General features: G+C 63.5%; 48 protein-coding genes and 2 pseudogenes. 31 read left to right on the forward strand and 19 right to left on the reverse strand.

Translation table 11 applies throughout. The features are described 5' to 3' along the window. The first annotated feature begins 91 nt into the window (after nucleotides 1–91). The 6 genes from FOY51_RS17320 (at nucleotide 92) to FOY51_RS17345 (ending at nucleotide 6819) form a co-directional block, all read left to right on the forward strand. Nucleotides 92–2467 (forward strand): lysylphosphatidylglycerol synthase transmembrane domain-containing protein, encoded by a 2376-nt coding sequence (locus tag FOY51_RS17320; protein WP_149431515.1) that lies wholly within the window; start codon nucleotides 92–94, stop codon nucleotides 2465–2467. 418 nt (nucleotides 2468–2885) lie between these two features. Next, nucleotides 2886–4238 carry an MFS transporter gene (locus tag FOY51_RS17325; RefSeq protein ID WP_149431516.1) on the forward strand — a complete coding sequence of 451 codons (1353 nt, stop codon included), beginning with the start codon at nucleotides 2886–2888 and terminating at the stop codon, nucleotides 4236–4238. Beyond that, the gene (locus tag FOY51_RS17330) at nucleotides 4235–4996 is read left to right on the forward strand and encodes an SDR family NAD(P)-dependent oxidoreductase (RefSeq protein ID WP_149431517.1); all 762 of its coding nucleotides are present in this window, start codon (nucleotides 4235–4237) and stop codon (nucleotides 4994–4996) included. Before FOY51_RS17325 ends, FOY51_RS17330 begins: the two co-directional genes overlap by 4 nt. A gap of 20 nt (nucleotides 4997–5016) precedes the next feature. Continuing rightward, on the forward strand, nucleotides 5017–5442 hold the full coding sequence (locus FOY51_RS17335) for an RbsD/FucU domain-containing protein (protein WP_149431518.1): 426 nt from the start codon (nucleotides 5017–5019) through the stop codon (nucleotides 5440–5442). Further along, complete coding sequence (locus tag FOY51_RS17340) at nucleotides 5439–5960, forward strand: gluconokinase (RefSeq protein ID WP_149431519.1); 522 nt, start codon at nucleotides 5439–5441, stop codon at nucleotides 5958–5960. The genes FOY51_RS17335 and FOY51_RS17340 overlap by 4 nt, the downstream gene beginning before the upstream one ends. 58 nt (nucleotides 5961–6018) lie before the next feature. Continuing rightward, complete coding sequence (locus FOY51_RS17345) at nucleotides 6019–6819, forward strand: IclR family transcriptional regulator (protein ID WP_149431520.1); 801 nt, start codon at nucleotides 6019–6021, stop codon at nucleotides 6817–6819. Nucleotides 6820–6950: 131 nt separating this feature from the next. Here FOY51_RS17345 and FOY51_RS17350 read toward each other — a convergent pair. Next, nucleotides 6951–7124 (reverse strand): annotated as a pseudogene (locus tag FOY51_RS17350) (class I SAM-dependent methyltransferase); the annotation flags it as partial. Between the two features lie 122 nt (nucleotides 7125–7246). Between FOY51_RS17350 and FOY51_RS17355 the strand changes: the two are divergent. From FOY51_RS17355 to FOY51_RS17380, 6 genes and pseudogenes are all read left to right on the forward strand, one after another. Next, entirely contained in the window at nucleotides 7247–8482 is a 1236-nt protein-coding gene (locus FOY51_RS17355; RefSeq protein WP_149431521.1) for a lipase family protein, read from the forward strand. Between the two features lie 34 nt (nucleotides 8483–8516). Continuing rightward, nucleotides 8517–10075 (forward strand): annotated as a pseudogene (fadD5, locus tag FOY51_RS17360) (fatty-acid--CoA ligase FadD5). A gap of 37 nt (nucleotides 10076–10112) precedes the next feature. Continuing rightward, nucleotides 10113–10355: a hypothetical protein gene (locus tag FOY51_RS17365; protein WP_149431522.1), complete on the forward strand. Its 243-nt coding sequence runs from the start codon at nucleotides 10113–10115 to the stop codon at nucleotides 10353–10355. A gap of 5 nt (nucleotides 10356–10360) precedes the next feature. Further along, nucleotides 10361–11254 (forward strand): SGNH/GDSL hydrolase family protein, encoded by an 894-nt coding sequence (locus FOY51_RS17370; RefSeq protein ID WP_187776368.1) that lies wholly within the window; start codon nucleotides 10361–10363, stop codon nucleotides 11252–11254. A gap of 72 nt (nucleotides 11255–11326) precedes the next feature. After that, entirely contained in the window at nucleotides 11327–11902 is a 576-nt protein-coding gene (locus FOY51_RS17375) for a TetR/AcrR family transcriptional regulator (protein WP_149431524.1), read from the forward strand. Next, entirely contained in the window at nucleotides 11895–12728 is an 834-nt protein-coding gene (locus FOY51_RS17380; protein WP_149431525.1) for an oxidoreductase, read from the forward strand. The genes FOY51_RS17375 and FOY51_RS17380 overlap by 8 nt, the downstream gene beginning before the upstream one ends. On the opposite strand, the gene FOY51_RS17385 is transcribed toward FOY51_RS17380, so the two are convergent. Next, nucleotides 12710–13768, reverse strand: coding sequence for an AraC family transcriptional regulator (locus FOY51_RS17385; RefSeq protein ID WP_149431526.1), 1059 nt, complete (start codon nucleotides 13766–13768; stop codon nucleotides 12710–12712). The genes FOY51_RS17380 and FOY51_RS17385 overlap by 19 nt on opposite strands. A 90-nt stretch (nucleotides 13769–13858) precedes the next feature. Here FOY51_RS17385 and FOY51_RS17390 point away from each other — a divergent pair, with 90 nt between their 5' ends. Genes FOY51_RS17390 through FOY51_RS17400 form a run of 3 tightly spaced genes read left to right on the forward strand, consistent with a single transcriptional unit; the run spans nucleotide 13859 to nucleotide 17761 of the window. Beyond that, on the forward strand, nucleotides 13859–15343 hold the full coding sequence (locus FOY51_RS17390) for a flavin-containing monooxygenase (protein WP_149431527.1): 1485 nt from the start codon (nucleotides 13859–13861) through the stop codon (nucleotides 15341–15343). Then, nucleotides 15340–17073, forward strand: a complete 1734-nt coding sequence (locus tag FOY51_RS17395) for a GMC family oxidoreductase (protein WP_149431528.1) — start codon at nucleotides 15340–15342, stop codon at nucleotides 17071–17073. Before FOY51_RS17390 ends, FOY51_RS17395 begins: the two co-directional genes overlap by 4 nt. After that, the gene (locus FOY51_RS17400; RefSeq protein ID WP_149431529.1) at nucleotides 17057–17761 is read left to right on the forward strand and encodes an acetoacetate decarboxylase family protein; all 705 of its coding nucleotides are present in this window, start codon (nucleotides 17057–17059) and stop codon (nucleotides 17759–17761) included. The genes FOY51_RS17395 and FOY51_RS17400 overlap by 17 nt, the downstream gene beginning before the upstream one ends. Before the next feature lie 3 nt (nucleotides 17762–17764). Here FOY51_RS17400 and FOY51_RS17405 read toward each other — a convergent pair whose 3' ends face one another. The 3 genes from FOY51_RS17405 to FOY51_RS17415 form a co-directional block, all read right to left on the reverse strand. Further along, nucleotides 17765–19033: an MFS transporter gene (locus tag FOY51_RS17405; RefSeq protein ID WP_149431530.1), complete on the reverse strand. Its 1269-nt coding sequence runs from the start codon at nucleotides 19031–19033 to the stop codon at nucleotides 17765–17767. Between the two features lie 104 nt (nucleotides 19034–19137). After that, the gene (locus FOY51_RS17410; RefSeq protein ID WP_149431531.1) at nucleotides 19138–23682 is read right to left on the reverse strand and encodes an SDR family NAD(P)-dependent oxidoreductase; all 4545 of its coding nucleotides are present in this window, start codon (nucleotides 23680–23682) and stop codon (nucleotides 19138–19140) included. Next, nucleotides 23682–27836, reverse strand: coding sequence for a type I polyketide synthase (locus tag FOY51_RS17415; RefSeq protein WP_187776369.1), 4155 nt, complete (start codon nucleotides 27834–27836; stop codon nucleotides 23682–23684). Before FOY51_RS17415 ends, FOY51_RS17410 begins: the two co-directional genes overlap by 1 nt. Before the next feature lie 165 nt (nucleotides 27837–28001). Here FOY51_RS17415 and FOY51_RS17420 point away from each other — a divergent pair, with 165 nt between their 5' ends. After that, on the forward strand, nucleotides 28002–29009 hold the full coding sequence (locus tag FOY51_RS17420; RefSeq protein ID WP_187776370.1) for a ketoacyl-ACP synthase III family protein: 1008 nt from the start codon (nucleotides 28002–28004) through the stop codon (nucleotides 29007–29009). Here the strand turns inward: FOY51_RS17420 and FOY51_RS17425 are convergent. The 7 genes from FOY51_RS17425 to FOY51_RS17455 form a co-directional block, all read right to left on the reverse strand. Then, nucleotides 29006–29431, reverse strand: coding sequence for a helix-turn-helix transcriptional regulator (locus tag FOY51_RS17425; RefSeq protein ID WP_149431534.1), 426 nt, complete (start codon nucleotides 29429–29431; stop codon nucleotides 29006–29008). The two genes, FOY51_RS17420 and FOY51_RS17425, sit on opposite strands and share 4 nt — an antisense overlap. Before the next feature lie 76 nt (nucleotides 29432–29507). Then, nucleotides 29508–30332, reverse strand: a complete 825-nt coding sequence (locus FOY51_RS17430; protein ID WP_187776371.1) for an AfsR/SARP family transcriptional regulator — start codon at nucleotides 30330–30332, stop codon at nucleotides 29508–29510. A 194-nt stretch (nucleotides 30333–30526) separates the two neighbouring features. Continuing rightward, the gene (locus FOY51_RS17435) at nucleotides 30527–31501 is read right to left on the reverse strand and encodes an aromatase/cyclase (RefSeq protein ID WP_149431536.1); all 975 of its coding nucleotides are present in this window, start codon (nucleotides 31499–31501) and stop codon (nucleotides 30527–30529) included. 69 nt (nucleotides 31502–31570) lie between these two features. Further along, nucleotides 31571–32560 carry an acyltransferase domain-containing protein gene (locus FOY51_RS17440; RefSeq protein ID WP_187776372.1) on the reverse strand — a complete coding sequence of 330 codons (990 nt, stop codon included), beginning with the start codon at nucleotides 32558–32560 and terminating at the stop codon, nucleotides 31571–31573. A gap of 13 nt (nucleotides 32561–32573) precedes the next feature. Further along, on the reverse strand, nucleotides 32574–32840 hold the full coding sequence (locus FOY51_RS17445) for an acyl carrier protein (protein ID WP_149431538.1): 267 nt from the start codon (nucleotides 32838–32840) through the stop codon (nucleotides 32574–32576). A gap of 14 nt (nucleotides 32841–32854) precedes the next feature. After that, entirely contained in the window at nucleotides 32855–33925 is a 1071-nt protein-coding gene (locus FOY51_RS17450; RefSeq protein ID WP_214633113.1) for a beta-ketoacyl synthase N-terminal-like domain-containing protein, read from the reverse strand. Next, nucleotides 33922–35169, reverse strand: coding sequence for a beta-ketoacyl-[acyl-carrier-protein] synthase family protein (locus FOY51_RS17455; RefSeq protein ID WP_149431539.1), 1248 nt, complete (start codon nucleotides 35167–35169; stop codon nucleotides 33922–33924). The genes FOY51_RS17450 and FOY51_RS17455 overlap by 4 nt, the downstream gene beginning before the upstream one ends. Nucleotides 35170–35351: 182 nt before the next feature. On the opposite strand from FOY51_RS17455, the gene FOY51_RS17460 reads away from it, so the two are divergent. Then, nucleotides 35352–36137 (forward strand): SDR family NAD(P)-dependent oxidoreductase, encoded by a 786-nt coding sequence (locus tag FOY51_RS17460; protein WP_149431540.1) that lies wholly within the window; start codon nucleotides 35352–35354, stop codon nucleotides 36135–36137. Between the two features lie 343 nt (nucleotides 36138–36480). Further along, nucleotides 36481–37209 (forward strand): hypothetical protein, encoded by a 729-nt coding sequence (locus tag FOY51_RS17465; protein ID WP_149431541.1) that lies wholly within the window; start codon nucleotides 36481–36483, stop codon nucleotides 37207–37209. 340 nt (nucleotides 37210–37549) lie between these two features. On the opposite strand, the gene FOY51_RS17470 is transcribed toward FOY51_RS17465, so the two are convergent. From FOY51_RS17470 to FOY51_RS17480, 3 genes are all read right to left on the reverse strand, one after another. Next, entirely contained in the window at nucleotides 37550–38230 is a 681-nt protein-coding gene (locus FOY51_RS17470) for a hypothetical protein (protein WP_149431542.1), read from the reverse strand. 47 nt (nucleotides 38231–38277) lie between these two features. Continuing rightward, the gene (locus FOY51_RS17475; RefSeq protein ID WP_187776373.1) at nucleotides 38278–38745 is read right to left on the reverse strand and encodes a MarR family winged helix-turn-helix transcriptional regulator; all 468 of its coding nucleotides are present in this window, start codon (nucleotides 38743–38745) and stop codon (nucleotides 38278–38280) included. 73 nt (nucleotides 38746–38818) lie between these two features. After that, nucleotides 38819–40309: an FAD-dependent monooxygenase gene (locus tag FOY51_RS17480; RefSeq protein WP_149431544.1), complete on the reverse strand. Its 1491-nt coding sequence runs from the start codon at nucleotides 40307–40309 to the stop codon at nucleotides 38819–38821. A 165-nt stretch (nucleotides 40310–40474) separates the two neighbouring features. Between FOY51_RS17480 and FOY51_RS17485 the strand changes: the two genes are divergently transcribed. The 7 genes from FOY51_RS17485 (at nucleotide 40475) to FOY51_RS17510 (ending at nucleotide 48001) form a co-directional block, all read left to right on the forward strand. Next, nucleotides 40475–41962 (forward strand): FAD-dependent monooxygenase, encoded by a 1488-nt coding sequence (locus FOY51_RS17485; RefSeq protein WP_149431545.1) that lies wholly within the window; start codon nucleotides 40475–40477, stop codon nucleotides 41960–41962. Nucleotides 41963–41991: 29 nt separating this feature from the next. Next, nucleotides 41992–42312: a TcmI family type II polyketide cyclase gene (locus tag FOY51_RS27275; protein WP_187776374.1), complete on the forward strand. Its 321-nt coding sequence runs from the start codon at nucleotides 41992–41994 to the stop codon at nucleotides 42310–42312. Next, nucleotides 42300–43703 carry an FAD-dependent monooxygenase gene (locus FOY51_RS17490; RefSeq protein WP_187776375.1) on the forward strand — a complete coding sequence of 468 codons (1404 nt, stop codon included), beginning with the start codon at nucleotides 42300–42302 and terminating at the stop codon, nucleotides 43701–43703. Before FOY51_RS27275 ends, FOY51_RS17490 begins: the two co-directional genes overlap by 13 nt. A gap of 13 nt (nucleotides 43704–43716) precedes the next feature. Beyond that, on the forward strand, nucleotides 43717–45261 hold the full coding sequence (locus FOY51_RS17495) for an acyl-CoA carboxylase subunit beta (RefSeq protein ID WP_149431547.1): 1545 nt from the start codon (nucleotides 43717–43719) through the stop codon (nucleotides 45259–45261). Nucleotides 45262–45272: 11 nt separating this feature from the next. Continuing rightward, nucleotides 45273–45461: an acyl-CoA carboxylase epsilon subunit gene (locus FOY51_RS17500; RefSeq protein ID WP_149431548.1), complete on the forward strand. Its 189-nt coding sequence runs from the start codon at nucleotides 45273–45275 to the stop codon at nucleotides 45459–45461. Between the two features lie 121 nt (nucleotides 45462–45582). Continuing rightward, complete coding sequence (locus FOY51_RS17505; protein ID WP_371830457.1) at nucleotides 45583–47130, forward strand: serine/threonine-protein kinase; 1548 nt, start codon at nucleotides 45583–45585, stop codon at nucleotides 47128–47130. After that, a complete protein-coding gene (locus tag FOY51_RS17510; RefSeq protein ID WP_235916437.1) occupies nucleotides 47120–48001 on the forward strand; it encodes a serine hydrolase in 882 nt (293 codons plus the stop codon). The genes FOY51_RS17505 and FOY51_RS17510 overlap by 11 nt, the downstream gene beginning before the upstream one ends. A 4-nt stretch (nucleotides 48002–48005) precedes the next feature. Here FOY51_RS17510 and proP read toward each other — a convergent pair whose 3' ends face one another. After that, nucleotides 48006–49502, reverse strand: coding sequence for a glycine betaine/L-proline transporter ProP (proP, locus tag FOY51_RS17515; RefSeq protein ID WP_149431550.1), 1497 nt, complete (start codon nucleotides 49500–49502; stop codon nucleotides 48006–48008). A gap of 132 nt (nucleotides 49503–49634) precedes the next feature. On the opposite strand from proP, the gene FOY51_RS17520 reads away from it, so the two are divergent. The 3 genes from FOY51_RS17520 to FOY51_RS17530 all read left to right on the forward strand — a co-directional run bounded on the left by FOY51_RS17520 (nucleotide 49635) and on the right by FOY51_RS17530 (nucleotide 52725). Further along, the gene (locus FOY51_RS17520) at nucleotides 49635–50240 is read left to right on the forward strand and encodes a TetR/AcrR family transcriptional regulator (RefSeq protein ID WP_149431551.1); all 606 of its coding nucleotides are present in this window, start codon (nucleotides 49635–49637) and stop codon (nucleotides 50238–50240) included. Next, nucleotides 50237–51832: a carboxylesterase/lipase family protein gene (locus FOY51_RS17525; RefSeq protein ID WP_149431552.1), complete on the forward strand. Its 1596-nt coding sequence runs from the start codon at nucleotides 50237–50239 to the stop codon at nucleotides 51830–51832. The genes FOY51_RS17520 and FOY51_RS17525 overlap by 4 nt, the downstream gene beginning before the upstream one ends. Before the next feature lie 140 nt (nucleotides 51833–51972). Beyond that, complete coding sequence (locus tag FOY51_RS17530; protein ID WP_235916439.1) at nucleotides 51973–52725, forward strand: MgtC/SapB family protein; 753 nt, start codon at nucleotides 51973–51975, stop codon at nucleotides 52723–52725. A gap of 3 nt (nucleotides 52726–52728) precedes the next feature. On the opposite strand, the gene FOY51_RS17535 is transcribed toward FOY51_RS17530, so the two are convergent. Then, on the reverse strand, nucleotides 52729–52983 hold the full coding sequence (locus FOY51_RS17535; protein ID WP_149431553.1) for a hypothetical protein: 255 nt from the start codon (nucleotides 52981–52983) through the stop codon (nucleotides 52729–52731). Nucleotides 52984–53190: 207 nt separating this feature from the next. Between FOY51_RS17535 and FOY51_RS17540 the strand changes: the two genes are divergently transcribed. Continuing rightward, complete coding sequence (locus tag FOY51_RS17540; RefSeq protein WP_214633114.1) at nucleotides 53191–54018, forward strand: rhomboid-like protein; 828 nt, start codon at nucleotides 53191–53193, stop codon at nucleotides 54016–54018. On the opposite strand, the gene FOY51_RS17545 is transcribed toward FOY51_RS17540, so the two are convergent. Continuing rightward, on the reverse strand, nucleotides 54008–54568 hold the full coding sequence (locus FOY51_RS17545) for a TetR/AcrR family transcriptional regulator (RefSeq protein WP_149431555.1): 561 nt from the start codon (nucleotides 54566–54568) through the stop codon (nucleotides 54008–54010). The genes FOY51_RS17540 and FOY51_RS17545 overlap by 11 nt on opposite strands. A 94-nt stretch (nucleotides 54569–54662) precedes the next feature. Here FOY51_RS17545 and FOY51_RS28140 point away from each other — a divergent pair, with 94 nt between their 5' ends. After that, nucleotides 54663–55085, forward strand: coding sequence for a tautomerase family protein (locus tag FOY51_RS28140; RefSeq protein ID WP_371830462.1), 423 nt, complete (start codon nucleotides 54663–54665; stop codon nucleotides 55083–55085). A 525-nt stretch (nucleotides 55086–55610) separates the two neighbouring features. Here FOY51_RS28140 and FOY51_RS17555 read toward each other — a convergent pair. Continuing rightward, on the reverse strand, nucleotides 55611–55940 hold the full coding sequence (locus tag FOY51_RS17555) for a hypothetical protein (RefSeq protein ID WP_149431557.1): 330 nt from the start codon (nucleotides 55938–55940) through the stop codon (nucleotides 55611–55613). Nucleotides 55941–56118: 178 nt separating this feature from the next. Here FOY51_RS17555 and FOY51_RS17560 point away from each other — a divergent pair, with 178 nt between their 5' ends. Further along, on the forward strand, nucleotides 56119–57666 hold the full coding sequence (locus FOY51_RS17560) for a serine/threonine-protein kinase (RefSeq protein ID WP_235916443.1): 1548 nt from the start codon (nucleotides 56119–56121) through the stop codon (nucleotides 57664–57666). Nucleotides 57667–57671: the final 5 nt, after the last annotated feature.

The raw sequence follows: 57671 nt of genomic DNA on the forward strand, positions 1-57671 counted from the left end.
ACAATCCGGCATATTCGGTCGCTCGCACGATAGGTTGACTCAGAGCCGACGGTGGACGCAGCTCTACATCGACCGAAAGAGCCATTGCGACATGCGAGTTGACGGGCGGGAGATTCCGGTTACCGGCCGGCTGCTGCAGCCGTTGATTCGACGGACCACCGACATCGTCCGCGTCGTAATTGCGGCAATTGTCGTAGCGACCGTGATCGCGGGTTCGCTGATCACGCGTAATCAGTGGCAGGCGCTGGAGAATTCGGTTTCCGACATCGTCGGTGTGCTCAGCCCGGATCAATCGAATGCGGTGTACCTGATCTACGGCATCGCAATTCTGGCGCTCCCCTTCGCGATTCTGATCGAGCTGATCGTGAGCAGGCAGTGGAAGCTGCTGGCGGGTTACGCCGCCGCGGGTCTCATTGCGGGCCTTGCCCTCTCCATCACCGGTACTGGAATCTCCACCCCGGATTGGCATCTCGACACCTCCCAGCGCCTCGACACCTTCCTCTCGCAATTCCTCGACGATTCGCGCTGGATCGCGATGCTCGCCGCTGTGCTCACCGTGTCGGGTCCGTGGCTGCCGGTGAAGTGGCGGCGCTGGTGGTGGACATTGCTGTTGGCTTTCGTGCCGATCCACCTGTTCGTCAGCACCGTGGTGCCCGCCCGTTCGCTGCTGGGACTGGCGGTGGGCTGGCTGGTCGGGGCGATCCTCGTGCTCCTCGTCGGCACTCCGGCGCTGGAGGTGCCGCTGGAGGCGGCGGTGCGCTTGCTCGCGAAACGCGGTCACGTCGTGACTGGTTTACGCGTGCTGCATCCCGCAGGCGCTCGACCGCTGATCCTGTCGGCGACGACGGAGCGCCCCGAGTCCGACCTGATCGTCGAGTTGTACGGCCAGAATCAACGCAGCGGTGGTGCCCTGCGGCAATTCTGGCGCTGGCTTACCTTCCGTAACAGTGAAAGTGCGCCGCTGCATGTATCGATGCGTAGGGCGGTCGAGCATCGCGCCTTGATGGGCATCGCGATCAACGATCTGGGCGTCGGGTGCAGCAAGCCGGTGGCGGTGTCGGCGTTGTCGCGAGGCTGGGAGATCTACGCGCACAGCGCACTGTGCGGGACCACGTTCGACGCGTCCACCGACGACGGTGTGTTGGCGGGTGTCTGGGATTCGCTGGAGACGTTGCACGCCAACCAGATTTCCTACGGAGATCTGCGCGGCACCGAAATCCGAATCGAAAACGGCAGAGCGCTGTTCGGCGGTTTCACCAATGCAGAGCTCGGCGCATCCGACGCTCAGTTGCAATCGGACATCGCGCAACTGCTGATGACCACCACCGCCAAGTTCGGCGAAGAGCGCGCTGTCCGAGCCGCTATCGCGGCGATGGGCAAAGATGCCGTTGTCGACGCATCGGGTCGACTCACCAAATCCGCTATGCCGTCGCGTATTCGGAGGTCCGTGCACGATGCCGCCGCGGTCATGAAGTCGGCGCGCGAAGAGGTGCTGCGGCAGACCGGTGCCGAGGAAATCAAGTCGGAACAGGTCACCAGATTCAGCCGCAACCAGATCATCCAGCTGGTGCTGCTGATCGCACTGGTCTATGTGGCGTACCCGTTCATCAGTTCGGTTCCCACCTTCTTCACCGAGCTGCGGACCGCGAACTGGTGGTGGGCACTGGCCGGACTCGGCGTCTCGGCGCTCACGTACGTCGGTGCGGCTGCGGCGCTCTGGGCGTGCGCACAGGGTCTCGTGAAATTTCACAATCTGGTGATCATGCAGGTGGCCAACACTTTTGCGGCGACAACGACGCCGGCGGGTGTCGGTGGACTGGCATTGAGTGTGCGGTTCCTGCAGAAGGGCGGGCTCGGGACCGTCCGCGCGACGGCCGCCGTCGCCCTGCAGCAAGCCGTGCAGGTGATCACCCACGTGGGGTTGCTACTCATCTTCAGCGTCGCGGCGGGCACCTCGGCGGACCTCTCGCACTTCGTGCCCGATCCCACCGTCATCTATCTGATCGCGGGCGCGGTCCTCGGCGTGCTGGGCACCTTCATGTTCGTGCCGAAGCTACGACGGTGGCTGCGCGATTCGGTGCGCCCGCAGGTGGCCGAGGTTCTGAGCGAACTCGGCGATCTCATGCGTGATCCCAAGCGGTTCGCGATCATCGTTCTCGGTTGCGGTGCAACCACTCTCGGCGCCGCGCTGGCGTTGTGGGTCAGCGTGGAAGCATTCGGTGGCGGCACCACGTTCATCACCGTCACGGTGGTCACGATGATCGGTGGGACGCTGGCGTCCGCGGCGCCGACGCCCGGCGGCGTGGGCGCTGTCGAGGCCGCTTTGATCGGTGGACTCGCCGCATTCGGTTTGCCTGCCAGTATCGCGGTGCCGTCGGTTCTGCTCTATCGCGTCCTGACCTGCTGGTTGCCAGTGTTCTGCGGCTGGCCGACGCTGCGATGGCTCGATTCGAAGGACATGATCTAGGCCCGACGGTTTGCGTCCATGTAGTTCGGTGGCGACAGTTTCCGAGGGGTGGGCGGCCCGGGCGTGCGCTGGACTGGTGATACAGCCGGTGGTGTGAGCGATTAACGAGGCACCGCAGTGTGATCGACCAGCCATTGCTGCTCGAAGTCGTGAAACACGTCGCCCCGTTGCTGTCGCACCCGGAAAGCCAATGCGCACCAACACTTCCCACGCCGAAGCAGATACGGCGGATTCTGCATCTCAGGTGATCGAGATTTCGAGGGGCTTGCGAAACGCACCCGACGGTCGGACATTGGGCCGAATAGTTTCGACCAATGTGTGCAACTATTGCACACCTAGTGTGATTAACGCTACAGTTTGGCATGCAGCGCATCGAGTCCATTCGACGCGCGGTCGTGCCCAACGAGGAGAGTCCCGAATGAAGCAGGCAATCAAAACGCTAGGAGTGTCGCCCCGCGACGAATTGGAAACCGCGACGATGCGGCAGGTGCGATGGCGAATCCTGCCGTTGATCGTGCTCCTGTACCTGATCGCCTACATCGACCGCAACAACGTCGGATTCGCCCGGTCGGCGATGGAGTCCGATCTGGGGCTGTCCGACGCCGCGTACGGGCTCGGCGCAGGCATCTTTTTCATCGGCTACGTGCTGATGGAAATTCCCAGCAACGCCGGGATGTACCGGTTCGGAGCGCGTAAATGGATCGCGCGGATCCTGATCAGCTGGGGCATCATGGCGACCGCGATGACGTTGGTGCACAACGAGATGTCGTTCTATATCATTCGATTCCTGCTCGGTGCCGCGGAGGCCGGCTTCTTTCCTGCTGTGCTGTTCTACTTCACGTTGTGGTTCCCTGCCGCGCAACGTGTCTCGGTACTCGGCATCTTCGTGATGGCACAACCGGTGGCGAACGCACTCGGTTCGCCGATGTCGGGTGTGTTGCTCGATCTCGACGGCACCTGGGGCCTGCAGGGTTGGCAGTGGATGTTCCTCGTCGAAGGCGTGCCCGCGATCGTGCTCGGCGCACTCGTGCCGTTCCTGCTGACCGACCGGCCGGCACACGCACGCTGGCTCGCCGACGACCAGCGGATCTGGTTGACCGCCACGATGGACGCCGAGAACGCTGCCAAAGCGTCGACCGCACACCATCCGTTCCTTGCCGGACTCAAGGATCGCCGCGCCTGGGTCTACGGTGCGTTGAACTTCGGAATGGTGTGCGGTATTTACGGATTGGGGTTGTGGCTGCCGACGATCGTGAAGGGTTTGGGCGATTACAGCAACACGACGCTGGGCTGGCTGGTGATGATTCCCTACGCCGCCGCTGTGCCCTGTGTCTACTACTGGAGCCGTCGGGCGGACCGAACCGGCAAACGAGCGCTGCACGCTGCGATCAGCCTGACCACCGCCGCGGTCGGCCTGCTCGGCGCCGCCTATCTGTTCTCGCTCAGCCCGGTGCTGGCGCTGATCATGTTGTGCGTCGCCGCGATCGGCATCTACTCCGCCATAGCACCGTTCCTGTCGATCCCGTCGGCGGTATTCGCCGGCGCCGCGGCAGCCGCAGGCCTCGGACTGGTCAACTCGTTGGGCAACATCGGAGGCTTCGTCGCCCCGTACATCGTGGGGCTGATCAAAGACACCACGGGCAGCAACCCGATCGCCCTCACGTTTCTCGCTGCCTGCCTGATCACGACCGCGATCATCGGCTACCTGTATGCCTCGCGCCGCCCCGAAGGCGACGCCACCCTCACAACACAAGGAGCAACCCAGCCATGACCACCACACTGACCGGCCGTACTGCCCTCATCACCGGCGGCGGCGTCGGCATCGGACGCTCGATCGCGCAACACTTCGCCGAAGCCGGCGCGCGCGTAGCCGTCACCTACCGTACGCACGAACCCGACTCGACTTTCCATGACGCCATCGTCGCCGCCGGTGGGCATCCCCCACTCGCATTCGCCGTCGATGCGACCGACCCGACGCAAGTCCGGGCAACAGCGGACAACGTGGCCGGCGAATTCGGTGGCCTGGATATTCTGGTCAACAACGTCGGCGGCCTCGTTCAGCGTGCCGGCCTCGCCGACCTCGATCTCGACCTGTGGCACACCATCCTGCAAGTCAACCTCGACAGCACCTTCCTCTTCAGCCACTACGTGCTGCCGCACCTGCGCCCGGGTACCGGTCGCATCATCAACGTCGCGTCCCTGGCCGGGCACACCGGCGGCCATCCCGGTGCGCTCGCCTACGCCACGGCGAAGGCCGCGATCTTCGGCTTCACTCGATCACTGGCGAAAGAACTTGCCCCGCAACACATCACGGTGAACGCACTGGCACCGGGATTCATCGAAGCGACGCCGTTCCACGACACGTTCACCACCGCCTCGTCCAAAGCCGCCACCATCGACACCATTCCGGCAGGTCGCGCCGGCAACCCCGACGACGTCGCGGGACCCGCACTGTGGCTCGCCTCGGACCTGTCCGCGTACGTCACCGGCACTATCACCGACATCAACGGCGGCCAGTACTTCCACTGACCCCGATCCAGGAGTTCCCCATGATCACCGGCACCATAATCCACCCCGACATCGTCGACCACCTCGCCCGCACCGGGCACGGTGGCAGGGTCCTCGTCAGCGACGCGCACTGGGCATCCTCCACTCGGATCGGCAGCCACGCCCACGTGGTCCACCTCGGCCTGCGCCCCGGCCTGCCCACCGTCCCCGATGTCGTCGCCGCCGTTCGCGACACCGTGGCGATCGAGCAACTCGTCCGGATGCGACCGTCGCCCGACGCCGAGCCTTGCCTCGTGCAACGAGCCACCGCCGAACTCCTCACCGGCGTGCCTATCGAGATGGTCGAGCGCGAACAGTTCTATCAACTCGCCACCGGTGACGACGTCGCACTCGTCGTCGTTACCGGCGACATCCGCCGCTTCGGCAACGCCCTGTTACGGGTCGGCGTCACCACGGAACGTTCATGATCGGCCACGAAGATTATACTCCTGCAACGGTTCTCGTCATCATGGGTGTGTCCGGCACCGGTAAGTCCACCATCGCGGCGCTCCTCGCAGGCAGCATCGGCTGGCAGCTCGTCGAGGGCGACGATCTGCACCCCCCGACCAACATCGCGAAGATGTCGGCCGGGATCGCGTTGACCGACGCCGACCGAGACCCCTGGCTCGACCTGATCGCGCAACGCATCGGCAGTGCCACGAGCCCGCTCGTGCTGACCTGCTCGGCGCTCACCCGCCGCGCCCGCGACCGGATATACCGGCCAGGGGTCGTGTTCGTGCACCTGCAGGGTGACAGAGTGCTCATCGAACGGCGACTGCGGTCCCGACTGGATCACTTCATGCCCGCGTCACTGCTTTTATCACAGCTCGCCACCCTCGAACCGCCGAATCCCGACGAGCCACACATCACGGTCGACGTCGGCGGCGATCCCGCTGACATCACCGCCGCGATCAGACGCACACTCGACCTTTCACCGACACGCTAACCTGTGCATATACCGCACACGACGCGGTGATTGCGCACACGAAGGGACGCCCAGCCCTATGGCCCAAACAGTCCAGCGCGCCATCGACATCCTCGAGTTCTGCAGCGTCAAGCCCCGCACCCTTCGCGAGATCAGCGACATGTGCGGGGTCCACCGCACGACCGCCCTTCGCCTGCTGCAAACCCTCGAACCCTGCGGATTCGTCCGCAAGAACCAGCACGGCCGCTACGGCGTCGGATTTCGCCTCGCCGCACTCGCCGAATCCGCCCTGCGCCAATTCGACCTACGCACAGTGGTGCACGACCACATCGAGGAACTCAGCGAAAAGGTCGGACACACAATCCAATTCGCAGTAGTCCAGGACGACCACATCGTTTACGTCGACAAGATCGAGCCCGCCGACTCGATCCACCTCGACACCCGCATCGGTGGGCACGTCGTCGTCCACACCGCTGGCGTGGCCAAAGCCATTCTGGCGAACTCCAGCGACGAGATACGCGCCCGCATCCTCGACCGCAGCGGCTTCCAGCATTACACCGACAACACGCTCACCAGCCGCACAGCATACGACGCCCGCCTCGCCGAGACCCGCCGTACCGGCTGGGCGTACGACGACGGCGAGTACGAAGACATCTCCAACTGCATCGCAGCACCGGTCTACGACTACGCCGGCGACGTCGCCGGCGCGATCAGCATCACCGCACTCAAACCGCAACACGACATCGCCGCACTCGAGGCCTTGCTGCCCGACCTGCTCGCCACCACCGACAGCGTCTCGCACGCGCTCGGCTATATGCCGTCCACCGGGCGCACGGCTACCCGCGGAACCGACCACAACGTGGTGTCACCGGTGACGTGACCACTGTCGGTCCTCGACGAGGTCGCTGCCCGGCGGAGTTGCAGGCTGAGCTATCGAGATCGAACTGACAGTCCGGTGGGCAAACCAACAGTATTCGCCAGTTCCGCTTCTGACGTGTGTCACCTGTTCGGTTATCGGGCGAGGCTGAACTGCATGATGTCGATGTAGCCGTTGCGGAAGAACTCGGCACACCCGGTCATGTATTTCATGTAGGTGTCGTAGGTGGCTTCGTAGGCAATGTCGATCGCCTCGGCTCGTCGACGCTGCAGCGCGGCCGCCCAATGGTCGAGCGTGCGCGCGTAATGCTATGCGCGCCCTGCCGCGCTGCAAGCTCGGGAATCGTAGTCTTCGCAACCCGGGCTCGGCACTCCGTTGCGCCGTGTTTAACTGGGGTGCACGCTCGGGGCGTTCTGGCGGGAAGTTGGATATGAAAAGTCGTTCGGCATGTGCGGTCATCGCGTTCGCCGCGGCCCTGGTGGTCGGTTCGGGATTGACGGCGCAGGCGGATCCGATCTCCGATCTGATCAACCCCAGCCACGATCCCGCTGCGTATCTGCCGACGCCGCTGGGTGATCCATGGTTCGACCCGCCCGCGGGCTTCGAGAACCTGGCTCCTGGGACAGTTCTGAACACCCGCTCGGTCACGGTGCCACGCATCGCCACACCGGCGACCACGACGCAGCTGCTATTCCGCTCCACCGATTCCAAGAACCGTCCGATCGCGGCCGCCACCAGCGTCATCGTCCCGACCGCGCCATGGACCGGTGCCGGTCCGCGACCGATCGCGTCGTACAACATCGCCATCGACTCGCTCGGCAACACCTGTGCGCCGTCGTACACGCTGCCGCGCGGCACCGCAGGCGAGATGGACTCGATCAGCGACTTGGTGGCCCGCAACTTCGCCGTCGTCGTCACCGACTACGAAGGTCCGCGGCAGGCATACTCGGCCGGGCTGGTTTCCGGGCACACCGTCCTCGATTCGGTGCGCGCCGCCGAGAACCACGCCGAGTTGGGGCTGTCGAAGTCGTCGCCAGTCGGGATCACCGGGTATTCGGGTGGCGCGATCGCCTCCGGTTGGGCTGCCCAGTTGGCCCCGACGTACGCGCCGGAACTGAACATCGTCGGCGTCGCGTTCGGTGGGGCACCCACCGACTACAACCTGCTGCACAGCTCGCTCAACGGACATATCGGATCTGGCTTGTACCTGGCCGCGACCGCCGGGCTCACCCGCGAGTACCCGGAGTTGGGTCAGTTCAACAACGACAACGGACGCCGCTACGGCCTGCTGCAGAAGGACCAATGCGCCGACGTGCTGTCCTACGCAGGCATCTTCATGTTGTCGCAGGAGCAACTGTCGGAGAGTCCGAACTCGTTCACCAACCCCATCGTGCAGAAGGTCATCGCCGAAAACCGCATGGGCGGTGCAGCTCCGAAGGCGCCGATCTTCATCTACCAAGGCATCCAAGACGTGTGGATCCCGAAGGAAGGTGCGGAAGCCGTGTACGACGAGTGGTGCGCCAAGGGTGCGTCCGTCCGGCTCGAAGAGACGCCAGGCGACCACACGACCATCGGAAACACCGCGCGGCCGGGCGCCATCGCCTGGCTGGCGCAGCGCCTGAACGGTCAACCTGCGCAACCGGGCTGCAGCAGCATCGGTCGCTAGATCGCCGGACTGTGACGCCGGTTACGGTATCGGTATGAGTGAACTGCTCGGCCAGCCGATGCGATCCCGACGCAATACCTGGAACAACCAGGTTGCGATTCATGCGCAGACCAAGCCGACCGATCCAGCGTTGCGATTCGTCGGTCAGGACACCTCGTGGCAACAGCTCCACGATCGGTCCGAGGCACTCGGTGATGCGCTTGCCCGGCGCGGTGTGAGTGCCGGCGACCGAGTGCTGATCGTGCTGCTGAACCACGCCGAATACATCGAAGCGGTGTTGGGTATCAACACAATCGGTGCGATTGCGGTTCCCGTCAACTTTCGGCTCACACCGCCGGAGCTGGCGTACATCGTCGCCGACAGTGGTGCAACCACGGTCCTGACCGAGCCCGCGTTGGCCCCGCTGATCGCGGCTGTGCGGCAGCAGGCAACAGCACTGGACACGGTCATCGTGCTCGGCGACACGGCCGACGACGGCAACCTGAGCTACGGCGACCTGATCGCCGAACAGGGCGATCCGCACCCTGAAATCGACGTGCGCGAAGATTCCCCTGCGCTCATCATGTACACCTCGGGCACGACGGGGCGGCCGAAGGGTGCGGTGCTGTCCTACGGCAACATGAACGGCCAAGCGCTGACGATCATTCACGCGCAACAGATTCCAGCCGGCGACGTTGTTTTCGTGACGGCGCCGCTGTTCCACATCGCCGGACTCGGTGGCATCGCGGCCAACCTGGTGGTCGGGACGCTCACGGTGATTCACCCGCTCGGCGCCTTCAATGCCGCTGAGCTGCTGGACGCATGGGAACGTGAACGGGCCACCTCCGCGTTCTGGTGCCGGTGCAGTGGCAGGCTGTCTGCGCCGAACCCGGTGTGCGAGAGCGCGATCTGGCGCTGCGCGTGATCAGTTGGGGCGCGGCACCCGCGTCCGATACCGTGCTGCGCGCGATGTCCGACACGTTCCCGGACGCGACCAACATCGCGGTGTTTGGGCAAACCGAGATGTCGCCCATCACCTGCGTGCTGGAGGGCAAGGACGCATTGCGCAAGATCGGATCGGTCGGCAAGCCGATTCCGACCATCGCAACCCGCATCGTCGACGACGAGATGAACGACGTTGCCCAAGGTGAGGTCGGCGAGATCGTCTACCGGGGTCCGACGATGATGCAGGAGTACTGGAACAAGCCTGCCGAGACGGCGGATGCGTTCCACGGCGGGTGGTTCCATTCCGGTGATCTCGTGCGCCAGGACGAGGAAGGCTTCATCTACGTCGTCGATCGCAAGAAGGACATGATCATCTCCGGCGGCGAGAACATCTACTGCGCCGAGGTGGAGAACGTTCTCTACGCGCATCCGAAGATTCGCGAGGCCGCGGTGATCGGGCGACCCGACGACAAGTGGGGCGAGGTGCCCGTCGCGGTCATCGCATTGGCGGGTGACGACGACGTCACGCTCGACGAACTGACGCCGTTTCTGAACGACAACCTGGCTCGCTACAAGCACCCGAAGGACCTCGTCGTCGTTGCCGAGCTGCCCCGCAACGCCAGCGGCAAGGTCCTGAAACATACGCTCAGAAAGCCGCTTGCGGAGTAGCGTCGATGGTGAGGCTTTCTATAAGAGGGTGAGCTGCATGGCTACTGATTCAACCAAGGAATTCCCGTCGAGGACGCCCATCATCGGCATGTTCATGGTTTTTGCGGCCATGGCGATCGTGGCGGTCACGGCGTACCAACATGCGGGCTGGTTCTCGATCATCGGCTACGCGATCGCCCTGGTGGTCGCGGTGTTCGGTTTCTGGTTCACCTTCCGCGATCTGTCCGATCCGGACGCGCTGCCCCGCCAGCCGGGTCCGCAGGACCGTCGGGTTCCTTGATCGGCGTGCGCGCACGATCGATCGGCGCCCTTGTCCTGGCTGCCGCCGCCGCGGGTGGATTCGGCACGCAAGCGTCGGCAGCACCCGCGTACAGCGAGTACGTCGCGCTGGGCGACTCGTGGTCGGCCGATGTGTCGGTGTTGAACGCGACCACGCGATTCACGCCTATTGCCTGCGCGCAGAGCAACGCGAACTACCCGAAGCAGGTTGCGGCGGCTCTCGGGGTCGCAGTGTTTCGTGATGCGACGTGCGGAGGTGCGACCACCGCTGACATGACGTCGCCGCAGCAGATTTCGCAGGTAGGTGGATTGCTCGCCGGTGTGAATCCGGCGCAGTTCGATCGACTCACTCCGACAACCGATTTGGTGACTGTCGGCATCGGCGGCAACGATGTGGGCTTGGCCGACGCGATCATGGGGTGCACCAGCAACGTCGACGTCGGGACGCCGTGCAAGGACCGTTTCTTCAAGGGCGGAGTCGACACGATTTCGGTGAAGACCCGCGAGACCGAAGCCAAGATCGTCGACGTGATCGCCGGGATACGGGCTCGATCGCCGAAAGCGAAGATCGAGCTGGTCGGATATCTCGACGGCGTGCCGACCCAGCGCGGCTGCTTTGCGACGATCCCCATCACCGACGGCGACATCACCTGGATCGGCCAGAAGCTGGTCGAACTCGATGGCGTGATGCGGAGTGCCGCGGCAACCGCGGGCGCGAATTACGTCGATACGTACAGCACCAGCATCGGACACGACGCCTGTCAGGCACCCGGCGTGCGCTGGGTCGAAGGACTCGTTCCGTTCTCCAGCGATCCGCCTGGGCCTGCGGTTCCGTTCCACCCCAACCAACTCGGAGCCGACCATCAAGCGCGCGCAGTCCTCACGGCTCTCGGACGCTGATCGGAAACTCGGTTGCCAGCTTAACCTAATTACCCTAGGGTAAAAACTAGGGATATTAGGAAGGGCATTCCCGTGGCACGGGCTGGACTGACTCAGATCAAATTGGTGACCGCTGCCGGTGACCTTGCGGATCGCATCGGATTCGACAACGTCACCATCGCGGCGCTGGCGCGCGGATTCGGTATCAAGGACGCCAGCATCTACTCGCACATCAAGAATCTGCATGATCTGCGCGTGCAGGTGGCGTTGTCCGCCGCCCAGGATTTCGCCGACCGGATCGGTGCGGCGGTGGCGGGACGATCCGGCAAGGATGCGTTGGTCGCATTCGCCGACGCGTACCGGGAATTCGCCGTTCACCATCCCGGTCGCTACGCCGCGACGCAGATGCAACTCGACGCCACGACGGCGGAATCGTCACCGGCGTATCGGCGAATTCTCGACACCACCTACGCGCTCTTTCACGGCTACGGATTGACAGAGCCGGATCTCACCGATGCAGTCCGGTTGCTGCGCAGCTTCTTTCACGGCTTTGCCGCTCTCGAGGCCTCGGGCGGATTCGGCCATCCACGCGGGCTGGCGACGTCGTGGCAGCGCGACCTCGATGCCCTCGATTTCACGTTACGACACTGGAGCAGTACTCATGACTGATCGCGTTTGGTTGATTACCGGCAGCAGCTCGGGCCTCGGCCGCGCACTTGCCGAAACCGTTGTCGCCCGCGGTGATTCGGTCGCAGCCACCGCGCGTGATGTCACCGCCCTCGCCGGCCTGGCCGACCTCGACGGGGTCGGGACGTATCGGCTCGACGTTACCGATCGCGCGTCCATCGAAGCGGCAGTGGCGGCGGCCGAACACGACTTCGGCCGCATCGACGTACTGGTCAACAACGCAGGTTATGCCCTGCTCGGTGCGTACGAGGAAATCGGCGACGCGGAATTGCGGACGCAGTTCGATACCAACGTGTTCGGAGCGATGAACGTCGCACGCGCGGTTCTGCCCGGTATGCGCCGCAGGCGCGACGGATGCATCGTGCAGATGTCCTCGTTGAACGGTGTGGTTCCCGGGGCGGGCGGCAGCGCGTACGTGGGATCGAAGTTCGCGTTGGAGGGCATGTCCGAGGCATTGGCCGCCGAGACAGCGCACCTCGGCATCAAGGTGGTGATCACCGAAGCTGGGCCGTTCCGAACGGATTTCGGCGGAAAGTCGCTGCACTGGGGAACGCCGATGGACGACTACGATGACGTCATCGGGCCTGCCCGTGCTGCATTCGAGGCGTCGCACGGCAGCCAGCCCGGTGACCCGCACCGGGCCGCGCAAGCCATCGTCGACGCCGTCGATCTGGCCGACCCACCACTGCGCCTGCCTCTCGGCGGTGAGGCATTCGAGCTGATCGAGCAGTATTTGAGCGCGCGCTTGACGGAACTTCCCGCCGCAGCCGCGATCGGCGCGGACACCGCCTACCGCGAGCTGGTCTGACGGCTATCGGCCGCACGGTGGCGAGCCAACGGTGTCTCGCCGAACCAGCGCTTGAACGCGTAGATGAAGCTGGACGATTCCGCATAGCCGAGCCGAACTGCGACGTCTTCGACCGACAGCACACCCGTGTCGAGCATCTCTACCGCCAGCGTCGCCAGCACCTCGTCGCGCAGGGCGCGAAAGCTGGTGCCCGCGTCATCGAGTCGTCTGCGCATGGTGCGACTGCTCATGCCCAGTTCCGCTGCGACACTGTCCATATCGACCGTGGCGTCGCCGATCCGTGTCAACTCGTCACGAACCGATCCGGCGATACCCGATCGCTTTCGCCGCCGAGCCACCAGTTCACGACACTGCGCTTCGCACAGCGCGACCGTGTTGCGATTGCCCTGTCTCAGTGGTCGATCGAGATAGGCGATATCGAACGTGCTGATGTTCGACGCCGCGTCGAAGGTCGGTGTGCTGCCGAACAATTCTTCGTAGCGGATCGTCGACGGTGGCGCGCTCTGGCGAAACATCATGCGATGCAACAGAATCGGTGAACCCAGCAGATCGTTCATGACGGTGACGATCGCCGCGAGATCGCGGTCCACCAAGAAATCGCGGACATCCTCGGGTACGGAACGGTCGTGCAACTCCATCCGGATCTCGTCGGACGCAAGTTCGACTGTCGGCGTGCAGAAGGCGAAGCTCAGATCCAGGTAACGGAGTGCGAGTGCGATGGCGTCACGCAGCGTTGGACTGCTCAAGCATGCGAAGCCGAAGATTCCGAACGTCGTCACGTTGTACCTGCAGCCGACGTCGAGTCCGAGCGATGGTCGCTCGCCCAACGCTCGCGTCAGGTTGCGGACGACGACCAGTTCCTGCTGGGCGGTCACCTGCAGGGCGGGATCGGTGAGATCGTCGATAGCGAGGCCGGACGCGCTCAATAGATCTTCCGCGGGCACTCCCTCGGCTGCGCCGAACTCGACGAGCAGTGCGATGCTCGCGATGCCGCGCGGGAAGTTCCAGTTCCGCACCGCGGGCATCGCAACTTCCGGCATGGTCAGAGTCTTCCCGTTCTGGCCGAATATCTCAATTTTCTGTCCGAACGTACCTTCCGTCGTGGCCGCAGACAGGAATAGCCTGGCGTCATGTCGTCAGCACAGCCTTCCGTCATCATCATCGGCGCGGGATTCGGTGGTCTCGCGATGGCGCTGCAATTGCAGCGGTCCGGCTTCGACCGATTCACCATCCTCGAGAAGGGTGAGTCGGTTGGCGGTGTATGGCGCGAGAACACGTATCCGGGCGCGGGCTGCGACATTCCGTCGCCGCTGTACTCGTTCTCCTATGAGCCGAACCCGGTGTGGCCCAAGCGGTTTTCGATGCAGCCCGATATCCTCCAGTACCTGAAGGACGTCTCGGGCAAGCGTGGCGTGACTCCGAAGATTCGATTCGGGACGGAGGTGACCAGCGCCGAGTTCGACGCGGGCGCTGCGCATTGGCGCGTCTATACCGCTGACGGCGTCGAGCATCACGCGGACGTGTTGGTCAACGCCGTCGGGCAACTGTCGCGACCGGCCATGCCGAATATCCCGGGCGTCGAGTCGTTCGCCGGAGCGTCGTTTCACTCCGCCGAGTGGGACCACAGCGTCGATCTCACCGGCAAGCGGGTCGCCGTCATCGGGACCGGTGCCAGTGCGATCCAGTTGGTGCCTGCGATTCAGCCGGACGTCGAGCAACTGACATTGTTTCAGCGTTCCGCCGCGTGGGTGGTGCCCAAGCCGGATGTCGAATACAAGCCGTGGCACCACGCCATGTTCCGGATGGTTCCGCCGACCCGGTTGTTCGAGCGGTTCGCGATCTGGGGATTTTGCGAAATGATGTCGCTGGGCCTCGTCGATGTCCCTGCCATCAGGCCGCTGGTGGCACGAGCGGCGACTCATCATCTGCACAAGCAGGTGACCGATCCGGCTCTGCGCGAGGCGCTCACTCCCGACTATGCGCCGGGCTGCAAACGCGCGCTGTTCTCCAACGACTACTTCCCAGCGTTGGCTCAACCCAACGCTGCGGTGATCACTGAGTCGATAGCTGAAATCACGCCGACGGGTGTCCGCACCGCCGACGGGACTGTGCACGAGGCTGACGTGATCGTCTACAGCACCGGCTTCAAGACCAACGAGTTTCTCGCGCCGATGACGATCGTCGGGACGGACGGCGCGGCATTGGCGGACGAGTGGCGTGGCGGAGCGCGCGCCTATCTCGGAATGACGGTCCCCAAATTCCCCAACATGTTCGTGATGTACGGCCCCAACACCAATCTGGGTGTCGGGTCGATCGTCTACATGCTGGAGTCGCAGGCGCGCTACATCGCCGAGTTGGTAAAGGAGTTGGCCGAACGGCCGGGCACGTATATCGATGTCAAAGCCGACGTAGAAGAGCGGTTCGACGCCGAAATACAAAGGCGGCTGGGCAAATCCGTGTGGACGCTCTGCTCGAGTTGGTATCGCGACGCGGCAGGCCGGATTCCGAACAACTGGCCAGGCACTGTGACGTCCTATCGTCGCCGAACCCGCAAGCCCGATCTCGGCGACTTCGCGATCCATTCCAAGCACGAGCACCGGGGAGCGCTACGGTGACCTCGTTCGACTACGACGTCGTAGTAGTCGGCTCGGGATTCGGCGGCAGCGTCAGCGCGTTGCGCCTGACCGAAAAAGGTTATCGGATAGGTGTTCTGGAGAGCGGACGGCGATTCGCGGACAGCGAGTTCGCGAAGAACTCCTGGCATCTGCGTGAGTATCTGTGGGCACCGAGGTTGGGATGCTTCGGAATTCAGCGGCTGACTTTGCTGAAGAACACCTTCGTCATGAGCGGATCAGGTGTCGGTGGCGGGTCTCTCGTCTACGCCAACACGCTGTACGAACCGCCGGAGTCGTTCTACCGGGACAAACAGTGGGCGCACATCACCAACTGGCGAGACGAATTGGCCCCGCACTACGACCAGGCCAAAAGGATGCTCGGCGTGACCACCAATCCAGCGACCACCCCGGCGGATCGGGTCATGCTCGAGGTGGCTCGCGACCTGGGCATCGAAGGTACGTATCGTCGTACTCCGGTCGGCGTGTTCTTCGGAGCGGACGGTGTGAAACCCGGAACGGATGCGCCTGATCCCTACTTCGGCGGCGCAGGCCCGGCCCGGCGATCGTGCACACACTGCGGCGAGTGCATGTCGGGCTGCAGGCACAATGCGAAGAACACCTTGGTGAAGAACTATCTGTACCTCGCGGAACAGGCTGGTGCACAGGTGCATCCGCTGACCACCGTCGTCGATGTCCGTGCCCTGGCCGGCGGCGGCTACGAGATACATACGGTCCGAACCGGTCGTTGGGGGCGCAAGGACCGCGTCGTCTACACAGCCGAGCAGGTGGTGTTCGCCGCGGCATCCCTCGGTACCCAGCGCCTGCTGCACCGGCTCCGCGACAAGGGTTCACTGCCTGACATCTCGCCACGACTCGGTCTGCTGAGCCGCACCAACTCCGAGGCCGTGCTTGCCGTCAAATCTCGCAACGCCGGCAGCGACTTCACCCGTGGGGTGGCAATCACGTCGTCGATTCATCCCGACGACCACACGCATATCGAGCCGGTGCGCTACGGCAAGGACAGCAACGCGATGGGCCTCCTGACCACGGTGTTGGTCGATGCCGAAACAGGCAAGCGGCGGTGGGCGCTCGGGCTGCGCGAGATGCGACGAAACTGGCGGGAACTGCCGCGTATGCACAATCCTCGGCATTGGTCCGAGCGCACGATCGGGCTGCTGGTGATGCAATCCGCGGACAACTCGATCACCACGTTCACCAAGCGTGGACTGTTCGGGAAGAAGATGACCACCAAACAGGGTGTCGGCGAACCGAATCCGGAATGGATTCCAGTGGGCCACGATGTCGCGCGCAGGCTTGCCGCCAAGATCGACGGCAACCCGATGGGAGCCTGGAACGACCTCGCGAACATCCCGGTGACCGGACACTTCATCGGTGGCTGCGCCATCGGTGACTCTCCCGATACCGGCGTCGTCGATCCGTACCATCGGCTCTTCGGCTACGACGGATTGCACGTGATCGACGGTTCGACTATCTCCGCGAACCTGGGCGTCAACCCGTCGCTCACCATCAGCGCGCAGGCCGAGCGGGCAATTTCGCTGTGGCCCAACAAAGGCGAGCACGACTCTCGGCCGTCTATCGGCGCGCCGTACGCGCGGGTGTCGCCGATTCCACCGATAGCGCCGGTGGTCCCCGCACATGCGGTGGGCGCTCTGCGGCTCCCGATATTTCCACTCACCGACGTAAGGACGACCCATGACCACAGCGCGTGACGAACTGACCGGCGTCGCCGGTGTCGTCGAAACCATGCTGGATCAGGCGCTGGTCGACACACTGCCCGCCAACGACGCTCCGGCACCGTGGACGGTGACCTGTTCGGCACTGGTGTGGAATACGTTGGGCGGCAAAGCCGCCACTGCAGCGCTGCCGTCCGGGCTTCGCGACGATGTGTCAGCGTTGAACGTGACCGGTGGCGTAGTGCGGTATCAGGACACGCCGGTCGGAACCTACGACGAGGTGTTCGGGGCGGTCGGCTTTCGGCAGGGCCTGGGGATTCGCGCATCGGTCACGTTCATGGCCGTCGACTCGCCTGCCAGTTTGGTCGGCGGACGGACCAACTGGGCGATGCCGAAGACGCTGGCGCAGTTCGGTGGATCCATCGAATCCGGTTCGACGATGACGGCAGACAGCGCCGCAGGAACGGCGTGGCACGTGGAAGCGAAGCCGCGAGCCTTCGGTCCAGCGATCCCCCTCATATCCGCTTTCACTGTGCTGCAGCAATTTCCGAGCGGCGAGGTCAAGGCCTCGAAGATGAATGCTCGTGGCAGAGGGCGAGCGGCATTGATCGACGTCGGCGTCAGCGCCGACACCTCGCTGCCCACCTGGCTGCGCTCCGGCAAGCACCTCGGGATGTTGGTGGAGACGATGACCTTCACTCTCGGCGAGCCGCGCGCGGTGTGACCGTCACGTCGGTGCGGCCGCCAGCGCAGTGTCCTGCGTCCCGAATTGGATTCCTTTGCGTTCCTTGCCGAATGCGGTCAGCACGATCACACAGATCAAGACTGGGATGATGGTCGCGGCGAGCGCGAACGGGTAGCCGTGCGATTGGGCGAGCGATTCCTGGATCGGAAGGTTGAAGGCCGCAAGGCAATTGCCGAGTTGATACGTGACGCCGGGATAGAACCCGCGGATCTCGTCGGGAGACAATTCGGTGAGGTGTGCGGGAATGATGCCCCACGCGCCCTGCACCATCACCTGCATCAGGAACGACCCGAGAATCACCATGCCCAGCGCCGTCGAATAGGCGAACAACGGAACGATCGGCAAGGCGATGATGGCGCAACCGATGATCAACGTTTTGCGCCCGTACTTCTCGGACATCCCACCCGCGATGATGCCGCCGATGATCGCGCCGATGTTGTAGATCACGGCCACCCACGTCGCGGTGCTCTTAGCCAGCCCCAGCCCGCCGTCGCCGGCCTCCTTGAGGAAGGTGGGATACACGTCCTGCGTGCCGTGGCTCATCCAGTTGAACGCCGTCATCAACAGGATGAGGAAGACGAAGCGACGCCAGATGGTGGGGTTGGAGAAGATGGTTCGGACGCTCGTCTCGGTGAGCTTGACCCGCTCCTTCGCCGACTTCCAGACCTCGGACTCCTCGACCCGCGAGCGGATGATCAGGCTGATCAGCGCGGGGACGATGGACAGCGCGAACATCCAGCGCCAGCTCAGGCCCCACCAGGTGTTGACGACGAGGAACGCGAGCGACGCGAGCAGGTATCCCATCGAGTAGCCGCTCTGCAGCAGCCCGGAGAAGAAGCCGCGTCGCTCCGCGGGGATCTTCTCCATCGCCAGCGCGGCGCCGAGTCCCCATTCTCCGCCCATGCCGAGGCCGTAGAGCATGCGCAGGATGATCAGGACGGTGAAGTTGGGCGCGAAGGCGCAGAGAAATCCGACGATGCTGTAGAACACGACGTCGGTCATCAGCGGGATGCGTCTGCCGACCCGATCCGCCCACAACCCGAAGATGAACGCCCCGACCGGACGCATGATCAGAGTCATCGTCGTGATCAGGGTCATCCGCGGCAGCGATACTCCGAAATCCTTTGCGATATCGGCATAGATCAGGACAACGAGAAAATAGTCGAACGCATCCATTGCCCAACCGAGATAGGCGGCGGCAAACGAATTCCGTTGATCGGATGTGAGCGGCGCATGCGTCTTGGCTGGCATCGACGTGACCCCTTCCGTGCAAACACTCTTTAGTCAGGCTAAGACTCTGGAGTGCGGCAGGGAAGATGAATCGGGCATCGGATCTACAGCAATGCACTTGCAGATCAACGCATTTCGGGCAAAGCCGACACGACTCGCTCGGTCGGTGCGCCTCCGGTGAGAGCCGCTGCCAACAACCTGGGTGTGGGGTTGTCGAAAACGATTCCCGGCGGAAGTTTGCGACCGAGGAATTTCGTTAGATCGTTGCGCAGTTCCAGGCTGGTCAGTGAGTCGAATCCCGCGTCTCGAAACTGCTCGTCCGCCGCCATCAGGGCTTTTCTGTCGAGAATCTGCGCTGCGGTCACGCTGATCTTTTCGAGCAGGTCAGGCTCGGGGCTCTCCGTCGTGGTCGGCGTATCGACCACAGTTTCGGTGCGGTGGCCATGGTCGACGCGCGGTTCCGATCCGCCGCGGGTCGTGCTGAGGATGTCAGGCAACATGGTGGTGTCCGCGGCGAATTTCACTGCGGCAACGCATCGATCGGTGGGGGACGCCACCACACGATCGAACAGCGCGAGTGCTTCGGCGTTGCTCAACGGTTGCAGTCCTGCGTCCTCCATTCGCTTGAAATCGGAGTCCCGCAGGTGGCCGGTCATTCCGCTCGCTTCTTTCCACACGCCCCAGGCGATGGAAATGCGGCTGTAGTAGCTCGATTGCCCACCAGCTGTATCGGCCCGATGCTCGTCGCAGACGCTGTCGAGATAGGTGTTCGCTCCGGCGTAATTTGCCTGACCGAGCTCTCCGACCACACCGGAGATCGACGAGAAATGAACACACGCGGTTACTCCGTGTCGATCACACAACTCCGAAAGATGCACGGCTGGTATTGCTTTCGATGCGAATACTGTCGACAGCATCGACGATCCCATCATCTCGAGGGTGCCATCAGCCAGTACGCCGGCGGCATGCAGGACCACATCGGGTCGAAAGTCTGAGAACACATCGGACAGGCTGTCGTAGTCGCCGACGTCGCATCCCACGTACTCGATCGTCGAACCGGCGACGGTTTCGGGTGAATTCGTTGCAGCAGAACGTGATACGCAGCAGATCGCAGCAGGACCGTAGGTGTGTGCGATGTGCGCGCTCACCCGCCGACCGATACCGCCCGCTCCGCCGGTGACGAGAACGCGGGTGCCGGGTCCGATGAGGGGGCGTGTCGAGAAGATGTGCTTGCCGATCGTTGCGCCGTCCTTGAATTTCGCCACCGTGCGATCGAACCGGGCCAGCGGTGCGACCGACACCTGCAGCGACGGTCGATCTCCGAACGTGGTGAAGTGGTTCACCAGATCGCGCAAGGCCGTTGCGATTTCGGTGGTGTCTAGTGCCATCAGGTTGTAATGATGGAAATCGACGCCGTACTTCTCGGCGATGTCCGGCCGAACATCCGTCTTGCCGATTTCGACGAAGGCCCCGTCGCGTGCCAGCAGACTTGCGCCCGCGGTGATCTTGTCTCCGGTCAGGCTGTTGAGAACGCAGTCGAAAGGTCTTTTGCCCAAGAGCGACTCGAACTGCTCGACAAACGACGTCGATCGTGAATCGGCGATTCGTTCCCAAGGAACACCGGCGGCGTGGACGGCACCGCGCTTGTCGCTGCTGGCAGTGGTGTAGACCTCGGCACCGAGATGGCGCGCGATCTGAATCGCAGCCATGCCGACTCCGCCTGCTCCGGCATGGATCAGCACCTTCATCCCGGGCCTGATCCGCGCGATCCCCGCCAGGCACTGTAATGCGGTCACATAGACGATCGGAACGGCTGCGGCCAATTGCATCGACCAGTTCCGCGGCACCACTGTTGCTCGCTCTGCGGGCATCCGCAGCACAGGAGCCAGAGCGCCGCCGGACAGAATGCCCATCACGCGATCGCCGGGTCGCAGGGTGTCGACCGCACTGCCGGTATCGGTGACTATGCCTGCGAACTCGATTCCCACACCCGACTCGCCGTCGACCATCCCGAGATCGATTACCACATCGCGAAAGTTGAGTCCGCCGTAGTAGTTGGCGACTTCGATTTCGTTGGGCGCCAGGTTGTTACCGAATGGTGGAGTCGGATGGTTCGACGGCGCTGGTTCGTCGTCCGGCACGTATCGGGGTACGTGAAGGCCGACGCCGTCGACCAGGATCTCGTCAGCGGGGTGACGCGCAGCGGCGTATACAGCTGCGATGGCGCTGCCGTCGGATCGGTGAATGATCTGGAACCGATCGGGGTGTTCCCGAAACGCGGTACGGAGCATGCCGATGGCGGCACCGAACTGTGGACGGTGCGGGAGGACGACGCTGCTTCGGGTCACCACCGGCGAGTCGAGGATGGCGCGGATGATGCCGAGCGTTTCGGAGGCAAGTGCCAATGGATCGTTCTCGTCCGCCGAGCCCATGACGTAGACGCGGGGTCCGGGTGTCGCAAGCCACCGATCGAACGGCATCACCGACGTCGACGGCAATATCGACGTGTCGCCTGTGCTGGGCACCGACGATCCCACGGCTGCCGGAGACGCAATGGGTTCCCACGTCTTTCGCAGCAGGTCGCCGGACGGTGGTGGCGAGAATTCCGAGAAGCGAAGTGCTCCAATGGTCAAGAAGTGCTCACCATCGGCGCCGTAGCCCTCGATCGTGGCCGTCAGCGGCGCGGTCTCGACGACAACGAATCGGGCGGTCGGACCGACGACGACGTCCGTGTCGACGACGATGTCCTCGAAGGTGAACGGCACCACCATGGCGGCAGCGCCACCTTGCCTGCCAAGGGTGTGATCGATGAACGCGTGCAGGGCACCATCGACACCTGCGGGTGAAAACGGCAGCCCCGCAGCATGATCGGCGGGCATCTGCACGTCGACGACGACGCTGTCGCCGATCACGCTGTACGACAGCACCGTTCGAAACGTCGGGCCGTACGCGTAGCCTGCAGCGGCCAGTCGCGCGTACATGTCGTCGCCGGTGACGCACTCGTCGCCAGATCGCGAGTCCGGAATCGGCGGCGACACGGCTCGGTCCGCCGCGCGTAACGGGCTCGGCGTCGCGCGCCCCAGTTCTCGACCGGAACCGGATTGAAGAACCAGCGACCCTTCTTCGGCGATGCCACGCAGCGCGTCGTCGTCACCTTCGGGAAGCCAGGGGTCGAGAACGCACAGATCGTCGAGCCGAATCACTCCTCGCGTAGCGAGGCCGGCCATTGTCATCGCGACGATGTGCACGGCGGCGACAATCACTCGGTCGGCGATCACGTGGTCGGCTACCGAGTCGAGATCCAGTGCTATCTCGAAGGATTGCTCGTTCGCGCCCATTGCGGACCCTATGTTGTCGGCCACGCCGGGGGTAGGGATCCAGAGGTGGTCGTAGTCGAATGCGTATCCCGGCAGATCGTCGATCGGGTACGCGCCACCGGTACGGGACGCGGCGAACGGCCGGGTCGCTGCGACGTCGACGACCGCGTGGACAAAGTGGTCGAGACTGCCCTCATTTCGGCGGATCGTGGGAAAGGCGCGAGCAGCCAAGCCGATCCTGTCGAGGTCGGCGGTGATCGGTCGATGGAGGACGGGATGCGGACTGACCTCGATGAACCGTCTGCCACCGTCGTCGCACGCGCTCTCGACGGCGCTCGAAAACTCCACGGGCCGGACGAGATTGCTCGCCCAGTAGTCCGGATCGAGTGCATCGATGGGCTTGCCCGGATGGGTCGTCGAGTACGTTCGCACCGTTCGCGCCGAGCCGGGCTGCAACGGTGCCCGCCGCAGCTCGTCCGCCATGCGGGCCGCAATCGAAACCAGTGCGCTCGAGTGGGCGGGGTAGCCGACCTCCACCCTGTGGGTTTCGATTTCGATCTCTGCGAACAGTGCTTCGGCGGAACGAATGTCGGGCACCGTGCCCGAGATCACCACGGCGGCAGCGGCGTTGATCGCAGCAAGTGAACATCCGGTTCGTTCGACGATGTCGAGGGTCTGTGCGCGACCCGCGTCGACTGCCAGCATGGCGCCGGCTGGCGCGTGATCGTGGATGAGATCAGCGCGCAGGGTGACCAGTCGTATTGCGGAATCCAGATCGAGTAGGCCTGCGAAATGAGCCGCCGCGATCTCGCCCTGAGAGTGGCCGATCACGCCCTCCGGTAGGCAATCGAATCCGGCCCAGAGCTCGGCAAGGCCGACCATGACCGACAGCAACGCGGGTTGCACTCGCGCCGTGCTGGTGAGCGCACCACCGCGCAACTCGGCAATGAGGTCCCACCCCGAGTGCTGCTCTATCAAGGCGGCGCAGCGATCTATCACGCCGGCAAAATCGGCGCTGTCGTCCATGAGCGCCGATGCCATGCCGACCCATTGTGAGCCCTGGCCGGGGAAGACGAAAATGTCTGTGCCGTCGATGATTCGCCCGCGTGAGAGCCACCCCGATCGCTGATCCAGCGCGTCGCGGACTTCGCGGGCAGTCCGACCGGCTGCGACGGCCTGGTGCTGGTGCCCGACCTGGGCGTCGGCTGCGGCGCCGATGGCGTTGGGGAGGTCGTGCTCCGCGATGTTGCCCAACCACTGTTTGTGAGCGTCGACGGTCAGTTCGAGCGAGTTCTCGGTCTTCGCGTACAGATGCAGGTAGCGCAGGGCGTCCGAATCGGCTGCTGAACTCACTAGTCCTCCTCGACGATCATGTGGCAGTTGGTCCCGCTGATCCCGAAGGCCGACACGGCGCCGATTCGCCGCGTGCGGTGCCGCTCCCAGGCGGTGTTTCGTTGCGGCAGAGTGATATTGGATGCCCGCCAATCGATCATGGTTGTCGGTGTGTCGGCAAAGAGGGTTTTCGGGATGGTGCTGTGGCGCATCGCGAGCAAGACCTTCAGCAATCCCGCGGCGCCTGCGGCAGCCTGGGTGTGTCCGAGATTGGACTTGACGGATCCGAGGTGCAGCGGACGGTGCGGGTCGCGGTGCTGCCCGTAGGTGTTGGCGACAGCGGTTGCCTCGATGGGGTCACCGAGCCGCGTTCCGGTGCCGTGCGCCTCGACGAGGTCCACGTCGCGCGGATCGACTCGGGCTGCTCCGAGCGCTGCACCGATCGCCTCCTCTTGCGAGCGCCCGTTCGGCGCGGTCAGTCCGTTGGATTTGCCGTCCTGAGTCACCGCGCTTCCGCTGATGTAGCCCAACACTTTTCGCCCTCGTGCCTTGGCGACAGATTCCAGCTCGAGAAGGAAGTAGACCGCGCCTTCCGCCCATGCTGTGCCATCTGCGTTGTCGGCGAACGGTTTGCAGCGTCCGTCCGGTGCGAGGCCGTGTTGCGCACTGAACTCGACGAACATGCCGGGGGTCGCCATGACGGTGACACCGCCCGCAATCGCGGCGTCGCAATCTCCGCCGCGCAGTGCGTCGGCTGCCGTGTGCAACGCGACCAGCGACGACGAGCACGCTGTGTCGACCGAGAGTGCCGGTCCGGTCAAACCGTGGTGGTAGGCGACGCGACCGGAGATGACGCTCGGCGTGGTGCCGGTGAGGCGATGGCCTTGGTGCTCGGGGATTCCGGACTCGTAGAGCCGGGCACCGTAGTCGTTGGATGTCGCTCCGACGTAGACGCCGGTGCGAGTCGGCAGCGATCCGCGCGAGGCCTCGACGAGGCGCTGAGACAGCTCGAGCGTGGCCCGCTGCTGGGGATCCATAGCCGTTGCCTCGCGGTTCGACAGGTCGAAGAACTGCGGATCGAACGATCCGGCGGATTCGAGGAATCCCCCTGATCGGACGTAGGTCTTGCAGGGCGTTCCAGGGGTGGGGTCGAAGAGTTGCGTGACGTTCCAGCCCCGATCCGTGGGAAAGTCGCCGATGACACAACGCTGCCGTTGCACGGTCGCCCACAGATCTGCGGGTGTCTCGATGCCCCCGGGCAGTTTGCAGGACGCGGCGACGATTGCGATCCGCTCGGAGTGTCGCCGGCGCCGTCGTATCCGGGGTCCAACGGATGCGCGGTCGCTCACGCCTGATTGCCCACCGAGGAAGTCCGCGAGCAACGCCGGTGTCGAATGCCGGTAGACGACGGTGTCTGCGATCCGGGTGCCGACGGTCGTCGTCAATGTCTCCGCGAGTTGCACTGCGCCACGTGAATCGAGCCCGAGATCCGAGAAGCTTCTGTGCGTATCGATCGGCCCGGCACCGGGAATCAGGCGTGCCAGCGCATCCACGACGGTGCTGAGCAGCCCGGACTCGTCTGCCTCAGAGCGGTTCTCTGTAGAGGCCGGTACGGGCGCCGAAGGCTGTCGCAGAAAAACTGTCTTCGGCAGTGGAAACGGTGCCGGTGCGGTGTGCGGCTGACGGTCGAGGATCGAGGGATCCGCACCCCACGTGAACAGCGTTGCGGCGGTCTCGTCGATGGCAGACGCTTCTGAAGGAGACTTCGGTGACATTGCATGACTGCGTACCGGTGCCGTTTGCGCGACGAAGGTGCTGAGTGCGCGTCCTGGGCCGACTTCCACGAATTTGGTTGTGCCTGCGGCGATTGCAACCTGCACGGCATCGTGGAAGTGCACAGTGCCGGATGCGTTGGTCATCAGGAATCTGTCGGGCAGTGCTGCCATGGGAGCAAGCTCCGCACCTGTCGATGTCGAGATGACCCGCGTGTGTGGTGCTCTGAGCCGCAGGCGATTCTGCAACTCGATCATGCGGTCGCCGACGGGATCGATGAGCGGCGAGTGAAAAGCATGACTCACCTGCAGTCGTTGCGATTTGAGTCTGTTGCGCTCGCACCAGTCCGAGACATGTTGCAGCGCTTCGTCGGTCCCGGCCACCACCGTTGCCTCGGGCGAGTTGAGCGCAGCAAATCTGACGCTGGCGCTCAGGTTTTCGATCGCAGGCGCCAGTGCCGTTGCTCCGGTGCGGACCGCGAGCATGCCGCCGGTCCGTGGGAGGTCGGCCATCGCCGCCGCGCGAGACGTGACGACCTCGGCAGCATCGGCGAGCGAAAGGTAGCCCGCGCAGTACAGAGCGGTGATCTCGCCGATCGAATGACCGATGAGGATGTCCGGTCGGAATCCGCGGCCGCACAGCGAGTGAAAGAGGCTGGCCTCGAAAGCGAACAGTGCAGGTTGGGTGTAACGCGTGTCGTGAATGGAATCGTCTTCGGTCCCCCACATCACCGATTGGATGGGCTCGTCCAGGTGGACGTTCAGGGCCGCGCAGATCTCCTCGAACTTCCATGCGAACTCGGCGTCTCTGTCGATCAGGCTGGCCCCCATACCTTTCCGCTGGCTGCCTTGCCCGGGAAAGACGCACGCGGTCAGGCCGGCCACCGATTCGCCCTGAATGGTCGACCGCGCGGTCTTCGTACCGCCCGCGACCGCGCGGAGTTCCTCGGCCAGTTCGTCCGCGGTGGCCGCCAGCACCGTGGTGCGAAAGTCGCCGAAGTCGCGGGTGTGTGCGGTAGCGGCAATATCGCGGATCGCTACCTGCTCGGGGCAATCGTCGATGAGTTGTGCGATGGTCGCGGCCTGGGCTCGCGCATGCTCCGGACTTGCCGAGCAGAGACCTATGCGGGTAGGTGAATCGTCGGAACGCGCAGCAGTAGTTGGTATTTCGGGCCGAGGAGTCGGACTCGCCAGGATGAGATGGCAGTTGGTTCCGCCCAAACCGAACGAGGAGAGGCCGACGTGCCGCAGTCCCGATTCGGCTCCGACCAGAACGCGTGGGGCTTTGTCGAGAACGAGCGAATCCTGTTCTGCAAGAACAGCAAGCGGTTGGTCGACGATGGCTCCGGGGGCAACCCCGTGCTCGAGAATGTGCAAAGCCTTGATCAGGCTCGCGGCCCCCGCAGCGCTTTCGAGGTGCCCGATGGTCTGCTTCGCCGAGCCGACGGGCAGTGGCCGGTTCCGCTCGGCGAAGGTCGCGATCATTGCCGCTGCTTCCGACGCGTCCCCGACGCGCGTACCGGTGCCGTGCAATTCGAGGTAGTCGAGATCGTTCGGGGAAAGACCTGCTCGCTGTAGTGCGGACTCGACTACCGCCTGCTGTGCACGACTGTCCGGGGCCGTGAGCCGACGCCCCTGGCGTCCGCAATTGGTCGCGCTTCCTGCGATCGCGGCGTGCTCGACCAGCCCGTGCTCCACCGCAGTAGACCTGCGGCACAACAACACCAACGCTCCACCTTCGCCACGCAGGTAGCCGTCGCTGCGTGTCGAGAACAAGCGGGGTTCGCCGGATACGGACAACACTCCGGCGGCATCGACCATCGATGTCGACAACGCACTGCCGTTGAGCTGGACGCCACCCGCGAGCGCGTAGTCGCATTCGCCGGAACGCACCTTGATCGCTGCTTCGTGGACAGCCATCAACGACGACGACTGTCCGGTGTCGATGACGACACTGGTACCGGAGAGGCCCAGCGTCTGTGACACCCGGTTCGCGATGAAACTCGTGGACGTGCCGGTCAAGGAATACGGAGTGGGATCGAACTGTGCCTCGGAATCGCGGAAGTCGCAGGCCATCGCGCCCAGCGTGACGCACGTCGTTGCCGATCGGAGCGTGCCGAAGCCGACGCCGGCGTCCTCGACGGCATGCACCGCGAGCTCCATGGCAAGTAGCTGTTGTGGGTCGGTTGCCGCCGCCTCGTCCTCGCCGAGTCCGAAAGCCGCTGCGTCCCAAGCGTACGAGTCGATTTTCGCAGACCGACGCACCCCGCGTCCCTGGTCGGTGAACGCCGTTCTGCCTGCCAGCATGGTCTCCCAGAAGGTGTCGTCCTCGGCCGCTCGTGGCAACCGAAACGAGTAGCCGACGATCACGACAGGATCGTCCTGATACGCGTACGAAGTCATGATTGCGATGGTGTCATTCGGCATCCATTGCATTGCTGGAGTGTGGCTAGACCCCGGCAGAGTGAACCGCAGCTCGACCGTTTCTCGACCGCGCCGAAATATCGTGGGTTCGCACGGGTCCCGAAGAGGGATGGCCACATGTCGAAAACGAGGGGATCGATCTGTATGCGCGCACGCCAGGATGTTGTCGCGGACGTGAGCATCGCAGGGTTGGGTGCTTGTCTCCCTGAGCAATTGAGCACGGCCGATGCAATTGCGGCGGGCAGATGCAGCGAGGCGGATGTTCGGCGCACAGGAATCACGAGCGTGTGCATCGCGGCCAACACCGACGGACCGGCTCTTGCGGTGCGAGCCGCCCGGCAGGCCATCGACGATGCGGAAATTGCGGCGCAGGATATCGATTTGCTGTTATACGTGCGCAATCATGATGAGGGACAGCTACTTTGGCCTGTCGGATCGTTCGTGCAGAACGAAATCGGTGCGCACAGAGCGAAATCCGTCGAGGTGCGGCAGATGTCGAACGGCGGGCTGGCGGCGATCGGACTCGCGCTACCGCACGTGCAGAGTGGGAAGACGGTGCTGGTGGTCACCGCGGACACCTTCCCCGCGCCACAGTTCAATCGGTGGTCGAGCGATCCGGGCACTGTGTATGCCGACGGTGCTGCCGCGGTGGTGCTGCGCCCTGGTAGCGGTGGACGCGGATCGATACTGAGCCTGGCCGAGACCGCCGCGCCCGAGTTGGAGCTGATGTCGCGCCCGCAGCGAGACCAGCCCGATCGGTGGCCGCTGGACCTTCGGTCGCCGACCCAACGGGGCACCGAGACCATCGGTTTGGGCCGTGTCGTCGAAACACTCGAAAGCCGTCAGGCGGACGCGTTGGAACGGGCGCTCGAAGGTGCAGGCACAGCCTCCTCGGACATCTCGCTCTTCATTCTGCCGAACCTGGGAAAGGCCCGGCTGTCGGCGCAGATCGTCGGGCCCAGCGAACTGGAGTGGGACAACACCCTGTGGTCGTGGGGTCGCACGGTGGGGCACCTGGGCGCCGGCGATCAGATTGCCGGTCTGCACCATGCGATCGCAGGCGGACGAGTGGCACCGGGCGACACCGTATGCGCGCTAGGGGTCGGTGGCGGGTTCAGCTGGTCGGTCATGGTCGTGCAGATCGGCAACTAGCTCTCGTCGACGTAGTCGGTCTCGAGAGCTTCGACCAGGAATCGCAGCGCTGCGTCGTCCTCGGTCGAACCGAGCCGGTACTCGACGTTGCTCAGGCCGATGCGGTCGGCAACAGCCCGGTAGCGCTGATCGAGCAGCGCGCGGCGCTGCTGCGCGTCGGGTGCGGTGTTGGCGAAGTACGACGTATCGACTTCGAAGACCGCAGCGAGCGCCTCCAGCGTCTTTTTCGAAGGATTCGTGACTCGAGCACTGCGCAGTTCCGACAGCGATGCTTCGGACAATGTATAGCCCAGCGCCTTGGCCTGTGCGACGACGGCTCGGCCCGTCCAGGGTTTTCCGTTCTGGTCGCGCGTGTTGACGAACAGCGCACGTATGCGGTCGGCGAGAGTATCGAGTCTGTCACCGGCGGTATCGACGTCCATGGTTGCTCCTGTATGAAGTAACCCCCGCCAAATTGTCGCACGGCGTATTTCGGCGCCACATTGCGCCGTCGCGATCTCACATGGTCGAAACCAGAGACGCGCGTGGAGCCCAATGAATCACGTGATTGAAGGAGTCGAGTTCCTCGCTGCGCTGCAGAACCGCGCTGAACAAATTTTGGCAGATCGGTCCGGGATCGATGCCCAATTCCGTCGCGAGTTGATCCTTCAGGTTGTGAAATGCGGAAATGGATTGCGCGGCGCAACCGGAGCGATATGCGGCAAGCATGTACAACGCGCAGAAGTTTTCGTTCAACGGATCGGTTCGGATCAACGCTTGCAATTCTGCGATGGCCGCGGGCAAATTGTTCAACATGATGTCCGCATTGATCTTCTGTTCCAGTGCTGCTACTCGCTCCGCCTCGACGCGCACTGCTTCGATGGCGAGCACTTCACCTTTCCGGACGTCCTGAAAAGCAGGCCCGGACCAGGTGTTCAGTGCCAGTTCCAGCTGGTCCGACGCACGTTCGAAGTCGCCGCGGTTGAACGCGAGGGTGCCTTCCTGGGAATGGTGCCGAAATATTTCCAGATCGATCGACCATGCGTTGCCCGCAATGTCGAGCGAATATCCACCTGAACGGGTTACCAGCACGCCTTTGCCAGACGTCTTCTCCCCTGTCGAGTCGATGATCTTTCGCAGCTTCATCACGTAGGTCTGAATGGTCGTTGGAGCGCTCGACGGAACTCGATCACCCCAAAGTTCGTCGATCAGTGTTTCGTGTGTGACGATGCTGCTCCGACGCAATGCGAGCAGTGTGAGCAATTGGCGTGGCTTCGGTGCGGACGGCACAATCGACCGCCCATCGAGGTCCGCAGCGAATGGGCCGAGCACTTTGACATCCATTTCCATCGTCCTCCGTTGGTCTGCATCGACAAAGCGAATTATTCGTTCCAACGAAGAAGAACACAGCACGACCGGGCGCGCAACCACGGTAGAAATGGCGAAACGGTACTCGATTCAATTACGCTGTCTATTAGGCACTTTCGGCTTATCTAGTTGCCGTAAGGGCAGTAAATTGTCAGAAGAAAGAGGGGCTGTCACATACTCTGGAGATGGCCGACTGCGGCGGTCATGGTTACCAGACTGTTACCGCCGAGAGCGCCGCGAACGGCTCGCTTCATCTCGTCTATTCCCGCCTCGGGCGAGCCGAGAAGTTCGCGGCAGTGTTCGATGTCGACCAGTACACCGTGCCACGATCGCAGGGACCATTGCTCGGCTTCCTTCGTGCTCGGAGCGATCGACCAGCGACCCGCATGCGCGACAAGCGCGGGCGGGAGCGTTGTCTGCTTGTAGGCGATGGTGGGGTGGCGGTCCGCGTCGAGCCGAACCCGGTAGGACATCGTCTCGTGCTCTTTGCTGTCGGCGGTCCGTGTGGTCATCGCGAGGTGTTGCACGTCGTCCTGCAGCGAGGTGAGCGTGACGTCCGCGACGTGCGGCAGGCGTTCGGGCCAGCGCGCACCGTCCCAGATGAAGTCGAGCGGTGCCGTCGGGTTGCCTCCGGCGAAATCGACCTCGTCGACGAACTCGTAGAGAAAGCAATCGCCGTCGCCTCCGGTCGCGCGGCGAAGTGCGGCGAGCTCTTTGGTGCTGTTGGTGTCGACCGCCTTGCGCACATACTCCAGATCCGCGTCGTTGTCCGATCGCAGCCGGAAGGTGTGATTCAGGATCACCTCGCAGCCGGATGCACCGTCCTGAGAATCGACGACGTGCCAACTCCCGGACATGGCTGCAAGCGGCTCAGGTGAGACGACTTGCTGGAAATCGACGGTTCGAGCGGCGTCGTCGACGTTGCGAATCGATTTCCAGCTGTGGACGGTGTCATGTGCGATCGCCCAGATCGTCATGTCCTGTCTGGTTCGCGCACCGTCGCTGCCTGCTTCGACCGCGTCCATGTGCACGGTGGGACCGAAGATCACCGGCCACGCTGTGACGTCTCGAACGAGGGCGAACACCTCGTCCGCCGGCGCCGAACATGCAGTGCGGTGAACCATGGTGTGCTTGGTGGTCGTCATAGGGTGCTCCGTTTCGGTTCCAGGCGTGGCAACGCCGGTGACATGAGAATTCGGTTGGGGCCGTGTGCTTTACGCGGAGACGCCCTCCGCCGCCGATCGATGATCTGCGCGTGCCCGAAGTGTGCGTAGGTGTTCGAGCGTGTCGGACCCCGGTCCGCTCATGCTGGTGAGCACGAGGGGCGGTCGGTGGGTCCCGGGCGACGATCGCGCGGCGCGTCGTGCGATCGTCGAAAGCGTTGTGCCGGGGCCGATCTCGATGACACAGTCGAACAACGTGTTCGACAGGGCAGATCTGATCGCATCCCAGTACCGGACGGGAGCGGCCATATGGTTCGCCCAGTATTCGGGGCGACAGTACTGCGTGGCAGCGATGGTTGTGCCGGCATATCCGGAGACGAACTCGATCGGCGACGGCACGAAACTCAACGAGGTCGCGTTCATTCGCACCATGTCCTGCTTGTCGGACATGAGGGAGTGATGGAACGGCCGTGTGCTCGCAAGGTCGACGTAGGTGACACAGTTCTCGTCGAGAATCGAGCGCGCGCGCCGCAACGATTCCGTCGGACCGGACACCATTGTTTGCCGTGGTGCGTTGACACCCGCAATCTCGGTGTCCGGCGGCAAGATTGCGTGCAGGGTCTCCGGCGTTGCCCCGACGGCCAACATTCCGCCGGCGGGACACTCGAGCGAGTGCGCGGCGCGCGCTTCCAGCATCAGACACGCGTCGTCCAACGACAACACGTCCGCGATCACTGCTGCCGCGAGCTCACCCGCACTGTGACCGAGGACCGCTGTGGGTTCGATACCCCAACTGCTCAGCAGCCGATGTAGCCCGTATTCGACTGCGAGCAGCAGCGGCTGCGTGACGCTCGGGTCCGCCGGATCGTCCTCGCCGTCCAGCCACCGTTGCTTGACAGCTGGAAAGTACGTGGACAGTCGGCTCAGGGTGTCCAGCACTTCGTCGACCGCAGTCGCGAACTGCGTGCTGGTTCGGTACAGCTCCACGCCCATTCCCCGATACTGCGCGCCCTGGCCCGGCAGTAGATACAGGATTCCCATTCCGAGTCGCCCCCTAAGCGGCGTTCTCGCGCAGGTACTCGTTGGCGATGTCCAGCAGGTCGCGCGGCGTCTCGACCGCATCGACAACGCCTGCGTCCAAGGCGATTTCGAGCTCACGCTTCATCAGCGACAGGCATTCCATGATCGCGAGCGAGTCCAGGCCGACGTCCTCGAACGAATCGTCGATGTTGTCGACCGTGAAGGGGATTTCGTCGTCGTCGCCCGCGCTACGCAAAATGACGTCGACCAGATCGTTCTCGGTGAAGACTGTTGTTCCCATGATTGCTTTCTCCTTTACGTACCGGTGATCACGGCTGCCGAACAGAAGCCGCCTATTCCTCTGGCCACCACGAGAACCGCCAACTTGTCGAGCTGACGGGGAGCGTCGGTGACCAAGTCGATGTTGTGCAGGTGTTCCGTCACGCCGGGCGTGGGCGGAATCGTCTTGTTGACGATGATCTGGCAGGCAGTCAAGACATCGACTGCACCTGCGCCGGCCAGTAGCCGCCCGTATCCAGCCTTGGGGGCGGTGACCGGAACTTGTTGCGCGCCGAACACATCCGCGAGTGCTGCTGCTTCGCTCGCGTCCTCGTCGCGCTGCCCCGCCGCGTCCGCCAGTACGACGCCGATGTCTGCCGGTGCAAGACCGGCGTCGTCGAGTGCGCGTCGGATCGTCGCCGCCAGCGCCGAGCCGTCGGTGCGGCTCTGCTCTGTCGGCCCGAATCCGGTTGCGGTGCCTGCCAGCTCGGCAAGTGGTGCAGGCCCGCCACGGCGTTCGAGGGATTCCTCCGTCTCGGCCACCAGCAGTGCTCCGCCTTCACCGAGCACCGCACCGGTCGCGTCGGGTGAGAACGGCAGATAGGCAGAGTCCGGTCGAACCGAAGACGACAACCGCCCCGACGCAATGTTCGGCGCCCACGCCCACGGACAAATCGGCCCGTCGACGCCGCCGACGACCACCGCGGAAGTCCCTGCGGCAAGCAGGCTTTTGGCCTTGCCGAATACGTCGAGCCCGCCGGCGTGGTCGGCGACCACCACGCAGCTCGGTCCCTTGAACTTGTGTCGAATCGAGATCTGCCCGGTGTTCACCGCATAGAACCACGCATACGACTGATAAGCGCTGACGTGCTCTTTGCCCTTTGCCCACAGGTTCTGCAGTTCACGTTGCCCGAATTCGACGGCGCCGCGGAAGTCGTGCGGTACCACCGCGGCCAGGGTCGCCGCGTACTCGTCGACGACGAATCGTTCGGCAGGCACCTTGCCGATGTGATTGGTACCGGATGCCATTGATTTCCAATGTGTTTCGGGATCTGTCCCGGATGGTGCAACAATGCCGGCTCCGGTCAGAAATACTTTGTTACTCACACCGCCTCCATCGTCATCGCGCTCTGAAATCCACCGAATCCGCTGCCGACCGTCAAGGCCGCGGTAACGTTCGCTTCTCTTGCGACGTTGGGCACGTAATCCAAGTCGCAGCTGGGGTCCGGTTCCGTGTAATTGACGGTCGGCGGCACCACGTTGTGCCGCATGGCGAGCAGGCACGCGACGGTCTCGAGTGCGCCGATCGCGCCGAGCGAATGCCCGATCACGGATTTGATCGAGCTCATCGGCACCTGGTACGCGTGATCGCCGAGTGCGTGTTTCACCGCACCGGTCTCGTGAATGTCGTTCATCTTGGTGCCCGAACCATGGGCATTGACGTAGCCGATCGACTCCGCGGCCAAGGTCGACTGCGACAGTGCGGCGGTGATGGCCGCTGCCATTTCCGAGCCGTCCGGGGTCAAGCCGGTCATGTGGTGGGCGTTGCAGCGAGATGCGTAGCCACCGATCTTTGCGTAGATGGTGGCTCCTCGCGCACGCGCATGTTCGTACTCTTCGACGATCAGAACCGCCGCACCTTCGCCGAGCACCAGACCGTCGCGGTCGCCCGAGAATGGACGACATGCGCTGTCCGCCTGATCGTTACGAGTGCTGGTCGCATGAATGGCGTCGAAGCACGCGTAGGTGATGGGCGAGATCGGTGCCTCGGCGCCACCGGATACCACGACGTCGGCGGCGCCGGTGCGGATGAGATCCACGGCGTGACCGATGGCGTCGATCCCCGATGTGCACCCGGTGGACACCATCGCGCACGCACCCGATGCGCCGACCCTGACCGCAACCTCGCTGACCAGCGAGCTGGGTACGAAGTGATCGTAGAGTCGAGGAGTTGCGAAGCGCTGCTCCACTTCCCAGCGAGAACCGCTGTCGCTCATCACAGCGTATTCCTTCTCCAGGCTGGTGGTGAGGCCGACTGCGCATCCCAGCTGAACCGAAATACGTTCGGATGGAACGTCCTCCATTGCGATTCCGGAGTCTTCCAGCGCCTGCCCCAAAGCGGCGACGGCAAACTGCGTTGCCCGATCCAAGGTCTGCTCCCGCGGCGTCAATCCGAATGCATTGGGATCGAACCTGCATTCCGCAGCGATTCGGGAGTCGAACTGTCGGGCGTCGAAGGCGGTGACCAATCCGGTGGCGGACCGGCCGGACGTCAGGAGCGACCAGTATTCGTCGACCGAATTAGATTGGGGAGCAACGACTCCGAGTCCCGTGATAACGGCTTGTTTCATTCTCTCCACCCATCTGTGTTGCTCTGCGCGGTCATGTTTCGATACTCGACCCTTGTCCTCGAGAAAGCCTCACGCCGAAGAAGGGCGGCTCTATAGCTGCCGTGGACCACGCGAGTAGGCGACAGAGCGAGACTTCGCTGGAACGACCGAACGAGTCCCGACCAGAAAGGTGCGTGCAAATCATGTCGGAAAGAACAGCATTCATTACCGGAGGCACCAGCGGAATCGGGCGTGCCTGCGCCGAGTCGTTTATCCAGCAGGGCATTTCGGTGTTCGTGATGTCCCGGCGCCAAGAAGCCGTCGACGACACGGTTACGGCGCTCAACGCCGCGAGCACGTCGGGCGCGAAGGCCGCGGGCGCCGTCGGCGATGTGACTGTGGTGAGCGATATCGACGATGCGGTCGCTGCGTGCGTCGATACGTTCGGCGGTATCGACATTTTGGTCAACAACGCCGGTCGCGGCGGTGGCGGGCCGATCACTGCGATATCGGATGAGCTGTGGGACAACATCATCGAGACCAATCTCAACAGCGTGTTCCGCGTGACCCGGTCGGTGTTGAAGTCGGGAAAGATGGTCGACGACGGCTGGGGCCGGATCATCAACATCGCGTCGACCGGAGGGAAGCAGGGTGTCGCGCTCGCGACGCCGTATTCCGCATCGAAGAACGGTGTCATCGGTATGACGAAGGCGCTGGGGCTGGAGTTGGCGACAACGGGGGTGACAGTCAACGCTGTGTGTCCCGGATTCGTGGAAACGCCTATGGCCGAGCAGGTTCGGCTGGGTCACGCGCAGCATTTCGGCCGACCGGAGGCCGAGATCAAGAAGGAATTCGAGAGCCGGATTCCGATAGGGCGATACACGACCACGGCGGAGGCCGCGGCGATGGTGACCTACCTGGCGTCGGATGGTGCCGGCGCAGTCACCTGCCAGGCAATGAACGTGTGTGGCGGTCTCGGCCGGTACTGAGAGAACTGCCGACCGGGCAAACCAGGATAGCCCTTAGCGGGTGTCGATTACAGGCGTTACTGCCCGTTGGACTAGTTCGTGGTCGCCTATCCCCGATAACTCAAATGCACCCGCGTGGCGTTTTATGAACGATCACATATGGGCCCTTGTCGAGATACTGCAAATTTCGTGCGCCGCGTAGCCGCGCAGGCTATGCGATCTCGAATAGGCGCCATGCGAGGGCGCGGGTGTCGATCGAATAGGGGATATCGTCACCCAGTTCGGCGTGGTTGGCTTTGGTTCCTCCATCTGCGATTCACGAAGGGCCTGAACATTGCGGATTTCCACTCGAACGGTGGGCGTAATGGCCGCCGCTACGGCAATGACCACCGTCGCTGTTCTTTTTCCCCCGGCATCTGCGTCGGCTGATTCCATCTGGCCGTACACACCAGGACCGTACTCAAGCGGTGCTCGAGCCACGCTATCCACATTGCCCGGCGGATTCATCAATGCCGTCGTAACCGGTGCAACTCACGGTAATGATGGATGCGTCCTTTCGGCCGGGTTGTACAACGGGTACGCCCAAGACGGTTCCGTGTTTACACAAGAGTTCGATTTCCCAACGGTTTTCGGAGCGGGAACGGGTGTGGTCGGCCCTCTGGCACCCGGGGAATATGTCGTTGACGTCAGCTGCGACGGTGAGGGAACTATGGTCTGGGGCGTAGACGGGCCTGGGCAGGACAATAGCCAGACGACGATGGTCACTATCGGCGGAGATGGGGGGCCAGTTCAGCCTGCACCGCCCCCAAATCAGGGGAAGATTCTTCCAGGTCAGTTGGGTTGCCCGGCGCCAGATCCAAATGCGGGACTCTCGCCGGAGTTGACGAGCCTGTTGCCCGGATTGGGCACACAACTTGACCTCGCCCACAGCCTGATTAAGAACGACCCGGTTCGCGCCATCGAAGGACTCAATGCCTACTTCGGTGTGGTCGTGACGAAATATGGGTTAAAACTGCTACCCGTCGTCGGTCAGCTCGCAAACATATATGAAGTGATCGACCGACTATTTATCGACGTCCCAAACGCATGTTAGTTGCATGAGGCCATGACGTTGGTTATGCCGACCGATGCTTGAGCGGCTCGGGGCTTGCCGTCGGCAAATGCAAGCGATTCGCGTGGCCGACACACCTGGCCCGCCCGGTAGGCCACATACGTACCGAAACCATGTGCCGAAAGTGGCCATCGCGCAGCCGGTCCCACGAACGATCGTCTTCGGGACGGGTAGATCGGCCAAGCGCCCCCTCCGGCTTCCAGCTGTGGCGGGAATTCGGCCGCGGATCGTTTCATTGCCTGCACCCCCTGGGACAGCAGTGCACGGACGAGGCCGAAGACCCGATCTCTTGCGTCACCGACGCAGTGGACTTCTCGGTAGGTTATCGAGTCCCCGCAGTGCTTTCGCTGTATGCCACGCGCTGCGCGAACAGCGGCTTAGCTTGCAGGCCGCTAATGGTGAGTCGCGCAGTGACGTTGCGGTAGAAGCTCGGCCGCAGTACCTGATTGGCCATGAATCGCAGCACGGTGCCGGGGACGACCACGTAGTTCGCGATGACGAACGGGGTGCCCGGTTCGAACTCCAGCAGCGTCGAGTTGGTCACCTTCAGCACCGACTCGTACCATTGGCTGATCTCTTTCCATGCCTCGGTCGCAACCTGCGGCGACGCCTCGCCGACAAAGTGGTTGAGCAGCACGGGTCCATCGGTGTCGTCGGTGTCGCCGAATCGCGCCGCATTGCGTGCCGCAGCAACGAATTCCGGTTTCGGAACGTCGTGACGTGACCTCGCCGACTCGAAGTCGTCTCGAACGGACCCCTCCGAATCGATCAGGAGGACGACGTCGAACTGTGGCTTGTTGGGAAGCGGCGGAATGAAAGTGGACTCGAAGAGGCGAACGCGGTGCACGCTGCCGAGCTCGTCGAGCTCGCGAGCAACCCGGCGCAGGCCCTCGAGCGCCGCCTCGCGAGTGCGGCTGCCTTTGACGAACGGTCCGATCGTGTGCAGGTCGATGTTCCAGCCGTAGTACGTGAACTCGGTCGGAATGGTTTCGGCGAATTGCATCGTCGTGTCCTTTCTTGTTGATGTTTTCGGCCGTGCAATCCGGACGCCTAAGTGAGTGCGCTCGGGATGTCGGCGCTCATGTCGCGCAGTGAGTAGGCAAGGGTGCGGAGGTACCACATGACTGCGCTGCGGTACTCCGGAACGACGTCGTTGAAGACCCGCTGAACCGAACCGCCCGCATCTTGGTACAGCGATCGCACCTGCTCGAAGCGTTCGGTCGAGGCCACCCTCGCGGAGCGGCCATCTTTGGGATCGGTTGATCTGGTTATCCAGCCGTCATCTTCGAGTCTGGCGAGAACCCCGGTCAAGGTGGCGGCCCGCATCCCGGTACGTGCGGCCAGGTGGCCCGGTGTGCACGCTCCTTCGCGATCGATCACGTCCAGCAGGTCGAGGTCTCGTGGTTTGATCCCTGCCGCAGCGGCGACTCGGTCGTTGACGATGCGCAGTTCTATGCGCAAGACACGGAACGCGTCGATGAGTTCCTGGTCTTGGTGTTCTGTATTTGCGTCAACCACGTCTTCCAAACTAGTACGAATTTCGTAATATCGCACGTAAAACGACGAACTGCCAGCTCAGGATATATTTCGGTCAGGTCGCAGCTGCAGACTTTGCGGGCGAATGCGCCCGCGACCCCGGTGTGCCGTCGGCGATTGCTCGCATCAGCGACGGCGAATTCGGCGCGCCCGCCCACGCGATATACCCGTCGGGTCGGACGAGCAGCGCCTGATCGCGGACGGTCTCGCTGTGCACAACGGCGACGGCTCCCGAACGGCTTGCCGCACGGGTGACGTTCGTGGCCCACGGTGTTGCCAGCACGAATTGGCCTGCGCCGAGCGTATTTCGAGCGTCGGCATCGGTCACCGAACCGCTCCAGAACGCGCCGACATCGCCAGATCCGGTCCCGCCGCATCGGGCGCGTACCCCGGCCAGCGACATGGCGATCCCCTGCGCGAACCGACGCCCGAGCGGCCCCGAATTGTTCGCCACGGCCAGAATGCCCCAGCGCACGGCCGCTGGAATCGAGCTCATCCGCATTGCCGCCCGCACCATGTTCCCCGAATCGACCAGCGCCTTTGCTCCGATCGGGCGCATCTCCGCCTCGTAGTCGTCGAGAAAGCGAGGTTCGCCGGTGCGCAGTGCGGCGTCGAGACGCCACGACAGGTTTGCCACATCTTGGATTCCGACGTTCATTCCGAGCCCGCCCGCCGGCGAATGCACGTGTGCCGCGTCTCCGACGAGAAACGCGCGGCCTTCTCGATACTGCGTCGCCTGGCGCTCGTCGCTGTGGAAGCGCGAAATCCATCGCGGCGAATGCAGTCCCATCTCGCGCTCGAACACCGCGTCGCACAGATCGCGTAAGTCGGCGAAGTCGACGTCGTTGTTGACATGCTCACGCGTACCGCTGTTCCACGCCAGTACGCGGTAGTACCCGTCTTCGATGGGGCAGATGAACGAGAAACCGTGACCGTTCGCTTCGATGGCCAGTCCCTTGTCGGGAGGAAAGTCGACTTTTGCGTCCGCAATGATCACCGACGACAAGACGGCCTCGCCGGGAAAGTCGATGCCGAGCGAATTTCGCACAGTGCTGTGGAGCCCGTCCGCGCCGACGACGTACGACGCTGTCACCTCGCCCTGCTGCTGATCGCCGTCGAGCGTGTGTACGTATCGCACGACGACGCCGTCCGAATTCTGTTGCAAAGAAACCACTTCGGCTTCGTAGTCGAATTCAGCACCTGCGGCTACGGCGCGCGCCTCGAGTACGCGTTCCACGGCGAACTGCGGAGTAACCAACATGAAGGGAAACGGCGTATCGAGCTTGCTGAACTCGACGTCGAGCGCACCGACGAGCGGAAGCGACTTCATCGGCTCGCCTGATGCGATGATCTCCGGTGCCAGCCCCCGAATCGCCAGGTGGTCGAGTGCTCGGGCGTGCACCGAGAACGCCCTGGTGAGATTCGAGTTGGTCTTCGCTCGCTTCTCGAGGACGACGACCCTGTGCCCCTTGCCCGCAAGGTCTCCGGCCAACATCAGCCCGGTCGGCCCCGCGCCGACGACGATGACATCTACTTCCGTGCTCACAACGATTTCCTCCTTCGATTCCGCACCACGGCGCAGCAACCGACATCGGTCTGCGCACCCTTTTCCAGGGTGGCAATCAGCCCTAGTCGTCCGGTCCACCGAAGCTATAGAGACGCCATTTGTCGGCGTGAGGGATATTCGAGGTCGGGCGCCGACACTCGTGTTGTGACCGAATCAACGAGTGCCGCAACAACATCTGATCACCGCGCCGGCGTCGACGTGCCGGTCGTCATCGTTGGGATGGGTCCGACGGGCCTCATGTTGGCCGGTGAGCTTCGGCTGCGGGGTATCGACTGCCTGGTGATCGGTTCGTCGAGCACGCCCGACACGGAGTCACGGGCATTGGGTTTCACGTCCAGCACCCAGGAGATCTTCGCGCACCGCGACATGCTCCACGAATTCGGGGAGCTGGAACGCGTTGCTGCCGTGCACTTTGCGGGGATCGTGATCTCTTCGGATCATCTCTCGTCGCCCTACTTACCGGTGATGCGATTCCCGCAGTACAAGACCGAGGGCGTCTTGCACGCGAGGGCGCAGCGTTTGGGTGCCGACATCAAGCGCGGCTGTACGGTCACCGAAATTGTGGAGTCCGACGAGTATCTGGAAACTGTCGCCAAGGGTCCGACCGGGGAATTTCGCGTGCGCTCGCGTTACGTCGTGGGATGCGACGGCGCCCACAGCGCGGTGCGCGGCTTTGCGTCCCTTGACTACTCGCTCAGCCCGCCGAACGTTCAGATGCTGCTCGCAGATATCGAGCACGCCGGGCTGCCGAACAACCCCTTTGGGAAGCGGACGTCGACCGGCATGGTGATGTCGGGTCCACTGAGCGACGACGTGGACCGGTTGATCGTCTGTGATTTCCACGCGGAACCGCTCGAACGAGGTGTGCGGGTCGAGGAAAAACACCTGCAAGCGGCGTACAAGAACATCACCGGCGACGATCTTCCGCAGGGAAAGATCCGATGGGCCAGCTACTTCAACGATGCATCCGGAATGGCGCCGTCGTTCCGCAAGGGTCGCATCTTCTTGGCGGGCGACGCTGCCCACACTCACCTGCCCGCAGGCGGGCAGGGCATGAACGTGTCGCTGCAGGACGCGGTGAACCTCGGCTGGAAGCTCGCCGCGGACATTCAGGGCTGGGCGCCTGCGGACCTGCTGGACAGCTACGACGCCGAGCGTGGGCGCGCAGCCGCCGAACTCCTTGCCGACACTCGCGCACAGGGCCAGTTGTTCCTCGGCGGCCGCGAGGTGGAGCCGGTACGAGATCTGGTGACGCGCCTGGCCGCTACCGCAGGCGCCGCGGAAGTTCTTGCGGACGAGGTCACCGGGATGGCCTTGCGATACGACTTCGCCGGTGACACGCCCGAGCCGATCGGACGCCTGCTACCCACCAAACACCTTCGCGTGTCGGGCGAAGACACCCCGCCGCGCGGACTGCTGCGAGACGGGCGCGGACTTTTTCTTGCGTCGGGTGGCGCCGCGACCAGCGCAGCTGTGCTCGAACGGTGGCGCGACCGTGTGCAGGTCGAAGAGATCTCGACACCGACGGGGGCGGAGGCGCTGGTCCGTCCGGACGGCTACGTGGCGTGGACATCGGACGCCGACGAATCACTGTCCTGTGCGCTCGAACGTTGGTTCGGCGCAGCAAGTTAGAAGAAATCACCGCAACGAAAGGGATCGACATGTTCTCCACCCTGATCATCGCCAAATTCGAGCAGCCCGAGCTGAATTCGATCGCCGACATCTTCGGCGAGTTCGACAGAAGCGATATGCCCGAGCGGATGGGCACCATGCGGCGGCAGCTGTTCAAGTACCACGACCTCTACATCCACGCCCAGGATTTTGCCGAAGATCATGGGCCGGATCAGGTCGAGAAGGCTCGGACCGACCCGCGATTCGTCAAGATCAGCGACGATCTTCGCCCCTTCTTCAACGCATACGACCCGAACTGGTCCGGGCCGAAAGACGCGATGGCACAGTGCTTCTACCGGTGGCAGCGGTGACGGGTGGACAATGGGACGTCGTAGTCGTCGGTGCCGGTCCGGCGGGGAGTCTGCTCGCCGGATCCCTCGCCGGTCGCGGCGCATCGGTGCTGCTGCTCGAACGTGACGACGCAATCTCCGAGCAGACTCGGGCCAGCACGCTGAATTCTCGTTCCATGGAGATCATGTCGTCGGTGGGCGTGCCCGGACTCGCCGACAATCCGCGATCGATGTTCGGCCATTACGGGGGCGTCCCGGTCAGCCTCGAGCAGGTCGACAGTCCGTGGGCCGGCCTGTGGTCGATTCCGCAGCCGAGTCTGGTTCGCATGCTGCGGGATTGGGCGGTCGACAACGGTGCGGTCCTGAAGACCGGATCAACCTTCGTCGGTGCCGATGCCGCACGGTCGGCAGTGGTGTCGCGGACAGCCACGGGCGAAAGGTACGAAAGCAGAACCCTTGTCGGCGCGGACGGCTGCGACAGCGTGGTTCGCGACAGCCTGGGGTTCACGCTCACCGGTACCGCGGCCAGTCGCCATATGATTCGATGCGACGTTGCAGGAATCAGCGTCGCGCGACGCAGATTCGAGCGGCACGGCGACATGATTGTCACGTCCGGCGCGATCTCACCGCGCACCACGCGGCTGATGCTCCACTCCCCCCGCTACAGCGCGGCTGCGACGCCCGGGTTCGACGACGTCTGCAGCGACTGGCTCGAGGCGACCGGCGAACAGGTGCACGAGGGTGAGTGCGTGTGGCTGGACACGTTCTCCAACGGTTGCTCGGCCGTCGAGCAATGGCGCGTGGGACCGGTGTATCTCGTCGGCGACGCCGCGCATGACCAACCTCCCGTCGGTGGCAGTTCGCTCAATGCCAGTGTGCAGGATGTCTACAACCTGGCGTGGAAGCTGTCGGCCGTATACAGCGGCGCGCCAACGGCTTTGCTGGATACCTACGGTTCCGAACGTGCCGAGGCGACGGCGGTGATGCAGCAGGACGTTCGCGTCCAGGAGTCGCTGGTGTTCGGCGCAGACCTCGGGAAAGTTCAGCTCGTGCGGGATCGCCTGGCCGAGTCCGAGCCGTATCGGCAGAGGATCGCGCGATCGGTTGCCGGAGTCGACACGGACTATGCGGCAAGCACCGAAACGGGTTCGCGTGTCTCGCCCGCTGCGCTTGCTCGCATGCTCGGACGGGCACCGCAACCCGACGAAGCCGCACTGCTCGGCCGAGAGGCCATCGTGGTGGCGGGTGCTCACCGCGACGACGTGCTCTGCGTGATTCGTCCAGATGGACACGCGGCGTGGGAGCCGGCGAACTCGAGCGTCGAATCGAAAGCGGCGATCGCTCGATGGTTCGGGGACGCAATCGATCCCATGGTCCTGAGCGCCGATCACTACGCTCACACATCGAGTTGATTCGGGGGCAATGATGAGGCAGAGCGTCGAGGAGCTGAGGGGAGTCAAGCAGTTCGTCGCCGACGGATCGGATCGGGCCGCGACCGAGCGTCAGCATGCCAAGGGCAAACTGACTGTGCGCGAACGCATTGCGCTGCTGCTGGATCCGGGCTCGTTTCAAGAAGTGGATGCGTTGCGGAGGCATCGCGCAACGGGCTTCGGTCTGGAGAACAGCAGGCCACCGACGGACGGCGTGGTCACCGGCTGGGGAACTGTGTTCGGACGCACCGTTTTTGTCTACGCACAGGACTTTCGAATCATGGGAGGCGCACTCGGAGAGGCGCATTCGCAGAAGATTCACAAGATCATGGATATGGCGATCGCGGCCGGTGCACCTCTGGTGGGCCTCAACGACGGTGCGGGCGCCCGGATCCAGGAGGGCGTGAGTGCGCTCGCCGGGTTCGGTGGGATCTTTCAACGAAATACGAAGGCATCGGGTGCGATTCCGCAGATCAGCGTGATGCTGGGTCCATGTGCGGGCGGTGCGGCCTACAGCCCCGCGCTCACCGACTTCGTGTTCATGGTGCGAAATATCTCGCAGATGTTCATAACCGGACCCGACGTCATCGAGACGGTGACCGGTGAACGGGTCAGCATGGACGAACTCGGCGGTGCGGATGTGCACGCCGGGACGTCCGGTGTCGCGCACGTGGTGCACGACGACGAAGAAGCCTGCCTGCACGACGTGCGGGTGTTGCTGTCGATGTTGCCTGCCAACAACCGCGAACAGCCACCGGTGCACGCGAGCGCGGATCCGATCGAGCGGCGTAGTGAGGCGTTGTACGACCTGGTGCCGTCGGACGTCAGCCGTCCATACGACATGCGATCGGTGATCGAGGAGGTCGTCGACGATCGGGCGTTCTTCGAGGTGCACGAACAGTGGGCGCCCAACGTCGTATGCATGCTGGCACGGCTGGACGGGAACGTGGTCGGGATTGTGGCGAATCAACCGAATTCCCTTGCGGGAGTGCTCGACATCGCTGCTTCGGAGAAGGCTGCCGGATTCGTCCAGACCTGCGACTCGTTCAACATCCCGCTGGTGACCCTGGTGGATGTGCCCGGCTTTCTGCCCGGTGTGGGACAGGAACACAGCGGGATCATCAGACACGGCGCGAAGCTGCTCTACGCGTACTGCAACGCCACCGTGCCACGTATTTCGGTGGTCCTCCGCAAGGCGTACGGCGGCGCCTACATCGTGATGGATTCGCGTTCGATAGGCGCGGACCTGGCGTTTGCCTGGCCCACGAACGAGATCGCTGTGATGGGAGCCGACGGCGCGGCCAACGTCATCTTCCGCCGCGAGATCGCTGCTGCCGACGATCCTGTCGCGACCCGCTCGCAGAAGGTCGAGGAGTACCGAAGCGAACTGATCCACCCGTACTACGCCGCGGAACGCGGCTTGGTGGACGACGTGATCGATCCGGCCGCCACCCGAGAAGTGCTGATTCGAAGCTTGGCGATGCTCAAAGGCAAGCACGCGGACATTCCCATGCGGAAACACGGAAACCCACCTCAGTAGGAGCCCCGAACATGACAGCTGAACCGTTCTTGCGCATCGAACGTGGCACTCTCACCGACGACGAGATCGTTGCGCTCACCATCGTTCTCGCCGCGGCCGTTGCAGACGATGCTCCCAATCAGGAACGAGCACAGGTTCATTGGCTGCCGCTCGGTCGCCGTCCCGCATTCGTTCCACAGCTCAGTTGGCGGGCGGCCTGACCCAAGATCCTACCTGTGCACAGCTCGCTCGTCTGTCGGTCGTACGACGGATAACCACTGCCGAGTCGGAGGGCGCACGCTCCTAGCTGCGGGGGTCCTTGGCGACGGTGGGGAGATCCTGGTGGTTGATTCTTCGGTGTCTCGTGTCGGCACCCGATTCGGCGCGTACGAGCTGAGGTCGCTGCTCGGCGAAGGCGGAATGGGCGAGGTCTACGAGGCCTACGACACCGGCAAGGATCGCACCGTTGCACTGAAGCTGCTGTCTGATCGGCTGGCGAAGAATCCGACCTACCAAGAACGCTTTCGTCGCGAATCGCATGCCGCCGCAAGGCTTCAGGAACCACACGTCATCCCAATTCACGACTGGGGCGAGATCGACGGCACCCTCTACATCGATATGCGGCTGGTCCCGGGCCGAGACTTGCGAGCATTGCTGAAGAACTACGGTCCGATGACTCCTGCTCGTGCCGTCACCATCGTCAGCCAGATTGCGTCAGCGCTCGATGCCGCTCACGCAGATGCGCTGATACATCGAGACATCAAGCCCGAGAACGTTCTGGTCACCCATGGGAATGACTTCGCCTACCTGGTCGACTTCGGAATTGCGCATTCCGGCGCCGACTCGCAGCTCACCGAGCTGGGCACCGCGATCGGTTCCTATGGCTACATGGCACCAGAGCGGTTCGACAAAGATCCGGTAACCAATCGTGCCGACATCTATTCGCTTGCATGCGTTTTGAACGAATGTCTCACAGGTATGCCGCCGTTCCCCGTCGCTACTGTCAGCCAGTTGATCAAAGCCCATCTGACAACGTCGCCGCCCCGACCGAGTATGACGCGACCCGGGGTTCCGGCAGCTTTCGATGGCGTCATCTCACGTGGCATGGCGAAGCGGCCCGAAGACCGCTTTGCGACTGCCGGCGATCTCGCTCGGGCAGCTCGCGACGCGCTCACTGGACCGCAACAGGACGAGGCGACTGCCATGATCCGCAGGGCCGCTGACGCGACAACGGTCAATCCCGTCGGCGATGTTCCGGAGTACCAACCGACGATGGTGCGACCAGTCGCCGAAATGTCCACCGGCGCCGGCGGTGCGGTTCCATTCAGCAGCGTGCCGTACATGAGCGTTCCGTATGGCAGCGTGCCGTACATGAGCGTTCCGTATGGCAGCGTTCCGTACGGCAGCGTTCCGTACGGGGCGCCGCCGCCGGTGAAGAAATCGACAGCGATGCCCGTATTGCTCACGCTCTTGGTTGTCGCGCTCTTGGCGATCGGCGGTGTCGTAGCGTGGCTGGTGATTTCGGAGTCCAAGTCGGATACCGCCGCATCGGCTCCGACATCGAGCACACTTCCCGCGTCGCCGGCGGCTATCGCGCCCGCTGCGCCGGCACCGGTTACGGCGTTGCCTTCTGAGGCTCAACCGTGCAGCTCGGTCTTCGGCACCACAGGCGCCTACCGAACCTCGGCCGCAGGCAACGACGTCACGTCCTGCCCGTTCTCCGAGGAGGTCCGTCGTGCCTATGCCGCATCCGGTTCGCCCACCCCGCAGCCACGTTCGGTTGTCGCGACCAGTCCGGTGACCGGACTGACGTACACCATGACGTGCACCGCAAATGGCGCTCTCGCGACGTGCACCGGTGGCGACGGCGCGGTCGTCTATGTGTACTAGTCGGGCCGCGGCGGTCGTTGCAGGCGTGGTGATTCTCGCGCTGTCCGCGTGCACCATCGACAGGGGGAAGGCGCAGGTCGCCACGCAGTCGCCGATTGCGGTGACCACCACTTCGCAAGTGGGTGCGGCGACGCCTACTGCGAGCGCGGTGCCTGCGGCGTCCGATCTCGCCACCGAGTTCGCTGCCTTCGAGCAGACGCTGCCGGGCAAAGTTGGTATGGCGGTGGTGCCTGTCGGCGGGAGTTCCGTCCAGGTAATGGGCGGCTGGACGACCGGCGTCGCCTGGTCCACGATCAAGGTGCCGTTGGCAATCTCGGCAATTCGCGAATCGGGTGCGGCAGCTGTCCCCTTTGCGGGCCCTGCCATCTCCCGATCGGACAACGCAGCAGCCGAACAGCTTTGGTCTCTCCTCGGGACGCCTGCCCAAGCTGCCGACGCAGTTCAGTCCGTCCTTGCCGAGGGAACGGACACATCCACTCTGGTGCAAGATCGACGGGTCAGGGCAGGCTTCACGGCATTCGGCCAGACGAATTGGTCGCTCGAAGATCAAGCTCGTTTCGCCGCTCACTTGCCGTGTCTGCCGAACTCGACGAAAGTGCTCGACCTGATGTCGAACCTCGAAGCCGATCAACAATGGGGGCTCGCCCGAATCGACGGAACAGAGAGCAAAGCCGGGTGGGGGCCGGACGAGGCGGGCGCATACCTGGTGCGGCAGTTGGGGATTGTCACGACGCCAGCCGGACAGACTGCGATCACGCTGGCCGCCGAACCGACGTCGGGGACATTCGATGCCGGCATCGCAGTCTTGAATCAGATGACTGCGTGGATCCAAGCGAGAGTTGCGAAACTCCCAGGCGGACGATGCCACTGAGGTCTCACACTCTGCTGAGCGACTCCTTGGCCGTCGCATACAACTCGGTTGCTTCTTCCTGTGTATCCACCTGCGGCGGAGAGCCTTCCAGCGGTTGATTCGCCGACTCGCGGAGATAGAACACCGCAACCAAGCCGACGATGCCGCTGACGATCAGATAGAAGGCCGGTACCAGGTTGACGCCGGTGGAGCTGACCAATGCAGATGTGACCAAGGGTGTCGTGCCACCGAACAGCGATACCGCGATGTTGAAGCCGATCGACAACGCGCCGTAGCGCACAGCGGTCGGAAACAGTGCGGGCAGCGTCGATGCTGTCGGTGCGGCGAAACAGGCGAGGAGCAGTCCGAGGACTATGCAACCGATTGCGGGCAGCACGAATCCGTCACGCTCGACCAGGATGAAACATGGGACAGCGAGCACGATTTGGCCGACAGCGCCGAAGGCGAAGATCGGTTTTCGCCCGACCCGATCGCTGAGCCTGCCGATGGCGACGATCACCAGAACGACCACCAGCATCGACAACAGCACCAGCATGTCGGCGCTGCCCTGACTGCGTCCGAGCACATCCGTGAAGTAGGTCGGCAGGTATGCCGTCACCATGTAGTTCGTGACGTTGTAGAGAATTACCAAACCCATGCAGATCAGCAGTGCGCGCCAGTACTTGGCGAAGATCTTGCGGATCTCACGCCCGCCGCTCTCGGTCTGTTTGACCTTGGCCTCGTGGTCGTCGAGTTGCTTACGGAAGGCGGGAGTGTCCTCGAGCTTCAGTCGCAGATACAGGCCGATCAGACCCATCGGGCCCGCGATGAAGAACGGTATGCGCCAACCCCATTCGACCATCGAGTCTTCGCCGAGCCAGAGATTGAGAATCGTCACCATTCCGGAGCCGAGCGAGTACCCGATGAACGTACCGAAATCCAGCCAGCTGCCGAGGAATCCGCGCCTGCTGTCGGGCGAGTACTCCGCGATGAACGTCGTCGCACCGCCGTATTCGCCACCGGTCGAAAATCCCTGAACCAATCTCGCGACGAGCAGCAGGACGGGTGCCCACAGCCCGATGCTGCTGTAGCTCGGAATCAATCCGACGGCGAACGTTCCCGCCGACATCATGATCATGGTGGCGGCCAACACTTTCTGCCTGCCGATGCGGTCGCCGAGAGGGCCGAAGAACATGCCGCCGAGCGGGCGCACCAGGAAGGCGGCGGCAAACGTGGCGAAGGTCGCCAAGAGCTGCGCCGTCGACGATGCCGACGGGTAGAAAACCTTGCCAAGCGTGGCAGCGAGGTAGCCGTAGACACCGAAGTCGAACCACTCCATCGTGTTGCCCAGCGCCGCGGCCGTGATCGCTCTCTTGAGCATCGGCTGATCGACCACCGTGATCGATTCTTCGGTCAGCGGCGGCTTGCGGCGCATCAGTTTGCCGAGTACCCGGCGGTGGAGTGCCTCGACGTGGGAGTGGCCCCAGGAATCTCTTGACGGAGTCGTACGCAAAGTCGACATATATCGTTACCTTAGGAAACGGATCTCGATTTGGCTAAACGCGCAGAGTGGATACCCGGCGCTTGCCGGGAGCAAACACCCCCCATTTCCCATGTATGGGAAATAATTGCCTTTGCTGCTAACGTCGATGTCATGACGGCTCGAGCAGCGGAAACCGAAGACCGCACCTTCGTGCAGGACGCTAGGAGATCGCAGCTGGTCGGATGCGCAATCGAAGTGATCGCAGAGGTCGGGGTCGAGAAAGCATCGATGGTCCGCATTGCCGAACGGGCCGGTGTGAGCCGCGGCGTCATCGCTTATCACTTCGACGATCGTGACGACCTGTTCGGCGGCGTCGTGGAAGCCGTCTATGCGTTGGCGACGACCGAACTGGGTCCCGACGTCGCGGCGGAGGTGAGTCCGCCCGCCGCCCTGAAACGCTTCATCGGCGGCAGTGTGGCGTTCTACGCAGCGCATCCGCAGCACATGCTCGCGTTGTCGGCGATTTTCGCGTCGGGCCACAAGGTTCGGGAGCGCCGGGGCGAGCACACCGCCGAGATGCTCGAGGTCGAGTCGATTCTCGCCGCAGGCCAGCGCGAAGGATTCTTTCGCGTCTTCGACACGACGATCATGGCTTCGACGATTCGAGCGGCGCTGGACGTCGCGTTGCGGCGCATCATCGCAGGCGATTCGGCGGACCTGCTCGCCCATGAGTTGGTGGCGACGTTCGACGCTGCGACAACGGTGGAGTCCCGATGACGTCCGCGCGGATCCTTGCCGTCGTCATTGTCGCTATTGCTGCCCTGACAGGGTGTGGCTCCGGCGAATCGGAGCATCCGGCTGTCGATGCACCGATCGATGTGACGACCACGACGGGCACGGTGCACGGCACGGCGACGGATGCGGTCCGCATTTTTCGTGGGATCCGATACGCGCAGCCGCCGATCGGCGAACGTAGGTGGACTGTGCCCCAACCGCTTCCGACTTCGAGTGCGAACGTCGATGCAACCAAGGACGGCTCGCCGTGCCCACAGACGGCGATGATTCCCGGAACGCCGCCGAAGACGGACGAGGACTGCCTGTTTCTGAACGTCACGACACCGCGTAAGCAATCGCCGAATGGCGCTCTGCCCGTGATGGTCTGGTGGCACGGCGGTGGCTACACCAACGGCTCCGGTGCCGACTACGACCCGCAGAAGTTGGCCGACAAGGGCAACGTGATCGTGGTGACGGTGAATTACCGGCTCGGGATCTTCGGGTACTTCGGGCTGCCGGGACTCGCGGGTTCGGGGAACTTCGGCTTCGCCGACCAAATCGCATCGTTGCAATGGGTGAAGGCAAACGCGAACGCGTTCGGCGGCGATGCACACAACGTGACGGTGTTCGGCCAGTCGGCGGGCGGCATGTCCGCATGCGCCTTGCTCACCGCGCCATCGGCGGCAGGACTTTTCGACAAGGCAGCCGTGATGTCAGGATCGTGTCTGCTGGATTGGCATGCGGGAGGACTGTTTCCGTCCGCGCCTGCCGCGAAGCCCTACACCGATGCAACGACGAATCAGGCGTCCGGTGCGTCGGCGGCGGACGGACTCGGTTGCGCGGGACCTGGTCGGCTCGCGTGCATGCGGGCAAAACCGGCAGCCGATCTGATCGATCTGAACGCCGACTTCTCGGACAACCTTGCGTACGGGACGGAGCTGCTGCCGACGGATCCTGCGCAGGCAGTCGAGGCCGGACACGTCGCACATGTTCCGATTCTGTCCGGTGGCACTGCCGACGAAGCGAGGTCGTTCGTCGCGGGTGCTATGCGCTACGACCCGAATTCGGTTACCCCGCAAACCTATCCGTCGCTACTGTCAGCCGCGTTTGGCAACGCCGCGCCCGCGGTCGCCGATCGCTACCCGTTGGCGAAGTATCCTTCGGCCGGTCTGGCATGGGCGAGCGTCGTGACAGATTCGGCGTGGGCGTGCCCCACCGATCGCGGCAACCGGGTGATGGCGGCGCAGACGTCCGTGTACCCGTACGAGTTCGCCGAACCCAACCCGCCGGATGTCAACGGCGTCGCCTCGGCGGGAATGCCGACGGGAGCAACGCACGCGACCGATCTGCCGTTCCTGTTTCAGCTCGCGCACAAAGACCTGCTGCACGGCGATGCGCAACATGCGTTGTCGGACAGAATGATCGAGTATTGGTCGACGTTCGCCCGCACCGGTAACCCGAACTCGGATCGGACACCGAACTGGAATCCGGCGACACCGGATTCGTCCACCGTTCAACGGCTCTCGTCGGAAGGGGCTGGAACTGTGGATGCGGCGGCGGAGCATCAGTGCCAGTTCTGGAGCACTGTCCGATGAGGATCGACGGGCCGGGGATCGGCGCTCTGCCACCCGAGGGCGTGTGGGTGAGCAGGAAAGGCGACAAGAGTTACGTCTACGACCTGCGATTCGTCAGCCGCGAGTAGGGTCGCGGACCTCGAGCGTGGCAGGGTGGATATGTGCACGCATCTGGACTGAGCGACCTGCTGACCGGCTCCGGTCAGGGTCTTCGCCAGATCACCGAGTTGCTCACCGCGTTCGTGCTCTCCGCGCTGATCGGGCTCGAGCGCGAAATTCGGGGCAAGAGCGCCGGCCTTCGAACGCAGACGATCGTGGGAACGTCGTCGGCGCTGATCCTGCTGGTGAGCAAGTACGGCTTCGACGACGTGTTGAATTCCGGACTGGTGATCCTCGACCCGTCCCGCGTCGCCGCGCAGATCGTGTCCGGGATCGGATTTCTCGGTGCAGGTCTGATCATCACCCGACAGGGTGCTGTGCGTGGTCTGACCACAGCGGCCGCAGTGTGGGAGACCGCGGCGATCGGGATGGCGGCTGCGGGCGGCTTGGTATTGCTGGCGATGGTGGTGACGCTGCTGCATTTCTTCATCGTCTTGGGCTTCGCGCCGTTGGTCAGCCGGTTCTCCAATCGGTTCACGCGCTCGATTCGCATTCACGTCACGTATGAAGACGGCCGCGGTGTGCTGCGCCAGCTCTTGAATACCTGCAGTGAGCACGGCTGGTCGTTGACGTCGCTGGCCGCGGATCCACCGAACGGCAACCGCGACCTACTGGAAAACCTCAGCCCCGCGGTACCCGGTCACGTCGGCGTGATGGTCACGCTCGCCGGGACCGGGATCCGCGATGCCTCCGTCGTGCTCGCCGCCGTCGACGGCGTTGTCACCATCGACCTGATGGACGACGAGTCCGAGTAGCAGTTACCAGGGCAGCGGAATCCAGTTGTTGAAGAGCCAGAAGCCGTGCGCCGCGGGCTGCGGAGCCTGTTGCTGCTGGTGATCGCGGTTCTGGTCGTGGTTCTGGTTCTGCTGCCACTGCTGGTTCTGCCACTGCTGCGACTGCTGGTCCTGCCCATGATTGTGGGCAGGTTCGGCACTGGCGACGCCTGCGCCGATCCCGATCACGCCCAGCGTGATGGCTCCGGCGGTCGCTACTTTCGCCACGGTCTTGCGCATCGATTTTCTCCTTGTTCGTATCGAATCGGGGTACGTCGTCAATGCTGTTGCGCCGGGATGGGTCTCGGCTTTACCGAGCCTGTGCGGGCCATGTGAAAGTCGGCGGTCTTCGTCGTACAGGCGTTTCACAGGCTCGGCGCAGGGTATAAACAAGGTGACGGGCAACGATGAAGGTTGTCGTTGACCTCAGCAGTGAAAGGGTGTTCGTTGATCGACACCGTGTCCAAGATCGGTAGTCGGGCGTTCGCGATGATGCGACGCACGCCGGTTGCTCTCGGCTACCTGATCGCGCTCGCCAGCGTCTCCGTGTTCGTTGCGACGCTCGGCTCGGGAGCGCGGACTCACCTGATCTCACGCGCAAGCACCAATCTTCACAATCTGACCGATGGCCGCCTGTCTGTGCTGTTCAGCAGTGCTTTTCTCTCCGACGGCGGACCGGATTGGATCGTCTATCCCCTGCTTGCAGGCGTACTGATCGCTGCCGAGGTACTGGCAGGTCGTCGTCGTCTGATCGGCGTGTTCGCGGTCGGGCATCTGGGTGCGACCTTGATCGTCGCTGCTGGACTGTTGGTCGCGGTGCGGTCCGGTTGGATCTCGTCGGCCGTGATGACCGATCCTGACGTCGGTGTCAGTTACGGAGCAGCCGCTGTGCTCGGCGCGATGACCGGTGCGTTACCGGTTCGATGGCGGGCGACGTGGTCGGTTGCCATGGTGGTCGGAGCTGTGTCCGGTGTGATCTTCGGGCAGACGTTCACCAATGTCGGCCATCTGATCGCACTGTCGATCGGTCTGGTCATCGCGATGTCGATTCCGCATCGCAGCCCGCTGAAGCCGATCGGAATCGGGACCATCGCGATGTTAGCGGTTGCCGTCGTTTTCGCACTCGCGATCTTCGGTGGCGATGTGCAGCCAGGTTGGGCAACGCCCGTGCTTGCCGTCACCGCGGCAGCGACTGTCGCGACGGCGACCCGGGTGACCGTCCGGGCAGCGGACTGGACGGCGGGAACCGCGGCGTTCGCTCGCGTCAGCGCGTAAGTCGACGTACCTGCTCACCCAGCTCGGTGGCGACCAATTCGAACGGTTCCATGCTGCGCTCGGCCCGGCTGAACACCACGGCGCCCTCCGTCGATGCGATCAACAGCGCAGCGAATCGCCCTGCGGGCTCGCCTGCGATTCCGCCCTGTTCGAACAAGGCCGCGAGCTGCTGTCGCCACGCGCGAAATATCGTCGCTGTCGCGTCGAGTAGGTCGTCGGAATCGGTGTCGACGGTGACAGCGAGAACTGCGCAGCCTGCCGACAACTTCGACATTTCCAGCACGGTCCGCCACAGCGCCAAGAACCGCTCGGTGACCTGCACGGGCGACGATCCGGCCATGTCCTCCAGCGCACCGATCGCGCGTGCGCCTGCCAATTCGATTGCTGCATGGATCATTTGATCCTTGCCGCCCGGAAAGTGGTGATACAGCGATCCTCGCGGGGCGCCGGTCAGCTCGAGGACGGTCGAGAACGACGTCCCTGCCAACCCGCGCTGAGCGAGCAGGCGCGCGGCACCTGCCGCCATCTCGTGTCGGACATCGCGCGCCACGCAATCACCTCTTGACTATGAAGGTCGTCATACCTAATCTTGCTATGACAGTCATCATAGTTTGCACATCCAGAGAAAGCTCACGACCATGCCGATGATCGACGTATACGCGCCTGCTGATCTGTTCCCGCCTGATGCCGATGCCACGCTCGGGACCGAGCTCACGCACGCGGTCCTGCGCGCCGAGGGCGTCGCCACTCCCGGCGCGTTTCATCTGGAGAACACCGCCGCGTTCGTGCACCGGCTACCGGCGTCGGCGATCAGTACCGCAAGCTCGACGCCGGCACGCGTCGTTCGCGTTCAAATCGTCACTCCGCCAGGATCTCTCGATCGAGACGGGCAACGGCAGATCACGAAGGAAGCTACGGCGATCGTCGCCGAGCTAGCCGGCGATCCCACCCAAGCCCAGCGGACGTGGGTGATCTTGACGGAGGCGGCAGAAGGTGGCTGGGGCATCAACGGCACCGCGTTCGGTGTCGAGGAGTTCGGGGCTCTTGCGCGGGCCGCGGCGCAATAGCCGCGAGACCAGGCCTGCGCCTGTTGTCGAGGGCTCGGAATCCGGAACCCACGCTCGCGGATAGCGCGTAGCCAATGCGGCGCGCATGTCGAAGCCGGTGGTCTTCTCTACCCGATCGCATTGGTAGGCAAAGCTTTCCAGTACGGCCTGGTTGGTGGATCCGATCTCGAGCAACGCACGATAGCCGGGATGGATTTCGGCGAGGCGATCCCAGGTGGTCGCGATATCGGGTTCGCCCTGCATCTCGAATTCGGCGTCGAGCAGCGAATAGAACGCCGTGTACCAGCGGGCGCCGACATGTCCCAGTAGTCCGTCGACGTCGCCGAAGACCGACTCGATGTCGGTGTTCCAGGTTTCGAAAGCAGTTGGGCCACAGAGCAGTGCGTCCGCCGCGACGGCCTGTGCGAGTTCGTGGCGAGTATGAGCATCGGACATCGGAGTTACCTACTTTCAGTACTGAACATACTGTCAGTATGTAACTGTACCCTCGGTCGGCGTTTCGTCAAGGTGGTAATGCTGAAGCGTTCAGCCGAAGACCGCGTGCACTCCGTAATAGGCGACGAAAACGGCGAAGACCACCACGGCCGTCGCGATCAATACCGTCCGTCCGTACGCGCGGACCGGCTCGATGAATCTGCACACGAGGAAGATGACAGCCGAAAGTACCAGCGGCACAACGGCGCCGCGCACAACGAGATTGGTCGAATCGGGCAGCACGCTGGTGCTCGAGAAGAACAGCACGACTGCGGTGGCTATTCCGGCAATCAGCTGAATCGCGACTGCAAGCTGGCGTCGGTCGTCGGCAGTCATTCGCATCGCCGACGCGCGTGTCGGTCGGCGGTGGCGCTCGGTCATCCCCTGGGCTCCCCATGCTCGAGTTGTGATCGACCGATCGTCTGAAACGACGTGGCGTCACCGTCAGTATGCCTGGTCACGCGCGTGTAGCGCCGGTCGAGTATTCCTGGCAGTCGGCGTAAATTGATCCGCGATTGTCGTCGGTCACGCGGCACCAGAATGCAGGGGGATGCGAGCAGTGGACGCAACTGCGCCCGGGTCGCGGGTCGGAACACAGTTCGGTCGCTATCAGTTGCGCTCGTTGCTGGGGAGCGGCGGGATGGGCGAGGTCTACGAGGCCTACGACACCAGCAAAGATCGCGTCGTCGCCTTGAAGCTTCTCTACGATCACCTGGCCAAGGACACCACGTATCAAGAGCGCTTCCGCCGTGAATCGCACGCCGCCGCTCGTTTGCAAGAGCCGCACGTCATCCCGATTCACGACTGGGGTGAGATCGACGGTGTCCTCTACATCGACATGCGACTCGTTGTGGGCCACAACCTTCGGTCGTTGTTGAAGAGCTACGGTCCGATGGATCCGGCGCGAGCGGTCGCGGTGATCAGTCAGGTTGCATCGGCATTGGACGCCGCGCACGCGGACACGTTGATCCACCGAGACGTCAAACCCGAGAACGTTTTGGTGACGCGTGACGATTTCGCGTACCTCGTCGACTTCGGAATCGTGCACTCGGACGCCGATACCCGGCTCACTCAGCTCGGTTCGGCGATCGGGTCGTACAGCTACATGGCTCCGGAGCGATTCGACGACGGTCCCGAAACCAATCGGGTCGATGTCTATGCGCTCGCCTGTGTGCTGCACGAATGCCTGACGGGATCCGCACCGTTTCGCGCGTCCAGCGTCAGCGGGCTGATCAGGGCGCACGTGCTGACGCCGCCACCACAACCCAGTGTGTTGCGGCCCGGTGTGCCGAGCGGATTCGACGCGGTGATCGCCACGGGACTGGCGAAAGATCCGGCCCACAGATACCCGACAGCAGGCGACCTCGCCCGAGGAGCGCAGAATGCGCTGACGAGACCGGATCGCGACGCTGCCGCGGCCATCGTCGACCGGGCGATCGGCACCACGCGCGTCGACAACCCCGAACCCGTTGTCACACAGCTTGCTCCGTGGCAGACAGGTCCACCGCCGAACGTTCCGTATTCGGTCGTCGCGCCGGAGCCGAAACGATCGACTGCGCTGCCCGTTCTCATCACGCTGCTGGTGGTAGGTGTGCTGGCATTGGCGGGAGTGGTCGGGTGGCTCCTGCTGTCGTCGTCGAAGTCGGATGTGACCGCGGCCCCAGTGACCGTGACCGTCGCGCCGCCGACCACGGCACCGACTGCGGTCACGACGACGATCGAAGCAACAACCGAGGAACCGTCGTCGACCACCCGTTCTGCGCCACCCGCAACTTCGGTCGGGGTCGCGGGTGCGGACAGTCGTGGCTTCACGGGCATCGCTGCCGCACGATGCAACGCTGCCGACCCCGCTGTGGTCGTGGGTCGGACCACGGATTCTCTTGTGGTCATCTGTCAGACGCCGGCCGCGCGCTACTACTACAAAGGCGTGCGGACCAGCGACGGAGCTGATATCGAACTCGACGATCCACGCCCGACGCCGGATGGCTTTGCCGTGACCAACAGTGTCGACGGCACCCAGTATCGGGTGACGTCCGATGCCTTGACCATCCTCGCCAACGGCCAGGTGGCTGCACAGGAATCGATGGTCGACTACTGGTCGCGCTGATCACG

It is taken from the genome of Antrihabitans cavernicola, assembly GCF_008297975.1.
In the GTDB taxonomy this organism is placed as follows: domain Bacteria; phylum Actinomycetota; class Actinomycetes; order Mycobacteriales; family Mycobacteriaceae; genus Antrihabitans; species Antrihabitans cavernicola.

Excerpts from the sequence above, each read along its gene's own strand:
- FOY51_RS17320 (WP_149431515.1), top strand. The coding sequence starts at position 92 with ATGCGAGTTGACGGGCGGGAGATTCCGGTTACCGGCCGGCTGCTGCAG.
- FOY51_RS17325 (WP_149431516.1), top strand. The coding sequence starts at position 2,886 with ATGAAGCAGGCAATCAAAACGCTAGGAGTGTCGCCCCGCGACGAATTG.
- FOY51_RS17330 (WP_149431517.1), top strand. The coding sequence starts at position 4,235 with ATGACCACCACACTGACCGGCCGTACTGCCCTCATCACCGGCGGCGGC.
- FOY51_RS17335 (WP_149431518.1), top strand. The coding sequence starts at position 5,017 with ATGATCACCGGCACCATAATCCACCCCGACATCGTCGACCACCTCGCC.
- FOY51_RS17340 (WP_149431519.1), top strand. The coding sequence starts at position 5,439 with ATGATCGGCCACGAAGATTATACTCCTGCAACGGTTCTCGTCATCATG.
- FOY51_RS17345 (WP_149431520.1), top strand. The coding sequence starts at position 6,019 with ATGGCCCAAACAGTCCAGCGCGCCATCGACATCCTCGAGTTCTGCAGC.
- FOY51_RS17355 (WP_149431521.1), top strand. The coding sequence starts at position 7,247 with ATGAAAAGTCGTTCGGCATGTGCGGTCATCGCGTTCGCCGCGGCCCTG.
- FOY51_RS17365 (WP_149431522.1), top strand. The coding sequence starts at position 10,113 with ATGGCTACTGATTCAACCAAGGAATTCCCGTCGAGGACGCCCATCATC.
- FOY51_RS17380 (WP_149431525.1), top strand. The coding sequence starts at position 11,895 with ATGACTGATCGCGTTTGGTTGATTACCGGCAGCAGCTCGGGCCTCGGC.
- FOY51_RS17385 (WP_149431526.1), bottom strand. The coding sequence starts at position 13,768 with ATGCCGGAAGTTGCGATGCCCGCGGTGCGGAACTGGAACTTCCCGCGC.
- FOY51_RS17390 (WP_149431527.1), top strand. The coding sequence starts at position 13,859 with ATGTCGTCAGCACAGCCTTCCGTCATCATCATCGGCGCGGGATTCGGT.
- FOY51_RS17400 (WP_149431529.1), top strand. The coding sequence starts at position 17,057 with ATGACCACAGCGCGTGACGAACTGACCGGCGTCGCCGGTGTCGTCGAA.
- FOY51_RS17405 (WP_149431530.1), bottom strand. The coding sequence starts at position 19,033 with ATGCCAGCCAAGACGCATGCGCCGCTCACATCCGATCAACGGAATTCG.
- FOY51_RS17415 (WP_187776369.1), bottom strand. The coding sequence starts at position 27,836 with ATGACTTCGTACGCGTATCAGGACGATCCTGTCGTGATCGTCGGCTAC.
- FOY51_RS17420 (WP_187776370.1), top strand. The coding sequence starts at position 28,002 with ATGCGCGCACGCCAGGATGTTGTCGCGGACGTGAGCATCGCAGGGTTG.
- FOY51_RS17425 (WP_149431534.1), bottom strand. The coding sequence starts at position 29,431 with ATGGACGTCGATACCGCCGGTGACAGACTCGATACTCTCGCCGACCGC.
- FOY51_RS17430 (WP_187776371.1), bottom strand. The coding sequence starts at position 30,332 with ATGGATGTCAAAGTGCTCGGCCCATTCGCTGCGGACCTCGATGGGCGG.
- FOY51_RS17435 (WP_149431536.1), bottom strand. The coding sequence starts at position 31,501 with ATGACGACCACCAAGCACACCATGGTTCACCGCACTGCATGTTCGGCG.
- FOY51_RS17440 (WP_187776372.1), bottom strand. The coding sequence starts at position 32,560 with ATGGGAATCCTGTATCTACTGCCGGGCCAGGGCGCGCAGTATCGGGGA.
- FOY51_RS17445 (WP_149431538.1), bottom strand. The coding sequence starts at position 32,840 with ATGGGAACAACAGTCTTCACCGAGAACGATCTGGTCGACGTCATTTTG.
- FOY51_RS17455 (WP_149431539.1), bottom strand. The coding sequence starts at position 35,169 with ATGAAACAAGCCGTTATCACGGGACTCGGAGTCGTTGCTCCCCAATCT.
- FOY51_RS17460 (WP_149431540.1), top strand. The coding sequence starts at position 35,352 with ATGTCGGAAAGAACAGCATTCATTACCGGAGGCACCAGCGGAATCGGG.
- FOY51_RS17465 (WP_149431541.1), top strand. The coding sequence starts at position 36,481 with ATGGCCGCCGCTACGGCAATGACCACCGTCGCTGTTCTTTTTCCCCCG.
- FOY51_RS17470 (WP_149431542.1), bottom strand. The coding sequence starts at position 38,230 with ATGCAATTCGCCGAAACCATTCCGACCGAGTTCACGTACTACGGCTGG.
- FOY51_RS27275 (WP_187776374.1), top strand. The coding sequence starts at position 41,992 with ATGTTCTCCACCCTGATCATCGCCAAATTCGAGCAGCCCGAGCTGAAT.
- FOY51_RS17495 (WP_149431547.1), top strand. The coding sequence starts at position 43,717 with ATGAGGCAGAGCGTCGAGGAGCTGAGGGGAGTCAAGCAGTTCGTCGCC.
- FOY51_RS17500 (WP_149431548.1), top strand. The coding sequence starts at position 45,273 with ATGACAGCTGAACCGTTCTTGCGCATCGAACGTGGCACTCTCACCGAC.
- FOY51_RS17510 (WP_235916437.1), top strand. The coding sequence starts at position 47,120 with ATGTGTACTAGTCGGGCCGCGGCGGTCGTTGCAGGCGTGGTGATTCTC.
- proP (WP_149431550.1), bottom strand. The coding sequence starts at position 49,502 with ATGTCGACTTTGCGTACGACTCCGTCAAGAGATTCCTGGGGCCACTCC.
- FOY51_RS17520 (WP_149431551.1), top strand. The coding sequence starts at position 49,635 with ATGACGGCTCGAGCAGCGGAAACCGAAGACCGCACCTTCGTGCAGGAC.
- FOY51_RS17525 (WP_149431552.1), top strand. The coding sequence starts at position 50,237 with ATGACGTCCGCGCGGATCCTTGCCGTCGTCATTGTCGCTATTGCTGCC.
- FOY51_RS17535 (WP_149431553.1), bottom strand. The coding sequence starts at position 52,983 with ATGCGCAAGACCGTGGCGAAAGTAGCGACCGCCGGAGCCATCACGCTG.
- FOY51_RS28140 (WP_371830462.1), top strand. The coding sequence starts at position 54,663 with ATGATCGACGTATACGCGCCTGCTGATCTGTTCCCGCCTGATGCCGAT.
- FOY51_RS17555 (WP_149431557.1), bottom strand. The coding sequence starts at position 55,940 with ATGACCGAGCGCCACCGCCGACCGACACGCGCGTCGGCGATGCGAATG.